The 57,671-nt window shown below is 45.2% G+C and carries 50 protein-coding genes (2 of these 50 running past the window's edge); 48 read left to right on the forward strand and 2 right to left on the reverse strand.

Going from position 1 to position 57,671, the window contains the following annotated elements; genetic code table 11:
• From ACRRU2_RS02405 to ACRRU2_RS02625, 45 genes are all read left to right on the forward strand, one after another.
• On the forward strand, positions 1-3,064 hold the 3' portion of the coding sequence (locus ACRRU2_RS02405; protein WP_432499812.1) for a PolC-type DNA polymerase III. Its footprint begins 1,253 nt before the window's first position; 3,064 of the gene's 4,317 nt are visible here — the last part of the coding sequence; its start codon lies beyond the left edge, outside the window; the stop codon is at positions 3,062-3,064.
• A gap of 321 nt (positions 3,065-3,385) precedes the next feature.
• The gene (gene rimP, locus ACRRU2_RS02410) at positions 3,386-3,847 is read left to right on the forward strand and encodes a ribosome maturation factor RimP (RefSeq protein ID WP_432499813.1); all 462 of its coding nucleotides are present in this window, start codon (positions 3,386-3,388) and stop codon (positions 3,845-3,847) included.
• A gap of 34 nt (positions 3,848-3,881) precedes the next feature.
• Positions 3,882-4,979, forward strand: coding sequence for a transcription termination factor NusA (gene nusA / locus ACRRU2_RS02415; protein ID WP_331698222.1), 1,098 nt, complete (start codon positions 3,882-3,884; stop codon positions 4,977-4,979).
• A 61-nt stretch (positions 4,980-5,040) separates the two neighbouring features.
• Positions 5,041-5,352 (forward strand): RNase P modulator RnpM, encoded by a 312-nt coding sequence (gene rnpM / locus ACRRU2_RS02420; RefSeq protein WP_331698221.1) that lies wholly within the window; start codon positions 5,041-5,043, stop codon positions 5,350-5,352.
• Entirely contained in the window at positions 5,342-5,674 is a 333-nt protein-coding gene (locus ACRRU2_RS02425; RefSeq protein WP_331698220.1) for a L7Ae/L30e/S12e/Gadd45 family ribosomal protein, read from the forward strand. The genes rnpM and ACRRU2_RS02425 overlap by 11 nt, the downstream gene beginning before the upstream one ends.
• Positions 5,675-5,690: 16 nt before the next feature.
• Positions 5,691-8,252, forward strand: coding sequence for a translation initiation factor IF-2 (gene infB / locus ACRRU2_RS02430; RefSeq protein ID WP_331698219.1), 2,562 nt, complete (start codon positions 5,691-5,693; stop codon positions 8,250-8,252).
• Between the two features lie 7 nt (positions 8,253-8,259).
• Positions 8,260-8,616, forward strand: a complete 357-nt coding sequence (gene rbfA, locus ACRRU2_RS02435; protein WP_331698218.1) for a 30S ribosome-binding factor RbfA — start codon at positions 8,260-8,262, stop codon at positions 8,614-8,616.
• Entirely contained in the window at positions 8,616-9,608 is a 993-nt protein-coding gene (locus ACRRU2_RS02440) for a DHH family phosphoesterase (protein WP_432499855.1), read from the forward strand. The genes rbfA and ACRRU2_RS02440 overlap by 1 nt, the downstream gene beginning before the upstream one ends.
• Positions 9,609-10,526, forward strand: coding sequence for a tRNA pseudouridine(55) synthase TruB (gene truB / locus ACRRU2_RS02445; RefSeq protein ID WP_331698217.1), 918 nt, complete (start codon positions 9,609-9,611; stop codon positions 10,524-10,526).
• A gap of 81 nt (positions 10,527-10,607) precedes the next feature.
• Complete coding sequence (locus tag ACRRU2_RS02450) at positions 10,608-11,555, forward strand: bifunctional riboflavin kinase/FAD synthetase (protein WP_432499815.1); 948 nt, start codon at positions 10,608-10,610, stop codon at positions 11,553-11,555.
• Positions 11,556-11,759: 204 nt separating this feature from the next.
• Positions 11,760-12,029 carry a 30S ribosomal protein S15 gene (rpsO, locus tag ACRRU2_RS02455; protein ID WP_331698215.1) on the forward strand — a complete coding sequence of 90 codons (270 nt, stop codon included), beginning with the start codon at positions 11,760-11,762 and terminating at the stop codon, positions 12,027-12,029.
• 93 nt (positions 12,030-12,122) lie between these two features.
• Complete coding sequence (pnp, locus tag ACRRU2_RS02460; protein WP_331698214.1) at positions 12,123-14,225, forward strand: polyribonucleotide nucleotidyltransferase; 2,103 nt, start codon at positions 12,123-12,125, stop codon at positions 14,223-14,225.
• Between the two features lie 281 nt (positions 14,226-14,506).
• Positions 14,507-15,505, forward strand: a complete 999-nt coding sequence (locus ACRRU2_RS02465; protein WP_432499816.1) for a polysaccharide deacetylase family protein — start codon at positions 14,507-14,509, stop codon at positions 15,503-15,505.
• Positions 15,506-15,549: 44 nt separating this feature from the next.
• Complete coding sequence (locus ACRRU2_RS02470) at positions 15,550-16,818, forward strand: M16 family metallopeptidase (protein WP_432499817.1); 1,269 nt, start codon at positions 15,550-15,552, stop codon at positions 16,816-16,818.
• The gene (gene dut / locus ACRRU2_RS02475) at positions 16,799-17,245 is read left to right on the forward strand and encodes a dUTP diphosphatase (protein ID WP_331698211.1); all 447 of its coding nucleotides are present in this window, start codon (positions 16,799-16,801) and stop codon (positions 17,243-17,245) included. Before ACRRU2_RS02470 ends, dut begins: the two co-directional genes overlap by 20 nt.
• Positions 17,246-17,750: 505 nt before the next feature.
• On the forward strand, positions 17,751-18,647 hold the full coding sequence (dpsA, locus tag ACRRU2_RS02480; protein WP_331698210.1) for a dipicolinate synthase subunit DpsA: 897 nt from the start codon (positions 17,751-17,753) through the stop codon (positions 18,645-18,647).
• The gene (locus ACRRU2_RS02485) at positions 18,647-19,225 is read left to right on the forward strand and encodes a dipicolinate synthase subunit B (protein ID WP_331698209.1); all 579 of its coding nucleotides are present in this window, start codon (positions 18,647-18,649) and stop codon (positions 19,223-19,225) included. Before dpsA ends, ACRRU2_RS02485 begins: the two co-directional genes overlap by 1 nt.
• Positions 19,226-19,262: 37 nt before the next feature.
• Complete coding sequence (locus ACRRU2_RS02490) at positions 19,263-20,297, forward strand: aspartate-semialdehyde dehydrogenase (RefSeq protein ID WP_432499819.1); 1,035 nt, start codon at positions 19,263-19,265, stop codon at positions 20,295-20,297.
• Between the two features lie 74 nt (positions 20,298-20,371).
• A complete protein-coding gene (dapG, locus tag ACRRU2_RS02495; protein ID WP_331698206.1) occupies positions 20,372-21,586 on the forward strand; it encodes an aspartate kinase in 1,215 nt (404 codons plus the stop codon).
• A gap of 134 nt (positions 21,587-21,720) precedes the next feature.
• Positions 21,721-22,608 (forward strand): 4-hydroxy-tetrahydrodipicolinate synthase, encoded by an 888-nt coding sequence (gene dapA, locus ACRRU2_RS02500; RefSeq protein ID WP_432499820.1) that lies wholly within the window; start codon positions 21,721-21,723, stop codon positions 22,606-22,608.
• Positions 22,609-23,117: 509 nt separating this feature from the next.
• Positions 23,118-24,797, forward strand: coding sequence for a ribonuclease J (locus ACRRU2_RS02505; protein WP_331698203.1), 1,680 nt, complete (start codon positions 23,118-23,120; stop codon positions 24,795-24,797).
• Between the two features lie 133 nt (positions 24,798-24,930).
• Positions 24,931-25,659, forward strand: coding sequence for a ClpP family protease (locus ACRRU2_RS02510; RefSeq protein WP_432499821.1), 729 nt, complete (start codon positions 24,931-24,933; stop codon positions 25,657-25,659).
• Position 25,660: 1 nt separating this feature from the next.
• Positions 25,661-25,879 carry a YlzJ-like family protein gene (locus ACRRU2_RS02515; RefSeq protein WP_331698201.1) on the forward strand — a complete coding sequence of 73 codons (219 nt, stop codon included), beginning with the start codon at positions 25,661-25,663 and terminating at the stop codon, positions 25,877-25,879.
• Between the two features lie 115 nt (positions 25,880-25,994).
• Positions 25,995-28,730, forward strand: a complete 2,736-nt coding sequence (locus ACRRU2_RS02520) for a DNA translocase FtsK 4TM domain-containing protein (RefSeq protein WP_432499822.1) — start codon at positions 25,995-25,997, stop codon at positions 28,728-28,730.
• 135 nt (positions 28,731-28,865) lie between these two features.
• Positions 28,866-29,627 carry a spore cortex-lytic enzyme gene (gene sleB / locus ACRRU2_RS02525; RefSeq protein ID WP_331698199.1) on the forward strand — a complete coding sequence of 254 codons (762 nt, stop codon included), beginning with the start codon at positions 28,866-28,868 and terminating at the stop codon, positions 29,625-29,627.
• A 188-nt stretch (positions 29,628-29,815) separates the two neighbouring features.
• Positions 29,816-31,093, forward strand: a complete 1,278-nt coding sequence (gene yfmF / locus ACRRU2_RS02530; RefSeq protein WP_432499823.1) for an EF-P 5-aminopentanol modification-associated protein YfmF — start codon at positions 29,816-29,818, stop codon at positions 31,091-31,093.
• A gap of 2 nt (positions 31,094-31,095) precedes the next feature.
• Positions 31,096-32,382: an EF-P 5-aminopentanol modification-associated protein YfmH gene (gene yfmH / locus ACRRU2_RS02535; RefSeq protein ID WP_432499824.1), complete on the forward strand. Its 1,287-nt coding sequence runs from the start codon at positions 31,096-31,098 to the stop codon at positions 32,380-32,382.
• 14 nt (positions 32,383-32,396) lie between these two features.
• Positions 32,397-33,125: an elongation factor P 5-aminopentanone reductase gene (ymfI, locus tag ACRRU2_RS02540; protein ID WP_432499856.1), complete on the forward strand. Its 729-nt coding sequence runs from the start codon at positions 32,397-32,399 to the stop codon at positions 33,123-33,125.
• A 232-nt stretch (positions 33,126-33,357) separates the two neighbouring features.
• On the forward strand, positions 33,358-34,125 hold the full coding sequence (locus ACRRU2_RS02545; protein WP_331698195.1) for a DUF3388 domain-containing protein: 768 nt from the start codon (positions 33,358-33,360) through the stop codon (positions 34,123-34,125).
• A gap of 18 nt (positions 34,126-34,143) precedes the next feature.
• Positions 34,144-35,061, forward strand: a complete 918-nt coding sequence (locus ACRRU2_RS02550; RefSeq protein WP_432499825.1) for a helix-turn-helix domain-containing protein — start codon at positions 34,144-34,146, stop codon at positions 35,059-35,061.
• A 38-nt stretch (positions 35,062-35,099) separates the two neighbouring features.
• Positions 35,100-35,591 carry a YajQ family cyclic di-GMP-binding protein gene (locus ACRRU2_RS02555; RefSeq protein WP_331698193.1) on the forward strand — a complete coding sequence of 164 codons (492 nt, stop codon included), beginning with the start codon at positions 35,100-35,102 and terminating at the stop codon, positions 35,589-35,591.
• Positions 35,592-35,633: 42 nt separating this feature from the next.
• A complete protein-coding gene (gene rimO / locus ACRRU2_RS02560; RefSeq protein WP_331698191.1) occupies positions 35,634-36,962 on the forward strand; it encodes a 30S ribosomal protein S12 methylthiotransferase RimO in 1,329 nt (442 codons plus the stop codon).
• Entirely contained in the window at positions 36,959-37,534 is a 576-nt protein-coding gene (gene pgsA, locus ACRRU2_RS02565; RefSeq protein ID WP_331698190.1) for a CDP-diacylglycerol--glycerol-3-phosphate 3-phosphatidyltransferase, read from the forward strand. Before rimO ends, pgsA begins: the two co-directional genes overlap by 4 nt.
• Positions 37,535-37,612: 78 nt before the next feature.
• Complete coding sequence (locus tag ACRRU2_RS02570; protein ID WP_432499826.1) at positions 37,613-38,866, forward strand: competence/damage-inducible protein A; 1,254 nt, start codon at positions 37,613-37,615, stop codon at positions 38,864-38,866.
• A 1,651-nt stretch (positions 38,867-40,517) separates the two neighbouring features.
• Positions 40,518-41,567 carry a recombinase RecA gene (gene recA / locus ACRRU2_RS02575; RefSeq protein ID WP_331698349.1) on the forward strand — a complete coding sequence of 350 codons (1,050 nt, stop codon included), beginning with the start codon at positions 40,518-40,520 and terminating at the stop codon, positions 41,565-41,567.
• Positions 41,568-41,787: 220 nt separating this feature from the next.
• Positions 41,788-42,480 (forward strand): RecX family transcriptional regulator, encoded by a 693-nt coding sequence (locus ACRRU2_RS02580; RefSeq protein ID WP_432499827.1) that lies wholly within the window; start codon positions 41,788-41,790, stop codon positions 42,478-42,480.
• Positions 42,481-42,662: 182 nt separating this feature from the next.
• Positions 42,663-44,207, forward strand: a complete 1,545-nt coding sequence (rny, locus tag ACRRU2_RS02585; protein ID WP_432499828.1) for a ribonuclease Y — start codon at positions 42,663-42,665, stop codon at positions 44,205-44,207.
• 178 nt (positions 44,208-44,385) lie between these two features.
• Positions 44,386-45,180: a TIGR00282 family metallophosphoesterase gene (locus ACRRU2_RS02590; protein ID WP_331698186.1), complete on the forward strand. Its 795-nt coding sequence runs from the start codon at positions 44,386-44,388 to the stop codon at positions 45,178-45,180.
• Between the two features lie 166 nt (positions 45,181-45,346).
• Positions 45,347-45,607, forward strand: a complete 261-nt coding sequence (locus ACRRU2_RS02595; protein WP_331698185.1) for a stage V sporulation protein S — start codon at positions 45,347-45,349, stop codon at positions 45,605-45,607.
• A gap of 169 nt (positions 45,608-45,776) precedes the next feature.
• Entirely contained in the window at positions 45,777-46,715 is a 939-nt protein-coding gene (locus ACRRU2_RS02600; RefSeq protein WP_432499829.1) for a dipeptidase, read from the forward strand.
• Between the two features lie 259 nt (positions 46,716-46,974).
• Positions 46,975-48,711, forward strand: a complete 1,737-nt coding sequence (locus tag ACRRU2_RS02605) for a 2-oxoacid:acceptor oxidoreductase subunit alpha (RefSeq protein ID WP_331698182.1) — start codon at positions 46,975-46,977, stop codon at positions 48,709-48,711.
• Positions 48,711-49,577, forward strand: a complete 867-nt coding sequence (locus tag ACRRU2_RS02610) for a 2-oxoacid:ferredoxin oxidoreductase subunit beta (protein WP_331698181.1) — start codon at positions 48,711-48,713, stop codon at positions 49,575-49,577. Before ACRRU2_RS02605 ends, ACRRU2_RS02610 begins: the two co-directional genes overlap by 1 nt.
• Before the next feature lie 108 nt (positions 49,578-49,685).
• The gene (locus ACRRU2_RS02615; RefSeq protein ID WP_331698180.1) at positions 49,686-50,261 is read left to right on the forward strand and encodes a phosphate propanoyltransferase; all 576 of its coding nucleotides are present in this window, start codon (positions 49,686-49,688) and stop codon (positions 50,259-50,261) included.
• A 126-nt stretch (positions 50,262-50,387) separates the two neighbouring features.
• Positions 50,388-51,956, forward strand: coding sequence for a tRNA (N6-isopentenyl adenosine(37)-C2)-methylthiotransferase MiaB (gene miaB, locus ACRRU2_RS02620; protein WP_432499830.1), 1,569 nt, complete (start codon positions 50,388-50,390; stop codon positions 51,954-51,956).
• 61 nt (positions 51,957-52,017) lie between these two features.
• A complete protein-coding gene (locus ACRRU2_RS02625; RefSeq protein ID WP_331698178.1) occupies positions 52,018-52,524 on the forward strand; it encodes a RicAFT regulatory complex protein RicA family protein in 507 nt (168 codons plus the stop codon).
• 249 nt (positions 52,525-52,773) lie between these two features.
• Here ACRRU2_RS02625 and ACRRU2_RS02630 read toward each other — a convergent pair whose 3' ends face one another.
• Positions 52,774-53,340, reverse strand: a complete 567-nt coding sequence (locus ACRRU2_RS02630) for a biotin transporter BioY (RefSeq protein ID WP_432499831.1) — start codon at positions 53,338-53,340, stop codon at positions 52,774-52,776.
• Positions 53,341-53,458: 118 nt separating this feature from the next.
• On the opposite strand from ACRRU2_RS02630, the gene ACRRU2_RS02635 reads away from it, so the two are divergent.
• Together ACRRU2_RS02635 and ACRRU2_RS02640 are read left to right on the forward strand one after the other, a co-directional pair.
• Positions 53,459-54,313, forward strand: coding sequence for an ATP-binding cassette domain-containing protein (locus ACRRU2_RS02635; RefSeq protein ID WP_432499832.1), 855 nt, complete (start codon positions 53,459-53,461; stop codon positions 54,311-54,313).
• The gene (locus tag ACRRU2_RS02640) at positions 54,303-55,973 is read left to right on the forward strand and encodes an ATP-binding cassette domain-containing protein (RefSeq protein ID WP_432499833.1); all 1,671 of its coding nucleotides are present in this window, start codon (positions 54,303-54,305) and stop codon (positions 55,971-55,973) included. The genes ACRRU2_RS02635 and ACRRU2_RS02640 overlap by 11 nt, the downstream gene beginning before the upstream one ends.
• Positions 55,974-56,021: 48 nt before the next feature.
• On the opposite strand, the gene ACRRU2_RS02645 is transcribed toward ACRRU2_RS02640, so the two are convergent.
• Positions 56,022-57,227 carry an MFS transporter gene (locus ACRRU2_RS02645; RefSeq protein WP_432499834.1) on the reverse strand — a complete coding sequence of 402 codons (1,206 nt, stop codon included), beginning with the start codon at positions 57,225-57,227 and terminating at the stop codon, positions 56,022-56,024.
• A 149-nt stretch (positions 57,228-57,376) separates the two neighbouring features.
• Here ACRRU2_RS02645 and lepB point away from each other — a divergent pair, with 149 nt between their 5' ends.
• Positions 57,377-57,671, forward strand: the 5' portion of a protein-coding gene (gene lepB, locus ACRRU2_RS02650; protein ID WP_331698173.1) for a signal peptidase I. The gene runs 269 nt beyond the window's last position; the window shows 295 of its 564 coding nt (coding positions 1-295); it begins with the start codon at positions 57,377-57,379; its stop codon lies beyond the right edge, outside the window.

Raw genomic sequence — 57,671 nt, forward strand, 5'->3', positions numbered from 1 at the left:
TGAAGGCACGTATATTGTATTTGATATTGAGACGACGGGGCTTTCCGTCATTAATAATAAAATTATAGAGCTTGCCGGCGTGAAAATGAAGGAAGGCAAGGAGATTGATCGCTTCTCCACCTTCATTAATCCGCATGAAAGCATTCCTTATAACATTCAGCAGCTGACTAATATTAATGATGAAATGGTAAAGGATGCGCCTGAGCTTGAGCCAAAGCTTAAGGAGTTTTTAGCATTTATCGGCGATGATATACTAGTAGCTCATAATGCCCGCTTCGATATAGGCTTTATTCAAGCAAATTGTAAGTCGTTGGGCTTGCCGGAGGTTAATAATCCGGTGCTTGATACGCTCGAATTAGCCCGGTTTTTACATCCAACGATGAAAAATCACCGTCTCAATACGCTGGCTGATAAGTATAAGGTTAGCCTTGAAAATCATCACCGCGCGATCGATGACTCCATCGCCTTGGGAGGCGTGCTGTTTGGCCTCATCCAGGATGCCGTTGAACGAAAAATCGTTGATTTGCATCAGCTGAACGATTATGTCGGCATGGACTTGTCCAACACCCGCCCCTTCCATTGTAATATTTACGCGCTTAATGCCGATGGCAAAAAGAACTTATTCAAACTTATTTCCTTATCGCATACTGAATATTTTAAAAGGGTAGCAACGATTCCAAAGAGTAAGCTTACAGAGCTAAGAGAAGGACTATTAGTAATATCAGGCTGCGAGAAGGGCGAGTTTTTTGAAACGGTACTGAATAAATCCTATGAAGAAGCGAAGGACGTAGCAGAATTTTATGATGTGCTGGAAATTCAGCCCATCGATTTCTATATGCATCTGGTTGAGAAGGGGCTTGTGCGCAGCCGTGCCGAAATTGAACAGGCAATGCGCCGAGTATGCGATATTGGCGTTGAATTGAACAAGCCGGTTATTGCAACCGGGAACGTTCATTACCTCAATCCTCGCGACAAAATTTATCGGGATATTACGATTCATGGCATTACCGGCTTTAGTCCGCTGAAGAGCATACGCAAGCCGGACGCGCATTTGCGCACAACAGAGGAAATGCTGGAGGAGTTTGCTTTCTTGGGCGATGCAAAAGCCTTTGAGGTTGTTGTTACGAATACAGCTGATTTGGCCGAACGCTTTGAGAAATATGATATGTTCCCCAAAGAGCTGTTTACTCCTAACATAGAAGGCGCGGATGAAGAAATTAGAAGCACCTGCTACAATACAGCAATCAGCATGTATGGCGAGCCGCTGCCGCAAGTAGTCGTCGACCGTTTGGAAAAAGAACTTGTTCCTATTATTAAATATCGTTTCTCAGCGAACTATCTTATTTCGGAAAAACTTGTTAAAAAGTCGAATCAGGATGGTTATCTTGTAGGCAGCCGGGGCTCGGTCGGCTCTTCAGTGGTCGCAACTTTTCTAGGCATTTCAGAAGTTAATCCATTGCCAGCGCATTACTTGTGCAAAAATCCAGACTGCCGCCACAGCGAATGGATTTTAGATGGAAGCGTGCCAAGCGGTTTCGACCTGCCGGACAAAAATTGTCCGGAATGCGGCCAGCCGATGAAAGGCGAGGGCCAGGACATTCCTTTTGAAACGTTCCTGGGCTTTAAAGGGGATAAGGTTCCGGATATAGATTTGAACTTCTCAGGAGAATATCAACCTGTTGCTCATAACTATACCAAGGTTCTGTTTGGTCCGAAAAATGTGTTCCGTGCCGGCACGATCGGCACCGTAGCAGAAAAAACGGCATATGGCTTTGCGAAAAAATATGAGGAAGAGCATCATAAAAAGTGGCGAGGCGCAGAGCTAGCCAGGCTCGCAAGCGGCTGTACAGGCGTGAAGCGCAGCACGGGGCAGCATCCGGGCGGTATCGTTGTTGTACCGGACTATATGGATGTTGAGGATGTTACGCCAGTACAATTTCCGGCTGATGATGTGACAGCGGAGTGGAAAACAACGCATTTTGACTATCACGCCTTCGATGAGAATTTGCTCAAGCTGGATATACTGGGACACGATGATCCGACGATGATGCGTATGCTTCAGGATTTGACGGGCGTCGATCCGACGACTATTCCAATGAACGATCCAAAGGTTATGAGCTTGTTCAACTCGACTGCTGCACTTGGCGTTGAGCCTGAGAAAATTCGCTCTTCGGTAGCTACATACGGCGTACCGGAGATGGGAACGAAGTTTGTGCGTCAGATGCTTCAGGAAACACAGCCGTCTTCCTTTGCCGACTTGCTGCAAATTTCAGGCTTGTCACATGGAACAGGCGTATGGCTGGGCAACGCGCAAGAGCTTATCAAAAATGGCACCTGCAACATTAAAACCGTTATAGGCTGTCGTGACGACATTATGCTTTATTTGATCTACAAAGCTAATATGGATGCTGGCTTGGCATTTACAATTACAGAGAGCGTGCGTAAAGGCCGCGGCCTTACGCAGGAATGGATAGAGGAGATGAAGCGCTGCAAGGTTCCGCAGTGGTACATCGATTCCTGCCTGCGCATCGAGTATATGTTTCCGAAGGCGCATGCTGCGGCTTACGTTATATCTGCAGTGCGCACAGCCTTTTTCAAGCTGTACTATCCGATCGAATTTTATGCGACTTATTTTACCGTTCGCGCGGATGACTTCGACATTGAACTGCTATGCCAAGGTTACGATGCTATTCTTCGCAAGCTGGTGGAGATTGAAGCAAAAGGGTTTAATGCTACGCCTAAGGAGAAGAGCATGGTATCTCAGCTGGAGATGTCGCTGGAAATGACCGCCAGAGGCTTTTCGTTCAAGCCGATTGATTTGTACCGGTCCGAGGCTACGAAATTTATCGTGGACGGAAATTCACTGATTCCTCCGTTTGCTGCGCTTGCGGGCATAGGCGACAATGCAGCGCGCAATATCGCGGCGGCGCGTGAGGATGGAGAGTTTTTGTCTGTAGAAGACTTCCAGATGAAATCGAAAGCTACAAAAACAATTATTGAGATGCTTAGCGAGATGGGCTGCTTTAGAGGGTTGCCGGAAAGCAACCAGCTTTCGCTCTTTTAGAAAGCGTATAGGAGACATTAAGGGACTGTCGATTAATTGTGCGCAACAACAGCGGTCGGAATCCCATTTTTGATCGCAGTGGTCCCCCTTTCTATTGCTTGCTGCTTTTCTCCACAATTAATCGAAAGTCTCCGTTAGCGTTTTAGAGTTGTGTTTTAGACAGCTAGAAATCATTTCTTGTCACTCTTCGTTGATTATGATATAATTTTTGTGGAAATGATGATAGTGACATTTGATGCAGAAGAGTGGGGAAACCCACTCTTTACGTTTTGTAATGGAAAAATTCTCATTAGCGCGCAACAAACAGGAGGTTATTTTAATTTGAGCACATCCCATATCAAATCCGCTGTTGAGGCTATGGTACAACCCTATCTCAATGAACATGGCTTTGAACTGGTTGACATTGAATATGTAAAAGAAGGAAGCAACTGGTTTTTACGATTATTCGTAGATAAGGACGGCGGAATCGACATTGATGAATGCGGTCGTATTAGCGAGTACGTCAGCGAGCAGTTGGACAAGGAGGATCCGATCAAGGAGGCCTATTTTCTTGAAGTTTCTTCCCCAGGCGCAGAGAAGCCGCTTAAAAAGGCTGAGGATGTACATAAAGCAATCGGCCAGCATGTATTTATTACAACCTATGAACCAATTGGCGGACTAAAAGAATTTGAAGGCTACCTAGAGGCATTCGATGGCGAGAATGTCGTTGTTCGTATAGGAAAAAAAGATCATACGATTCCATATGCAAAAGTAGCAAGCGCACGTCTTGCAGTTGTTTTCTAGTGTACAAGATTATGAAGGGAGGAACATCGTTCCAATGAGTATGGATTTTATTGAAGCATTACATGAGATAGAACGTGATAAAGGTATAGCTAAGGATGTGCTTCTTGAAGCGATTGAAGCAGCGCTAATTTCAAGCTACAAACGTAATTTCAATACTGCGCAAAATGTGCGGGTAGACATTAATAGACATAGCGGTGTTATTAAGGTATATGCTCGCAAAACAGTAGTAGATGAGGTGCTTGATCCGCGTCTTGAAATATCAATTGAAGCGGCTCGCGAAATTAATCCGCATTATCAGCTGGATGATATTGCGGAGATTGAGGTAACACCGCGTGACTTTGGCCGTATTGCAGCGCAAACGGCAAAGCAGGTCGTTACCCAGCGAATTCGTGAAGCTGAACGAGGCCTTATTTATAATGCATTTATTGATAAGGAAGAGGATATTGTCAACGGTATCGTGCAGCGTCAGGATACACGTAATTTGTTTGTTGATTTAGGCAAGGTGGAAGCGGTGCTGCCGTTGACTGAGCTGATGCCGACAGATAAATTCAAGCATGGCGATCGTGTGAAGTCCTTTATTACTAAAGTGGAAAACACGACGAAAGGCCCTCAAATTATTTTATCCCGAACACATCCGGGCCTGCTTAAGCGTTTGTTCGAGCTGGAAGTGCCGGAAATTTATGACGGCGTGGTAGAAATTCGCTCAGTAGCTCGCGAAGCGGGCTTTCGCTCGAAAATCGCTGTGCATTCGCGCAATAGCGAGGTTGATCCGGTTGGCTCCTGCGTAGGCCAGAAGGGCTTGCGTGTGCAAACGATCGTAACTGAGCTGAAAGGCGAGAAAATTGATATCGTGCGCTGGTCAGACAATGTGGAGGAATATGTGGCCAATGCGCTTAGCCCATCCAAGGTGCTTGAGGTTATCGTGTTTGAGCAGGAGAAGATGGCGCGAGTAATTGTGCCGGATTATCAATTATCGCTTGCGATCGGGATTAAAGGTCAAAATGCAAGGCTTGCCGCTAAATTGACTGGCTGGAAAATTGATATTAAAAGCGAGTCGCAAGCCGAGCAGGAATTTGGCCGTCCTAAAACATCAGCAGAAACGATGCATCAAGATTCGGTTTCCTTTGATTGATCGTTTTAAGCAAGCGGGTCCTTAGTAAAGGACGATCGATTTCGCAAAGGAGGGGTGTGCGGTGAGACCAAGAAAAGTACCGCTTCGAAAATGTGTAGCCTGTCAGGAAATGATGCCGAAGAAGGAGCTTATTCGGGTTGTACGGACACCGGCCGAAGAGATTATGATAGATCTTTCGGGTAAAAAAGCGGGGCGAGGCGCTTATTTATGCGGTAAAGTAGGTTGCTTTCAGTTGGCTCGAAAAAACAAGGCTCTCGATAGAGCTTTGAAACAATCTGTCAGTGAGGCGATTTACGAACAACTAGAGCAACAGTTTATTGCAGTAGAGGAGCGGTTTATCGCTAATAAGGAGCTGGCTGGAGATGAAGACTAATAAAAGTCTTTCGCAGCTGGGCATGGCGATGAGAGCAGGGAAGCTGATTTCTGGCGATGAAATTGTTCTCAAGGCAGTCCGGCAGCGCAAGTGCAAGCTCGTTATTATCGCCGCCGATGCTTCATCCAATACCAAAAAGAAATTTGCAGATAAATGCCGCACCTACGGAATACAACTCGCCGAAGCATTCGACCGCGAACAGCTGGGAAAAGCAATTGGTAAACCAGATCGGGTAGTACTGGCGATTACGGATACGCAATTTGCAGCTATGATTGCGAGTCATTTGAGCTATTATACGGAGGTGGATCCTATTGAGCAATAACAAAATCAGTAAGGATATGAAAGATAAACTGCGCGTCTATGAATATGCAAAGTCTTTAAATATGAGCAGTAAAGAAATTATTACAATATTGAAGCGGCTGGATCTTCCAGTCAACAACCATATGAGCGTAATGGAGCCTGAAATGGTGCAAAAGGTAGAAGGTTTCTTCCGTGACATCAAGGCCAATGCAGCTGCTAAGCGCGCTCAAGAAGCAAAACCTACAAATCAAGATAGACAGGGGCCAATGAAATCCATTAATATGACAACTCAAACATCAGAACAAAAACAAAACACTAATACTACAGTTTCTAATCAGTCGCAGCCAAAAGAAGAAAAGCAAGCAGCGACACAAAGTGTACGGACAGCTGAAAGACCGGCAGGCCGTTCCAACAATAACACAGGCGCACAGCGCAGCTCCTCCAATCAGCAGGGCGGCAATCGCGGCGGTCAGCATAGATCGAACCAAGAGGGCTCGAGTAATCAGTCGTCTCAAGCTGGACGTTCAGCTGGTCAAGGTCAAGGCGGCAACCGCAGCCATTCCAATCATGGAGGCGGACAAAAGCAGCAAAACAATACGCGCACAGATTCTGCAGCCCGTTCCAATCAGCAGCAGCCGCAGGGAAGAACGAGCACGGAAGATAAAACAAACCGTTCTGAAGACAGATATTCTTCAAACAACAATAGTTCGAATCGCGGTAAGGGCGGTCAAAGGAAATTTGATGACAATAACTCAAACCGTCAAAATAATTTTAGAGGTAACAACCGTAATAATCGTGGCCGCAATAATAGGCAGGCTCCACAGCCTCCTCGCGAAAAAATCGACAATACACCTAAGAAAATTATCGTTCGCGGCACGTTAACGGTGGGTGATCTAGCAAAGCTGCTTCATAAAGACGCTTCTGAAGTAATCAAGAAGCTTATGTTTTTAGGTGTTTTGGCTACGATTAACCAAGAAGTGGAAATGGAAGCTATTCAACTAATTGCTGATGAATACGGCGTAGAAGTTGAAGTGAAAATTCCAGTGGAAGAAGATGCGTTTGAAACGATCGAAGAAGTAGATGATGATGCAGATCTTAAGCTTCGCCCTGCTGTCGTCACAATTATGGGACACGTCGATCACGGTAAAACGACGCTTCTTGATTCCATTCGCAAAACAAATGTATCTAGCGGCGAGGCTGGCGGTATTACCCAGCATATCGGTGCTTATCAGGTAGAAATCAACGGCAAGAAAATTACGTTCCTTGATACTCCGGGTCATGAGGCGTTTACGTTGATGCGTGCACGCGGCGCTCAAGTTACTGATATTACTATTATTGTAGTAGCAGCGGATGACGGCATTATGCCGCAAACCGTTGAAGCAATCAGCCATGCCAAAGCTGCCGGCGTTCCAATTATCGTTGCAGTCAACAAAATCGATAAGCCTGAAGCTAATATAGATCGCATCAAGCAAGAAATGACGGAGTATGAGCTTGTCCCTGAAGAATGGGGCGGAGATACGATCTTCGTTGAAATTTCAGCGAAGCAGCGTATCGGAATCGAAGGCTTGCTCGAAATGATTCTTCTTGTAGCTGAAGTTAATGATTTCAAAGCAAACCCTAACAAGCGTGCTCGCGGTACAGTAATTGAAGCTGAGCTTGATAAAGGTAAAGGGCCTGTAGTCCGAATACTTGTTCAGCACGGCACACTTCGCATTGGCGATGCTTTCGTGGCGGGCAACTGCTTCGGCCGTGTCAGAGCAATGGTAAGCGACCGCGGCCGCCGCTTGAAGGAAGCGGGACCTTCAACGCCTGTTGAAATTACCGGCTTGACGGAAGTGCCTCATGCAGGCGATCCATTCCTTGTGTTTGAAGATGAGCGCAAAGCGCGCACAATTGCTGAACGCCGTGCGGTGAAGCACCGTCAAAGCGAAATCGGCGCCAATACTCGAGTTACGCTGGACGATCTTTACAACCATATTAAAGAAGGCGAAATTAAAGATCTGAATGTTATCATTAAAGCTGACGTTCAAGGCTCTTCTGAAGCACTTAAGGGCTCCCTGGCCAAAATCGAAGTAGAAGGCGTCCGTGTCAAAATTATTCATAGCGGCGTAGGAGCTATTACGGAATCTGATGTTATTTTGGCATCCGCATCGAATGCGATCGTAATTGGCTTTAACGTTCGTCCGGATCCGCAAGCAGAAGCTACAATCGCTTCTGAGAAGGTTGATGTTCGGATGCACCGTGTTATTTACAGCGCAATTGAAGAAATTGAACAAGCTATGAAGGGCTTGCTTGATCCGATTTATAAAGAGGTCGTTATCGGCCATGCTGAGGTGCGCAACGTATTTAAGGTTACTCGTGTAGGTGCAATCGCCGGTTGTATGGTAACCGATGGAAAAGTAGCGCGAAATGCTGAGGCTAGAGTGGTTAGAAGCGGCATAGTTGTATATACTGGTAAAGTGGATTCGTTGAAACGATTCAAGGATGATGCCAAGGAAGTTAGCCAAGGCTTCGAATGCGGTATAACGTTAGAGCGTTTCAGCGACTTCAAAGAAGGCGATATTATCGAAGCATTTGTCATGGAGACAGTAGAGAGGTGATTTAAGCATGGCAAAAATTCGAGTAGGCAGAGTCAGCGAGCAAATTAAAAAAGAGCTGAGTCAAATTATTCAAATGGAGCTTAAAGATCCGCGCATCGGCTTTATTACGGTAACAGGTGTAGAGACGACAAGCGATTTGTCTCAAGCGCGCGTCTATTTGAGCGTACTTGGCAATGATGAGCAAAAAGAAGCTACGTTAAAAGCGCTGGCAAGAGGGACTGGTTTCCTTCGTTCAGAGCTTGGCAAACGTATGAAGCTTCGCCATACCCCAGAGCTTCTGTTCAAATTCGATAACAGTATCGAGTACGGAAGCCGTATCGAGTCGTTGCTTGACGAAATTAATAATGGAAATGATAAGCAATGATGACGGCCCACAAGGAATATATGGAACAGCTGGAGCAGGCGCTGGCCTTTATTCTTGAAGGTGACTCTTTTCTTGTAGTTTCTCATGTCCAGCCGGACGGCGACGCTATCAGCTCAACCGTCGCCGTCAGCTGGCTTCTCAAACAGCTTGGCAAAGCCTCTGTGCTAGTTAACGAAAGCGAACTGCCAAGCCGCTTGAATTATTTATACGATTTTGATCGTATCGAACGCTACAGTGAAGATAAATTTCAAGAATCGTTCGACCGTATAATCGCTGTTGATTGTGCCGACTTTCGCAGAATAGGCGAAGTCAGCCGATCATTCGGGGTTAACTCGCAATTACTTAATATAGATCATCACCCTACGAATAACGGCTTCGGCGCTGTCAATGTCATACGGCCTGATGCCGCTGCAACAGTAGAAATTTTGTTTGATTTGATTGAGCTTGCCAAGCAACCGCTTGATCTGGATTGCGCTACCGCAATTTATACAGGCTTAATTACTGATACAGGTGGATTTAGGTATTCGAATACTAGCCCACGGGTAATGGAAATTGCTTCAAAGCTGCTGGCGGTTGGAGTATCTGGCTATTGGCTGGCAGACTGGCTGCTGGAAAAAATGACGATCGGCAAGCTTAAATTGCTGCAGCTCGCGCTTAATCGTCTTACTTTCAGTGACAACCTTGAAATAGGCTGGCTTTATATCGATCAACAGGATATGAAGAATACAGGGGCTGTCTCGGAAGATATTGAGGGCATCGTCAATTATGCGCTTAATGTGGACGGAGTAGAGGTTGGCATTTTGATTAAAGAGAGTAAAGACGGATCGCTGAAGGCAAGTCTGCGTTCTGCGGGAAAAGCGAATGTGGCGCAGGTTGCGCAGCAGTTTGGCGGTGGGGGTCATACAAGAGCGGCAGGCTGCAAGCTTGATGGCACGATTGAAGAGGCTACTGCACAATTGGTGGAAGCTGTCAGAAAGGCGTTGGTAATGTAGATGGACGGCATTTTGGCAGTATGGAAACCGGAAGGTTGGACTTCTCATGATGTAGTAGCAAAAGTACGCCGACTATTGAAGATGAAGCGGATTGGTCATGCCGGTACGCTTGATCCGATGGTTACGGGCGTACTTCCTTTATGTCTAGGCCGTTCTACGCGCGTAGTAGAATATGTGCAGGACAGGCCCAAGGCCTATACGGCTACTTTAAGGCTGGGCATTGCAACAGATACAGAGGATATAACGGGAGATGTTATAGAGCGCTCTGATCATGTTTCAGTCTCGCTTGAGCAGGTACAAGCAGCGCTGACCAGGTTTGAAGGGACAATTGATCAGGTGCCGCCCATGTTCTCAGCCGTTAAAGTCGACGGAAAGCGGCTTTATGAGTTGGCTAGAGAAGGAAAGACGGTTGAGCGGAAATCTCGTAAAGTGCATATATATCAAATCGAATTGCTCAGCACGAATCTGCAGGCGGAGGAACCGGAAATAACGTTTTCTGTGGAATGCTCCAAGGGCACTTATATTCGTACTTTATGTGTGGATATAGGCAAAGCTTTAGGAGTACCCGCAACGATGGCAAAGCTCATTCGTACTATGTCGGGCGGCATAACAGAAGAGAGCTGCTTGACAATCGAGCAAATCGAGCAATTGGCGCAAGCCGATAAGCTAACCGATCATTTGCTGGCTGCTGATGAAGCGATCTCTCATATCCCAGAGTCAGTTGTTGATGATGCTATAGGGGAGCGCGCGCTGCAGGGCCAGAAGATTCGGCTGCAAGCGGCAAATATTCAACAAGCTGAATGGGAGAACGGGCAAATTGTCCGGCTGTACAATCGTTCGAGAATATTTTTGGGCATTTTTCAAATAGATACGGCAGCTAGTCTTTTGAAGCCGATTAAAGTGTTTTCTGCTATTTAAGTTTATCGCAGATGCAGATCTATTCAAGGCTTTAAATAAGGCAATGCCGAATAGTTCATCAGGAATGCAGGTGTTTCAGCATTGGACATTATACCAATAAGCTATCCATTACAAAACTTGCCTCTTACACTTAATACACAGCTTTCGCTTGCTATCGGCCATTTTGACGGGGTACATAAAGGCCATCAAAATGTGATCGGACAGGCTGTTAAAGTTGCGCAGCAAAATAATATGCGGGCAGCCGTTATGACATTCACTCCTCATCCTAAAGCAGTGCTCGGCAGAGGCGCTCATTATGACGAATGCTTAACCCCGCTTCATGATAAAACAGCGATATTTGCCAAGCTCGGCGTTGAAGTTGTTTTTGTTATGAAATTTGATTTGCAATTTGCGTCTGTATCGCCTGAGCAATTTATTGATGAAGTAATAAAAAAGCTCAATGTAAAGCATATCACTGTCGGTTTTGACTTTAGATTTGGCAGTCGCGGAGCTGGTGATCCTGCCATGCTCAAGGAGCTCTGCTTGCCGCAGATCGGCGTATCTGTCGTAGAGCCTTTATTTGATAATGGCCAAAAGGTGAGCAGCACATTTACCCGGCAGCTGCTTAAGGAAGGCGATTTGAAGCATGCAGAAAGGCTGCTTGGCAGACCATATACCATTACAGGCACAGTCGAGCGTGGCGACGGCAGGGGAAGCACAATTGGTTTTCCAACTGCTAATTTACGCTTTAATGATCCTTATGCCGGCTTAAAGCTGGGCGTTTACGCTATTAAGGCAGAAGTGAATGGGAAAATGTACGGCGGTGTATTAAATTACGGAATTAAGCCAACATTTAATAAAGAAGACATTAAGCCTGTCATGGAAGCTCATTTGTTTGATTTCAATCAAGATATTTATGGGGAAGCTGTAACCGTACATTTTATTGATTTCATCAGATCAGAGCAGCGCTTCGGATCCGTTGCGGAGTTAATTGCTCAAATTAATAAGGATGCCGAAACAGCAAAAAGCATCGTTAGCGTAGGGCGGTAAAAAGCATCTTTCGAAGGTGCGTCAAAGCTGTTTATGTTTGAGTAAAGGAAATCGCTCGACAAACGAAGAGACAATATGGTATACTTTACATCGTTATTGCTTGTTATACAATTGTATAATATAGCAGTTGAACCATAGCTTGGGTGCATGATCTCACCGACGGCAACGAGGCTATTGGCGATTATGAAAAGGAGGTGAATGAGGATGGCAATTACACAAGAGCGTAAGCAAGAATTGATCGAAGAGCACAAAACACACGCGAGTGACACTGGTTCTGCAGAGGTACAAATCGCTATCCTGACGGAGAATATTTCTAACTTGACGCAGCATTTGCGCGAGCACAAGAAAGATCATCATTCCCGTCGCGGTTTGCTTAAGATGGTAGGTCAACGTCGTAAAATGTTGGCATACTTGAAGAACAAAGATATCAGACGCTACAGCGCACTGATTGAAAAACTCGGCCTTCGCCGTTAAAACAAGCGACATGAAAAGCAACCTGATTGTCCCGGTTATCGACATGATAATAGGAATCGGGTTGCTTTTTGTAATAGGAAAAGGAGGAATTAAATGATACACCGTGTAGAGATGACGCTTGGCGGAAGACCGCTGTCCCTGGAAACGGGCCGGTTGGCTAAGCAAGCAAATGCTGCAGTTACTGTGCGATATGGCGATACTGTTGTGCTTTGTACTGTTACAGCATCAACAGAGCCGAAGGATCTAGATTTTTTTCCGCTGACTGTAAACTATGAAGAGCGTTTGTATGCAGTAGGTAAAATCCCGGGCGGATTTATTAAGCGGGAAGGCAGACCTAGCGAAAAGGCGATTCTATCCAGCCGTTTGACAGACCGGCCTATACGTCCGCTATTTCCGGAAGGATTCCGCAACGATGTGCAAATTGCTAATATCGTGATGAGCGTGGATCAGGACTGCTCGCCAGAAATTGCGGCCATGATTGGAACTTCTGCGGCGCTGGCTATTTCTGATGTTCCTTTTAATGGGCCAATAGGCGGTGTTACCGTCGGCCGTATTAACGGGGAGTATATGATTAACCCTACGGTTGAGCAGGAGCAGGAAACGGATATTTTCGTAGTCGTAGCTGGAACGAACGACGCAATCATGATGGTGGAAGCAGAGGCTAATGAAGTGTCTGAAACCGTTATGCTGGAAGCGATAATGTTCGGCCATGAAGAAATTAAAAAGATTGTAGCAACAATTAATGAGCTTCAAGCTATTGCAGGAAAAGACAAGATGGCAGTTCAGCTGCATGCAGTAGATGAAGCTGTTAATGAGGCTGTACGAGCATATGCTTCTGCAGATCTTGTCGCTGCTATTAAAATTGCAGAAAAGCATGCCCGTCAAGATGCTATTGACGAAGTAAACAACAGAACAGTTGTGCATTTTGAAGAAATTTACGCTGACAGTCCAGAACTGATGGCTGACGTAAAAGAAGTGCTGTACGATATTGTAAAAGAAGAAGTTCGCCGCTTGATTACTCATGATAAAGTAAGACCAGACGGCAGAGCGCTTGAGGAAATTCGTCCGATTGAGTGCGATGTAGCATTGCTGCCGCGTACGCATGGTTCGGGCTTGTTTACTCGTGGACAAACGCAAGCGCTAAGCATTTGTACGCTAGGTGCAATGGGAGACGTTCAAATTTTGGATGGCATATCGCCGGAAGAAACAAAACGCTTCATGCATCATTATAACTTCCCGCCATTCAGCGTTGGCGAGGCTAGACCGCTTCGTCCTCCAGGCCGTCGCGAAATTGGACATGGTGCTCTTGGTGAACGCGCTCTATCCAAAGTTATTCCGTCTGAGTCAGAATTCCCGTACACAATTCGTTTAGTGTCCGAGGTGCTAGAATCCAACGGTTCTACCTCACAAGCAAGCATTTGTGCGAGCACGCTGGCGATGATGGATGCAGGTGTTCCAATTAAAGCGCCAGTAGCAGGCATTGCAATGGGACTGATTAAAGATGGCGAGCAATTCTCGATCCTGTCCGATATTCAAGGCATGGAAGACCATCTTGGCGATATGGACTTTAAAGTTGCCGGCACGCCAGCGGGTGTTACTGCCATCCAAATGGATATTAAAATTGCGGGCATCGATCGCAGCATTCTTGAGCAAGCGCTTGAGCAGGCACGCCAAGGCCGTATGCACATTTTGGGCAAAATGCTTGAAGTTATGTCCGAATCAAGAACAAGCCTATCTCAATATGCTCCGAAAATTTTGACGCTGCAAATCAATCCGGATAAAATTCGTGATGTTATCGGTGCAGGCGGTAAAATCATTAACAAAATCATAGAAGAAACCGGCGTTAAAATTGATATCGAGCAAGATGGTATGGTGTTTATCGCTTCTTCTAATGAAGAAATGAACAAAAAAGCAAGGGCGATCATTGAAGGTATCGTCAAAGAGGTTGTCGTCGGCGAAGTTTATTTGGGCACAGTAAAGCGCATTGAGAAGTTCGGCGCATTTGTTGAAATATTGCCAAATAAAGACGGTCTTGTTCATATTTCGCAGCTGTCCACTGAGCGTGTTGCCAAAACAGAGGACGTAGTGAAAATTGGGGATCAAATTACTGTGAAAGTAACGGAAATCGACCAGCAAGGCAGAATTAATTTGTCGCGCAAAGCGGTATTAACGCCGGAAGTTCCAGCTCAATCCTAGGATTGGATGGAATTTCCCTTCCATACAAAACGTTCGAAGAGCCAGATGAAATCTGTCTCTTTTTTATTTTAAAGTATAAGAAAGTAAAGTTCTTGTAATCTTATATCAGTTTTTATATTTCATCGGTAAACGCGCCTGTCCAAAGGACGGCGGAGCCTTTTATCCTTGATAAAAAAATGTTTACATAACAGCGTCCAAGCTGTCATACATTGGTGATAAGCATGATGCTGCTTGTACGAGTATTTTTGTCTCGCCAGGCGGCATGAAATGGAGTGATGCCAATGTTATGGATGCGTAAAGGTGCGGCTATTGCCTGCACTATTTTAGCATTGCTTATTTTTGTTCGGTTAAATTCAGATGTGGCCTTTTTTATAAAAAGCCTAAAGAGCAGCAAGGAAAGCCAGTTGGTTTGGAGCAGCAAGCGCACTGAGGCAGAGGAGCAGCTGTATGAGCGCATTGTTGCAGAAGCAAAAAACCAGTATATCGCTCCTATTAATGCAAGAATCGATCGTGTATGGCATGCTATACCTGGCTATAACGGCTTGGAAGTGGATGTAGAGAAAACGTTCCAGGCAGCCCGATTAAACCCAAACTCAGACATTATTCCATTTCATTATGCAGAGGTTGAGCCGGACATAAAGCTTGAACAGCTGGGGGCTCATCCTGTTTATCGCGGCAATCCGAATAAAAAAATGATTTCCTTTATGATTAACGTAGCTTGGGGCAATGAGTACATAGAAGCTATTTTAAAAACTTTACGGGATGAGAATGTGAAGGCTACTTTTTTTCTCGATGGAAGCTGGTTGAAAAAAAATCCGGATATAGCAAAGCAGATTCAAGCCGAAGGACATGAAATGTCTAATCACGCTTATTCGCATCCGGATATGAAGCTGCTTGGCCGAGCGGAGCAGCAGTCGCAAATACAGCGGACAGAACAGCTGCTGGAGTCGGTGCTGCAGGTCAAAAATCGACTGTTTGCCCCGCCGTCAGGCTCTTATAATAAGGCTACCGTACAAATCGCAAGAGAGCAGGGGCTGCAAACGGTTTTATGGACGATCGATACGGTTGATTGGCGCAAGCCTCCTGCAAGCTCTATAGTAACAAAAATTACGAATCACTTGGAGCCTGGCGCACTGATTTTGATGCATCCTACTGCCAGCTCGCGCGATGCTTTGCCCGGGATGATAAAAGCAGCTAAAAAAAGAGGATATGCAATCGGTACTGTCAGTCAGACCTTGTCGTCCAAGCGTATTGATGCCGGAGCAGTTGAGGGGAAGTAGCGATTCTGATATAGTGGACTTATTCATAGTTTAGGAGGACGCTTGTGAAGAAATATATGCTTAGCAACGGTTTGCGAGTAGTGGTTGAATATATGCCTACTGTCCGTTCGGTATCATTTGGAATATGGGTGAAAACTGGCTCTCGCAATGAATCGACTAACAATAACGGAATTTCACATTTTATAGAGCATATGCTATTCAAAGGTACAGCAACTCGAACAGCAAAAGATATTGCAGATGTATTCGACGGCATAGGTGGCAATGTAAATGCATTTACCTCCAAAGAATATACATGCTATTTCGCAAAAGTGCTGGATGAGCATTTGCCTATCGCTGTTGATGCATTGTCTGATATGTTTTTTAATTCCGAGCTGAATGAAGAAGAGCTGGCGAAAGAAAAAAACGTGATTTTGGAAGAAATCGCAATGTATGAGGATACGCCTGACGATAAAGTGCATGATGAAGCGGCGCGCGCTTCTTACGGAGATCATCCGCTAGCTTATTCCATTTTGGGAATCAAAGATCGTTTGATCGATATGAAGCCTGGGGATTTACGACAGTATATGAACGAAATGTACACGATTGAGAATACGGTCATTAGTGTTGCCGGCAACGTTGAAGAGCAGAAATTGCTGACGCTGCTAGAGCAATATTTTGGCGGCTTTAACCTGCACTCCAGCAAAGAAGTGAGCAATGAGGCTCCGTTATTTGTAGGCGACTACATATTTTATAAGAAAAAGACAGAACAGCAGCATATTTGTCTTACTTTTCCGGGATGCTCCTTTAAAGATCAGCAGCTGTACGCGATGATACTGTTAAGCAACGCCCTTGGCGGAGGAATGAGCTCCCGCTTGTTCCAAGAAATAAGAGAGAAGCGCGGACTGGCCTATTCCGTTTATTCTTATCATATGTCATTTGCGGATACAGGGCTTTTTACGGTATATGCTGGAACCGCTCCAAAACAGACGAAGGAAGTCATTGATCTGACGATGGAGCAATTGGATCTGCTGCAGAAGAACGGCCTGTCCAAGGACGAGCTGACACGCGGGAAAGAGCAGCTGAAGGGCAGCTTGATATTGAGTCTCGAAAGTACAAGCAGCAGGATGAACAGACTAGGTAAAAACGAGCTTATGCTGGGACGGCATTTCACGCTTGATGAAATGCTTGCACGCATTGATAAGGTTACGATGGAAGACGTTGCATTCGTTACACAGCGGATGCTGTCGGTTCCATTTGCAGTAGCTGCTGTCGGTACAAATGATAAAGATGCAGCTAATATAAGGAGGAATAGTTTTGCAACAGGTTCTATTTAAGCGATTGGCTGGCAATGAGGATATAGCATTGCCTCAAAAAATGTCAGAATGGGCGGCAGGCTTTGATTTGCACGCTGCTGTGGCTGAAGATGTAGTGCTAAATCCAGGACAGCGCCAGCTTATTCCGACAGGCTTTTCAATGGCGATGCCTGCCAATATGGAAGCGCAAATTCGTCCGCGCAGCGGACTTGCATACAAGCATGGCATTACCAGCTTGAATTCGCCGGGCACCATCGATGCCGACTATCGCGGTGAGGTTAAGGTGCTGCTCATCAATTTAGGTCAGGAGCCATTTGTCATCAAACGCGGCGAGCGTATTGCGCAGATGGTATTTCAGACTTTGCCAAGCGTGCAAATCGTAGAGACTGACGAGCTTCCTGATACCGTAAGAGGCAGCGGCGGGTTTGGACATACAGGTGTTAATTAATAATTTCATATACATTTATTTGTACCTTTCAACCGTCTGAGTTACTCGGTTTAAGCTGTGTTTAAGGAGAATTGATGCTCCTTAAGCGCAGCTTTTTTAATTTAAAACGCACGGGTCAAAAAAAAGGGGGACCGAAGCCTTTTTCTCTAATTATTAAACTTCCAGTTTCGTACAAAAAGCGTCGAAGCCCCAATCAAAGCGTTTTAGTTGGGGGATTATGTAAGAAAAATTGTACAATTATTCGCTCATGCTCCGCAAATGACTTGATCAACGATAATTCAAAAGTTAACGCAAAAGTAAAAGGACTGCATCGTTATTTCTTGAAGCGCATCATTTCTTCTTATCACCATGCACTGGGCAAAGGCATAGTATATTTTAAAATATAAGAAAGTATAAGTGTTTGTACCTTATATCTGTTCTTATATTTCATGGGTAAACGCGCCAGTCCAAAGGACGGCGGAGCCGTTTATCCATGTAGCTTAGTGATAGAAGGGAGTGATGCTCGATGTTTACAGGCATACAGGTGCTTTTGCTTGGAGGCGATGCCAGACAAGTCGAAGTCATTAGAAAGCTTAACGAGCTGGAAGCTTCAGTCTTCGTATGCGGCTTTGAACAATACGAGGCAGATTATGGCCCTGTTACATTTTGTTCTTGTGACAAAGAGGTCTTTGCCACGACAGATGTATTGATATTGCCTGCAGCTGGAACTGACGAGCAAGGTGAAGTCGCTGCGCCATTTGGCAACAGCCCTTTAAAGCTGACGAATGAGCTTGCCGAGCAGCTGCCGAAGCACGCTGTAATTTATACAGGCATGGCCAGACCTTATTTGCAGCAGCTGTGCGCGATGCACCGATTAAAGCTGGTCGAATTGTTTGAACGTGATGATGTTGCTATTTATAATTCGATACCGACTGCCGAAGGCGCCCTGAAAATGGCGATAGAAAATACAGAGTTTACAATTCATAGTTCCTCATCCATCGTGTTAGGGTTAGGCCGTACAGGATTTACAATGGCTAGGGCTCTGCAAGCGCTAGGGTCTAAAGTCAAGGTAGGCGTCAGGCGCTCAGAGCATTACGCCAGAGCGTTTGAAATGGGGCTCGACCCTTTCTATATCAGTGATTTGCAACATCATGTAAGCAAGATTGACTTGATTTTTAATACAATTCCGACTATGATAGTCACAGCGCAAATTATCGCAAAAATGCCGAAGCATGCGGTCATTATAGACCTCGCATCAAAGCCAGGAGGCACAGATTTTCCCTTTGCGGAAAAATACGGCGTAAAAGCGTTGTTAGCCCCCGGATTGCCAGGTATCGTTGCACCTCAAACTGCTGGACGAATCATAGCGGATTGTTTAGTACAGTTGATGATGGACGATATTAGCAATCGGAGGAATGAATAATGGATTGGAATGGTTTAACAGTAGGTTATGCATTGTCTGGCTCCCATTGTACATTTGCAGAGGTAATGCCGCAAATTCAGCGGTTCGTCGATGCTGGCGCGAAAGTCATACCGATTGTATCGCAAACGCTAGTGACAACGGATACTAGATTCGGTACAGCCAAGGAATGGCAGGAGCAGCTGACCTCGATTACAGGCAATGAAATTATATCAACAATCGTGCAAGCCGAGCCGCTTGGGCCTTCTAAGCTGCTTGATGTGCTGGTTATCGCGCCTTGTACGGGCAATACAACGAGCAGATTGGCAAATGCGCAAACAGATAGCGCAGTGCTGATGGCCGCCAAAGCTCAAATGAGAAATCGCAGACCTGTTGTCCTAGCGATTTCTACTAATGACGGCCTTGGATTAAACGCAGCGAATATAGCTCGTTTGCTTGTCGCCAAAAATATTTATTTTGTACCTTTCGGACAAGATAATCCGGTGCAAAAGCCTAATTCACTCGTGGCAAAAATGGATTTAATTATGGAAGCGTGCGAGGCAGCGCTTCAAGGGGAGCAGCTGCAGCCTATATTAATCTAGTAAACAGATTTATTATTGTGAGGGGAGAAGAAAGCATATGTCTAGTCAAACATTGTTTAATGTTGCGGTAGTTGGAGCAACAGGCGCAGTAGGGGAACAAATTATTAAATTACTTGAAGAGAGAAACTTCCCGATCAAGGAACTTAAGCTATTGTCTTCAGCACGTTCTGCGGGCAAAAAAGTCCAGTTCAAGGGTCAAGAGGTTACTATAGAAGAAGCAAAGCCTGAAAGCTTTGATGGAATAAATATTGCTTTATTCAGCGCAGGCGGAGATGTTACGAAGGCGCTGGCCAGCCATGCTATAGAGCGTGGAGTAGTATGTATCGACAATACTAGCGCTTATCGCATGGATGTAAATACGCCACTTGTCGTTCCAGAGGTTAATGCTGACAAAATCCGTGAGCATAACGGCCTGATTGCCAATCCGAATTGCTCTACGACTCAAATGGTTGTTGCCTTGAAGCCGCTTTTGGACCGTTATGGAATTGAGCGTGTTATCGTATCTACTTACCAAGCTGTTTCAGGAGCAGGCGCAAGCGCTATAACTGAAATGCTTCGCCAAACGAAGGCAGCACTTGCTGAAGAAGAAGTCAATCCGGCTATTTTGCCTGTAGGAGCACTTCCTGTGAAGCACCAAATTGCGTTTAACGCCATTCCGCAAATTGATAAGTTTACAGATAACGGTTATACATTCGAAGAAATGAAAATGGTCAATGAAACTAAAAAAATTCTTGGCGACGAGTCCATCGAAGTAACCGCAACTTGCGTGCGTATTCCGGTTGTCTATGGCCATTCTGAGTCGGTATATGTTGAGCTTAAGAATGACTATGATCTTGAGGAAGTAAAGCAGCTGCTGGCGAATGCGCCAGGCGTTACGCTTGTTGACGATCCTGCAAGCCAGCAGTATCCGCTTGCTACGGAGTCAGCTGGCAAGCCGGATGTTTTCGTTGGCCGTCTAAGACGTGATCTTGGGCATAATCGCGGCCTGAATATGTGGATTGTTTCTGACAACCTGTTAAAAGGCGCGGCTTGGAATGCAGTTCAAATTGCAGAAGAAATCGTAAAAGGTTAATCTAAACAGTCTCATTGAGGCGCGTATATCGCCCGCCAGCTATAAGAGCCTGCAGGCTCTGGGAGGTATACAGTATGCGCATCCTCGTTCAAAAATTCGGCGGCTCCTCGCTTACAACCAAGCAAAGCAGGGAACAAGTAATCAGCCACATTATACGTGAACGCAATAATGGCTACGCAGTTGTCGTTGTTGTATCAGCAATGGGCAGATTAGGAGAACCCTATGCAACCGATACGTTGCTGGAGCTTGTGTATAGCGAGAAAGAGCCGCTATCTTCTCGTGAGCGCGATTTGCTGCTTTGCTGCGGCGAAACTATATCCGCAGTGACGCTCTGCGCTATGCTGCAAGAACGCGGACTGCCGGCTCATGTTTATACGGGAGCCGGTGCTGGCATTATAACGGATGAACAGTTTGGCAATGCCAAAATTTTGGAAATCCGCCCCAAAGCTTTAATAGCTTCGTTGGAGGCGGGAACGATCGTGATCGTAACTGGTTTTCAAGGAGTTTCTGAAGCGGGAGAATTAACGACATTAGGCAGAGGCGGCAGCGATACCTCCGCAACGGCGCTAGGTGCTGCACTGACTGCCGAAATCGTAGATATATATACAGATGTAGTCGGTGTTTTAACAGCTGATCCGCGTATTGTGACAGGAGCAAAGCCGTTGTCGGCCGTTTCTTACGCAGAAATATGCAATTTGGCAAGAGAGGGAGCTAAGGTTATTCATCCAAGAGCTGTCGAAATTGCCCAGCAAGCAAGGCTGCCGATTCGTATTCGATCGACATTTTCTGAGGATACGGGCACATGGATAGGCGATCAGGTGTATACAGGCAGCGAGCAAATGCTGTATGATCGACATGTAACTGGAATTGCTCATTATTCCGGGTTAACCCAGCTTACTGTCAAATCTCCGGACCAATGTACCGATATGCCTTTATCCGTATTCAAAACAATGGCCGATCATCAAATTAGTGTTGATTTCATTCATGTTACGCCTAACAAGGTGACCTATACTGTATTTGATAAAGATGCTGCCAAAGCCATCAAGCTGCTCCGGACTATTGGCTATGAGCCTGAGGAAAGAAAGGGCTGTGCGAAAGTATCGATTATCGGAGGCGGAATGAACGGTCAGCCAGGGGTTATGGCCAAAATTGTCGAGGCATTAACTGAAAAGAATATTGCTATTATGCAGTCAGCCGATTCAAACACAACGATATGGGTGCTTGTGCAAGGTACTGAAATGGAAGAAGCAGTTCGTACCCTTCATAATAAATTTGAGCTTCACAAATAGATGCTGTAAGCTTTATTCATATTATACCTGTTCGCAAACCAATGATTTAAGCTTAACCTGATTAGTTTTGCTTCGCAAAACAAAGGCGCATGCTTTCTGGTCTTGCGAAGCAAAACGGCTTAGGAGGAGTCAGGATGGATTTTGGAAGATTAATTACCGCAATGGTTACTCCATTTGATGCACAAGGACAAATTGATTGGGCAACAACAGAAAAGCTGATCGATTATTTGATTGATGTACAAAAAAGCGACAGCTTGGTTGTTTCAGGCACGACTGGCGAATCGCCTACGCTTACTGAAGATGAGAAGCAGGAATTGTTTCGATTTGCAGTCAAGCATGCTGCCGGACGCTGCAAAATAATTGCAGGTACGGGCAGCAATAATACAGCCGGCTCTATTCAATTGACAAAGGCTGCAGAAGCCTGCGGCGTAGATGGCGTGCTTCTTGTAGCGCCTTACTACAACAAGCCTTCGCAAGAAGGGCTGTACCAGCACTTCAAAGCGATTGCAGAGGCTACAAGCCTGCCGGTCATTCTTTACAATGTTGAAGGCAGAACGGCAGTTAATATTTCTGTAGATACTACGCTTAGACTTGCACAAATCCCTAACGTTGTTGCAACGAAGGATTGTGCTTCGCTCGATCAGCTTACTCAAATTATTAGTGCTGCACCTGAAGGATTTTTGGTTTATAGCGGCGACGACAGCGCGACTCTGCCGGCACTTGCAGTTGGAGCACATGGCATTATTAGTGTTTCCAGCCATATTGCGGGTGCTAAGATGAAGCAGATGATCGAAGCTTATTTGAACGGCGATGTTCAGCAGGCTGCCAAGCTTCACGGAAATCTGCACCCAATTTTTAGAGGCATGTTTGCTTGTCCGAACCCTGTGCCAAATCCCGTAGCTGTAAAATATGCGCTTGGTCTAAAAGCTTTCCCAGTCGGAGGCGTAAGACTTCCGCTTATTACGGTGAACGAAGGAGAAGCCCAATTTATTGAAGAGCTTTTGCAATCCTATTCCAAATAATTGTGGTTACAAGCTCGCTAATTATAAGCCGGTGCGCTATGCACCGGCTTTTTTGAAATGATTAGTGGCATTTTTTAGGAGGCAGCGCCTGAGTTCACCATAAAAATCAAAAAAACGGGCATACATATTAAAACAATTCATTGAATTTCAAGATATGAACTTTAAAATAAAGCAGGAAATGCACATTTTAACAATAAAAAAATAAGATGCTGCAAAAAAAGCATAACCGCATAAATACTCGGTAAAACTATAAAAAATGCTGGTAAAGAATGAGCGGTATCGCATGATATTTTGGCTAGCACTTGTAAAGTGTCTTTTTGATCATGTATAATGATGACAAGTGAATGGGTTCGGTAAAATTTTCTTGGCATTTTTAAAGTCAGAGCGGCATCTGACAATAATCAAAATAAATAAAACGAAATATGTACAACACGTAATGTTTCAACTGCGTTTTGGTCGCAATGAAGCGCTATTTTGTTACGCATAAAAACTAGGAGGTATAGATTCATTTGTCAAAAAAGAATAATCAGGACAAGCTGCTCATCTTTGCTTTGGGCGGAGTAGGCGAAATTGGTAAAAACATGTATGTCATTCAATACAACAACGATATCGTAGTTGTGGATGCTGGCCTCAAGTTCCCAGAAGAAGATATGTTGGGTATAGATATAGTTATTCCGGATATTAGCTACTTAGTCGAAAATCGCGATAAGGTTCGCGGTATTGTTATTACTCACGGCCATGAGGATCATATCGGCGGCTTGCCTTATGTCCTCAAGCATCTAAATGTTCCCGTATACGGAACGAAGCTCACACTGGGCTTGATCGAAGGTAAGCTTAAGGAAGCTGGATTGCTTGGTGAAACGAAACGAATTCTTATAAATGCGGATTCAGAAATTTTACTCGGCGCAATTCGCACAACGTTTTTCCGTACAAATCACAGTATTCCAGATTCCGTGGGCGTTTGCCTCGAGACTCCAGAAGGAAACGTAGTGCATACAGGTGACTTCAAGTTCGACCATACGCCTGTCAATGATCAATTTGCTGATCTGCAAAGAATTGCCGAAATCGGCAAGCGCGGCGTGTTGGCGCTGTTGTCGGACAGCACGAATGCCGAACGGCCAGGCTATACGCCTTCAGAAAGTAATGTCGGTCATGAGCTCGAAGACATTTTCCGCAAATCGGAGCAGCGTGTCGTCGTTGCAACATTCGCTTCCAACGTTCACCGTATTCAACAAATCATTAACGCCTCTATAGCAACTCGCCGCAAAATTGCTGTAGTAGGACGCAGTATGGTTAATGTTGTAAGCATCGCTTCAGAGCTTGGGTATTTGAACATTCCAGAAGGAATGCTGATTGAGCCTGAGGAAGTGAATAAAATGGCTGCAGACCGTGTTGTGATCCTATGTACAGGCAGCCAGGGAGAACCAATGTCTGCGCTTACGAGAATGGCTCGTTCAACCCACCGCAAGGTAGATATTTTACCTGGCGACACAGTTATCATTGCAGCAACGCCGATTCCCGGCAATGAGCGCTATGTAGGCCGCACCGTAGATGAGCTGTTCCGCTTGGGTGCCCATGTTATTTACGGACCGGGCTCCGTATCCGGCGTTCACGTATCCGGGCATGGCAGCCAGGAAGAGCTGAAGCTTATGCTCAATTTAGTTAAACCAAAATACTTTATTCCAATTCACGGTGAATATCGTATGCTACGCCAGCATGCCAAGCTTGCCGAAGACATCGGCATGGATGCTGAAAACGTGTTTATTGTCGACAACGGCGATACGGTGGAGTTCCAGGGCGGAGTCGCTCGCAAGGGCTCTAAAGTACAGGCGGGCAATGTGTTGATCGACGGACTTGGAGTTGGCGACGTAGGAAACATTGTACTGCGTGACCGCAAATTACTGTCACAAGACGGTATTCTGGTCGTTGTTGTGACACTTAGCAAGCAGGACGGAACGATTTTGTCAGGACCAGATATTATTTCACGCGGCTTTGTATATGTTCGCGAGTCGGAAGGCTTGCTGGACGAAGCGAACCGAATTGTTACATCTACGCTTAATAAGCTGATGAATGATAAGGTGAATGAATGGGCGTCCTTAAAAACGAATGTTAAAGATGCACTGGGACGATTCTTATATGAGCAAACGCGCAGACGTCCAATGATATTGCCGATCATAATGGAAGTGTAATCGCTGAAACCCATCACGCAAAAATCGCTTGTCTTAGAGACAAGCGATTTTTTATTATGCGGTTTGCATCATATTTTTTTGTTTCTCATCTCATACTATAACAGCTAGTTAAAGTGATGAGGGGGTATCCGCAATGAAAGAAGATACAACGAAAGAGCAAGGTCAAGAGCGGGAAGGAGAAGAAGAAGGCAAAAAAATATCGGCTGCAATTGAAGCTGTTACCCAGTTAGGACAGTCAACAGTTCCAACAAACAGTGAATCCAATATTTTTTGTATGACGATTATTGGACAGGTCGAAGGGCATCTTATATTGCCGCCGCAAAATAAAACGACGAAATATGAGCATATGATTCCGCAGCTTGTTGCCGCAGAGCAGAATAGCAAAATTGAAGGCGTGCTTATTATTTTGAATACGGTTGGCGGAGATGTGGAAGCTGGACTCGCTATTGCAGAAATGATTTCTTCATTATCAAAGCCTGCGGTAACGCTTGTGCTTGGCGGAGGGCATTCGATTGGCGTTCCTATAGCAGTAGCTGGACACTACTCCTTTATTGCCGAAACAGCTACTATGACGATCCATCCGATTCGCCTGACTGGTCTAATTATAGGCGTGCCTCAATCGTTTGAATATATGGAAAAAATGCAGGAGCGTGTCGTACGCTTTGTGACGGCTCATTCCGCAGTGTCTGAACAGAAATTCAAACAATTGATGTTTACGATGGGCGAGCTGACTAGAGATATTGGAACAACGGTAATAGGTGCTGATGCAGTAAAGCACGGCTTGATCGATGAAGTGGGAGGGCTAGGTGCTGCGATGAAAAAGTTAAATGCAATGATCGAACAAAGAAAGAAAGGTGAGTAGCATGACACTATACACGGCTCTGCCGCTGGAAATTATTTTGGATGGCATCGATCAATTAAAGCCAACCGTGCAAATTGAAGCCCTCGGTGTCAAAATGGAGATAATGCCGGTATCGCCTGGTGTTGGGCAAATCGTTAGATTGCTGCAATGCTCGCTTGACGATTACTTGAACCCTGCTCTGATGCCGGGTGCATTTGTTTCATATAACAGCTTGGATTAGTCTTCTTAAAGGAGCTGGATGGACGACTGCTTTTAATTATGAGAATCTTCTTCGCATTGCTTAATAGCCCTCTACTATTTTGCTATGGTATAATGTGTAATTAGAGGTGACTGTATTGGCAAAACGAAAGAGAAAGAAAAAATCGATAGGCGCTCAGCTGAAGTATGAAGTTTACGGTATATTGTTAATTACCATTTCGATTATTGCTTTATCAGGCGAGGCAGCTGTTGGACGTGCATTGTCCAAGCTGTTTGGGCTTGCTCTTGGCAAATTTTATTTTGTACTGGCCTTGGTTGGCGTCTATATAGGTTTGACAGTTATGATTAAGCGAGCATGGCCCAAAGGCTGGACAAGCCGCAAAACGGGCCTGCTTGTTTTGGTGCTTGCATTTACGCTTAGCAGCGCTATTTCAGAAATTAACGAACGTTTTGAAGTGCTCCCTAAGGAGCAATGGTCAGGCGGTTTGATTTTTAGCGAGCTGGACAAAGGTCTCAAACAAGAATTAATTTCTTTAGATGCTCCTAAAACTTCAATTCGCGATAAACAAATAAGCGGCGGATACATCGGTGCTGTGCAATATTCAGCCTTGTTCTCATTGTTTGGCTATTATGGCGCATTGCTGATTATGCTTGTCATGTTCGCTATTTCATTAATGCTGCTCACCGGCCGCTCTTATGTCGATATGCTTCGCATCGTTGTCAAGAAAGCGATGCGGATATATAAGCTGTTCAAGGCCAAACAAATGCAGTGGGCAAAGAAAAGAGCAGCTGTTAAAAAAGCAAATGCTTACCAGTTGGCAGCGAGCGAGCAAGAGGAAGAAAAAATGGAGGACGACGATTATTATAATGATGCTGCTGATGAAAGCGCGCCGCGTGTGGAAAAAAGAAAGAAATCGTTGTTCTTCTCCTGGAAGTCTGTTACGGGCAGAATGGAAGCGAAAAATATTGGCATGCAAGAGTCAGATCAAGAGGAGGAATGGGAGCTTCAGCACGCTGCCCGCAATTCCTACTCGCAGCAAGACAGTGCAAATGACCGCATTGATGGAACGGACAGCAGCCCGCCATGGGATGCGGATAATCGTTCACAAGAGAACGCTGCTGCGATAATAGAACATAATCAGCTTGACCATGATCCTGAAGAAATGCGAGCTTCCTATAGCGAGGCTGGCCAAATGCATTCTAGTACGGATAATCTGCCTGTTTACGAGGAGCAGGATGGATATGATTCTCAAGATGTTCATGCTTATAACAACGACAATAGTGCTGTCGAGCAGACAGAAGCTGATGCAGAGGCAGGGGACATTCCTGCAGCTGATAGCTCAGATGAAAATTCCAATCTACATAATTTGCACGACTCAGAAGCTATCGTAACAGCCGCACAAATGATGGAAGGCTTGCCACGCAGGCCAATTGCTGCTGACGAACAGCACGCTCAACAGGCTGTACCCTACATGCTCCCGCCATTCAGCTTGTTAAACAAGCCGAGCGGAGGCGGCGCAGGCTCTGAAGCAAGCGACTTGTTTGATTCCAGGCGCAAGCTGGAGGCTACACTCGAGAGCTTCGGCGTGCGAGCTAAAGTGCTCGATGTCGTTCGCGGTCCGGCGGTGACCAGATATGAGGTGCAGCCGGCAACTGGCGTAAAGGTAAGCCGGATTGTCGGATTAACTGATGATATTGCGCTTGCGCTTGCTGCCAAAGATGTGCGTATGGAAGCGCCTATACCTGGTAAATCCGCAATAGGTATTGAAGTGCCAAATATGGAAGTGTCTATTGTAACGATGCGCGAGGTTATGGAAACAGCTGCTTTTCAAAATGCCCCTTCCAAGCTGTCCATAGCTTTTGGACGGGATATTTCTGGTCAAACGATTGTCGGCAATCTAGCAAAAATGCCCCATTTGCTGGTAGCGGGTGCTACTGGCTCAGGTAAATCCGTTTGTATTAACGGTATTATTACAAGTATTTTATATAAAGCAGCACCGGATGAAGTCAAATTTCTTATGATTGATCCCAAAATGGTAGAGCTAAATGTATACAATGGCATTCCCCATTTGTTAGCTCCTGTCGTTACGGATCCAAGGCGGGCATCGCTGGCGCTCAAAAAAATAGTAGTTGAGATGGAGAAGCGCTATGAGCTGTTCTCCAAATCAGGAACGCGCAATATTGAAGGTTATAATGCGCTTATGGCTGATAATCCTGCTGCAATATTGCCATATATTGTTGTTATTGTCGACGAGCTTGCTGATTTAATGATGGTAGCCGCTAACGATGTAGAGGATTCAATAGCAAGACTGGCGCAAATGGCCAGAGCTGCAGGTATTCACCTTATTATCGCAACGCAAAGGCCGTCCGTTGATGTTATTACTGGGGTAATTAAAGCAAATATTCCGTCCAGAATTGCATTTGGCGTGTCCTCGCAGGTCGATTCCAGAACGATACTTGATATGGCTGGAGCTGAGAAGCTGCTGGGCAGGGGGGATATGCTGTTTTTGCCAGTAGGCATGTCCAAGCCGATTCGTGTGCAAGGCGCCTTCTTGTCTGATCAGGAGGTGGAGGCGCTTGTCTCGTTTACCCGTGATCAAGCAGAGGCGGAGTATAAGGAAGATCTCGTTCCAGAAATTGAGGAAGAGACAGAAGACGAAGTTGAGCTTGACGAGCTGTATGGCCAGGCTGTTCAAATCGTCGTTGAAGCGAAGCAGGCATCTGTTTCCTTGCTGCAAAGACGAATGAGAATCGGCTATACGAGGGCAGCGAGACTGATTGACCAGATGGAAGCCAAAGGGATTGTCGGTCCTTATGAGGGAAGCAAGCCAAGAGAAGTGCTTATGACGCAGGAGCAATTTCAAGCAAACTAGCAATAAGCCTTGTCTCAACAATAATTCATGATCAAAATTAGTCTTTCTGCATAGAAAAGGGAGAACTTTCTCATACTTAAGTTAGGCAACGCTACCTATAGCGAACAAACTTGGATGAGAAAGGCAGATTCCTACATGAGAATAAGAGTAATCTTGATGACTGTTGTTGTTGTCTTGTTTCTTTCCACGATGTATGTCATGCAGCCGCGAGATGCGGAACAAACGTTTAGCAGTGCTACGCTTCGAATGGGGTCGACAGGCCAGGATGTTACAGAACTGCAAGGCCGATTGAATTTCCTTGGTTATTATGATGGCAAAATAGATGGTATCTTCGGTTCGAAAACGAAAAATGCAGTGACCTGGTTTCAATGGAAATTCGGCTTGAAATCCGATGGCGTTGTAGGTTCGCTGACGAAGCAAAAACTTGTAGACGCTACTAAAGCCTGGAAACCCGGACAGAACACTGGCAACAATCAAGGAACTACTGGCGGAGGAGGCTCGGCTGGGGGATCTTCGTTGCCACAATCCAACCGACTTGGGTTAACTGAAAATGATCTCAAAATAATGGCGAACGCCGTATATGGAGAAGCGCGGGGCGAGCCTTATCAAGGGCAAGTGGCTGTCGCGGCAGTTATTCTTAACCGCGTCAAATCACAAAGCTTCCCAAACTCTGTGTATGGTGTTATTTTCCAGCCCGGAGCTTTTACCGCAGTTGCCGACGGTCAAATTTACTTGACACCCAATGATACCGCTAGAAAAGCTGTAGAAGATGCGATTAATGGCATTGATCCAACAAACGGCTGTCTGTATTACTTCAATCCGGTAACAGCTACATCGAAGTGGATTTGGACAAGGCAGCAAATTATGACGATTGGCAAGCATATTTTCTGTATTTGATTAATACAAATGTTACGAATTCAATGTTGCAGTTATGAAGCTTCAACTGCAAGCATACCTTTATGAAGGTAGGAGCAACCCGATTCTGCAAGGCAGGAGGTGGTTGCTTCTTCCATTTCATTTCGGTTAGAATCAAGAAGATAACGTAAAGCACGAACTGAGCGTGCACGGAAGGGAGAAGTCCAATCGTGAGTTTATTCCAAACGGGTCAGGTACAGCGTTTGAGACTGCATGTTTTACCTACCAAACGATTCAAAACCTTCGCAATATCATTATTTGCCGGAGTGCCCTTAAGGGAAGATACAGTAACGGAAACAGCGCTTCTGCCATTTGTTTTACGCCGAGGAAATGCCAAGCTGCCTGAGACTACCGCATTTCGAGGCAAGCTTGACGAAATGTATGGCGCTGGATTTGGTTTTGATGTATATAAGCGCGGCGACGCGCAAATTGTGCAATTTAGAATGGACGTTATTAATGATCAATTTGTATCGTCGGAGCAATCGCTGCTGGCAGAGGCGCTGCAATTTCTCGGCGAAACCGTTTCCGATCCTTTATTGGAGGGCGACGGCTTCCAAGCTGCCTATGTAAAGGCTGAGAAAGAAACGCTGCACAAGAGGCTTGACGCGATCGTTAATGACAAAATCCGCTATGCAGCTGAGCGCTGTCTTGAGGAGATGTGTGAGGGTGAAGCTTATCGTCTGCATCCGCTTGGGCAAAGAAGCGATTTGCCGCATATCTCGCCTGAATCGTTATATAAACGCTACTTGCATTGGCAGCGGGAAGCAGCTTTTGATCTGTACGTCGTAGGCGATACAACGCTTGACGAGGTTGCTGCGCTCATCGAGCAGCACTTCCACATTCACGACGGCGCACCTTCTTTATACAGCACGACTATATTGAAGTCAGGCCATGGTGAAATTAAACGTGTGGTTGAAGAATTGGATGTGGGTCAAGGCAAGCTTAATCTGGGGCTTCGAACGCATACGGGCTATAATGACCCGAACTATGCAGCCTTGCTTATGTATAACGGCATTCTTGGGGGCTATCCTCATTCCAAGCTGTTTTTGAATGTGCGTGAGAGAGAAAGCCTTGCTTACTATGCTTCTTCACGATTAGACGGACATAAAGGCATATGCACGATTCAATCAGGTATTGAAATGCAAAATTATGACCGCGCTGTTGCCATTATTGAAGAGCAGCTGGAAGCGATGAAACGCGGCGAGCTTACGGAGCTCGAACTGAGCCAAACGAAAGCGATGCTTACAAATCAATTGCGGGAGATGCAGGATTCTGCTTTTGAAATGACAGCTTATCATTTTAATAGCGTATTCTCTGGAATTGAACGTCCTGTGGAGCAGCTGCTGGCTGAAGTGAATGCTGTAACTTCCGAGCAGATTGTTTCTGTTGCACAGCATGTCGAGCTGGATACGATTTACTTTCTTCGCAACCGGAAGGAGGCGCGCTAATAATGGAAGTATTACAATACAAAAGATTTCAAGAAACGCTATACCGGGAAGTGCTCGATAACGGCTTGGAAATAATTGTCCTGCCAAAGAGCGGTTTTCAGAAGACTTATGCAACATTTGCGACAAAGTTTGGCTCGATTGATAATCACTTTGCCGTTGCCGGCAAAGAGGCTGTTCAGGTGCCGGACGGTATTGCCCATTTTTTGGAGCACAAAATGTTCGAAGAGCCGACTGGCGATATTTTTGCTACCTTTGCGTCTCAGGGAGCGTCGGCTAATGCTTTTACTACCTTTGACCGCACTGTCTACTTATTTTCTGCCACAGAGCAGATTGAAGCAAACCTGGAAACCTTAATCGATTTTGTTCAAAATCCTTATTTTACTGATGAAAATGTAGAGAAGGAAAAAGGGATTATTGAACAGGAAATTAATATGTACGCTGACAATCCGGATTGGCGGGTTTACTTTGGCTTGATTGAAGCGCTGTATCAAAAGCATCCCGTTCATATTGATATAGCCGGTACGGCTGAATCGATCGGTAAAATTGACAAGGAAACATTATACGCATGCTATGAAACCTTTTATCACCCTTCCAATATGCTGCTGTTCGTTGTCGGCGGTGTGGATGCGCCAAGCATTATTGATTTGGTTAAACGCAATCAGGCCAAAAAATCTTTTGCCCCACAAGGTGAAATCACAAGATTTTTTGAAGAAGAGCCTGCTGCCGTTCGTGACAAAAAGGTTGTAAGAAAATTGGCTGTTTCTCTGCCTAAATGTATGATAGGCTTTAAGGAAAAACAAGTGACGGCAGCCGGAATTGAGCTGTTAGAGCAGGAAGTAGTCACTAAGCTGATGCTCGATGTATTGCTCGGATCAAGCACACCTTTGTATCAATCCTTGTATGAGCAGCAGCTTATTACGGATTCGTTCGGCCATGAGTACAATATTATGACAGGCTACGGCTTCTCTGTTATTGGCGGAGACACGCCAGAGCCTGAACGATTATTGGAACAATTGAGGACAGCGATTCAAAAGGCCGCACAGGATGGTCTGGATCCACAATTGTTTGAGCGAGTAAAAAGAAAAAAAATCGGCGGATTTTTAAGAATGCTTAACTCTCCCGAAGCGATTGCCGGCGAATTTACACGCTATTCCTTCCGAGACAGCGATATGTTCGACATTTTGGCATTGTATGAAAACAGCACGCTTGAACAGGTTAATGCCAGATTGCGCGACCATTTTGATTTTGAGCATATGGCTGTATCGATCGTTACAAGCGACAAGCATTGAACAGTTTTAAGCAAATGACGGTATTAATTACTGGGGGAAGCCGCGGCATTGGCGCTGCTATTGCGAAGCGCTTTGCTGTGGAAGGCTTTAATATCGTAATTCACTATTTGAATTCTCATGAAAGCGCCAATGAAACGGCAAGAATATGTATGACGTACGGCGTTCAAGTGCTGACGATATCGGCGGATTTAAGAAGTAAAGAGCAGCTTGAACGAATGAAGGAGAAGCTGGAGGCTCATGGCATGATGCCCGACATCATCGTGAATAACGGCGGTATTGCGCATTATGGCCTGCTTGCAGATGTGAGTGAAGAAGTATGGGACGATGTAATGGCTGTTAATCTGAAAGGGATGTTTCTTATTACACAGCTTTTTATGCCGAACATGGTTGCCCAGCGCTTTGGACGTATTATTAACGTTTCCTCCATCTGGGGTATCTCCGGCGCTTCCTGCGAGGTGCTGTATTCTACAACGAAAGGCGGCATGAATGCTTTTACAAAAGCATTGGCAAAGGAATTGGCGCCATCAGGCATTACAGTAAACGCAGTGGCGCCCGGCGCTGTTGATACCGAGATGATGGATAGCTTTGACGAAGATGAAAAAGCTGCGATTAAACAAGATATTCCGATAGGCAGGCTGGGCACAGCTGATGAAATCGCTTCGCTCGTTTATTTCTTGTCATTGCCGGAATCGTCATATATTACCGGTCAAATCATTAGCCCTAACGGCGGTTGGCTGACATAGTTTCAGACAAGTGAAAATAGAGGTTTTGCTTATGCGGGAAGCCTCCAGGTTGGAGGCTTTTCTGCAAATATAAAACTTATAATATTTCACTGTAAAACGTACTTGTCCAAAGGAACGCGAAGCTGTGAATCCTAGAAAGGAAATTGTATGATTTGCAGGATACTGCCGAAATTTGTAGAATAAGCAGTAGAGATATTTTTAATTGGTCATTTTAGAAGAGGTGGCAGCCTTCATGGAATTAAAGCAATGGTATTTGGAATACAGAATTCATAAAAATCGTCCTGGACTGCTTGGAGATATTGCCTCCTTACTTGGTATGCTTGAGGTGAACATTATTTCAATCAACGGTGTGCAGGATCGAACAAGAGGCATGCTGCTGCAAACGAATGATGATGTTAAAATTGAATTGCTTGGACAATTGCTTAGAAAAGTGGATAATATAACTGTCAATAAATTGCGTACGCCGACCATTGTAGATATTTTGGCTGTTCGTCATGGCCGTTACATAGAACGTGATTCCGATGATCACAAAACTTTTCGATTCACAAGAGACGAGCTTGGCTTGCTCGTTGATTTTTTGGGCGAGGTATTTAAACAGGAGGGCAACCATGTAGTCGGTCTTAGAGGAATGCCGCGCGTAGGGAAGACAGAATCGATTATTGCAGGCAGCGTATGCGCTAATAAGCGCTGGACCTTTGTATCCTCCACCTTGCTGCGCCAAACGGTAAGAAGTCAATTGACGGAAGAAGAAATGAACCTTAATAATGTGTTTATCATTGACGGGATAGTAAGCACGGTGCGCTCTAATGAAAAGCATGAGATACTGTTAAAGGAAGTTATGGAGATGCCTGCGACTAAAGTTATTGAGCATCCCGATATATTTGTGAATGAGAGCAGGTATGATTATCAAATATTTGATCTTATTATTGAATTAAGAAGCAGCCCTGATGAAGAAATTGCGATCGGTGATATTTCATTGGATGATGTTGATGGTATCTAAAAGAAGGGAGGCCTTTTCATGTCTGATTTGGGCGCATTGCTGCGCAAAGCTAGAGAGGAAAGGAAACTGTCACTGGATGACATTCAAGAATTGACTAAGATTAGGAAGCGATATTTGGAGGCAATTGAATCCGGGGACCATAGTGTGCTGCCAGGCACATTTTATGTTCGCGCCTTTATTAAAAATTATTCAGAAGCTGTTGGGCTGAATCCAGAAGAAGTGCTGCGCTTATATCAGCATGAGGTGCCGCCTTCTCCGAGCCAGCAGGAGCATCCCGAGCCAATAGCAGCAAGGCCGCCTAGACGTGTGAAATCAATCAAGTCCGAAAGATTCGGAAAGATTGGCTTCAATATCGTCATGTGGTGCTTTTTCATTTTAATCATAGTGGTTGTATGGTATTATGCCATTAGTAGACAAGCAGATGATCCGGACAAGCTCGATCCGTCGAAGGTTACTACGCAAGTATCGCAAAGACCGTCGCCTACTGGTGCTGCTGGCGGGGAAGTAACACCAACGCCGAGTCCTACTCCAACACCAACACCAACACCTACGCCAACGACAACTATTGTCAATAATGGCTACTCCTCATCGGTTAAGGGAGAAAAGTATTTGATTGGGCCGGCTAACACGACTCATACGCTGGAAGTTAAAATTACTGGCGGAAAAGCATGGATTGAGATTTCGGAATATGGCAAAAATGGTAATAGGCTGTATTATGATAATGCGCAGGATGGAGCAGTTCTTACATTTGAATTGCCGATGCGCACTTATGTGAATGTTGGACGTGCGGACTACGCTGAAATTAAAATTGACGGCGTTCTTGTACCGGATGGCGACAAATCAAGCTCTAAAAAGTTTTTATTCGAAATTGAAGCGGGAGAAGCCGAAACGGGCGGTTCAGTTCAATCGGCGCCGCCTAGCGGAACGACCAATTAATTTTGTTATTAATGGAATGGGGATAGGGGGAGCGGCCAATGAGTTCAGAAAGCTCGTTTGACGTTGTGTCTAAAGTTGATTTTCAAGAGGTAGGCAATGCGATTACGCAGGCTGAGAGAGAGATTTCGACCCGATTTGATTTCAAGGGGAGCAAAAGCTCTATTGAGCTTGAAAAAGAGGAGCTTGTCATCGGTTCCGATGATGAGTTTAAGCTGAAAAGCGTGGTTGATATTTTGCAATCCAAGCTTATAAAGCGCGGTGTTCCTATTAAAAATATGGATTTTGGCAAAATTGAAGGTGCTTCAGGCGGCGCCGTTCGCCAGCGTATTAAGCTTAGACAAGGAATTGAGCAGGATGTTGCAAAAAAAATCAACATATTGATTCGCGACTCCAAGCTTAAGGTGAAAAGCCAAATACAAGGCGATCAAATAAGAGTGACTGGCAAAAGCCGCGATGATCTGCAAGCGGTAATCGCATTATTGAGAGGCGCAGATTTGCCGGTAGAGCTGCAATTTATGAATTACAGGTAACAGGAATGGGTAACAAGATAGAAGGGATCTGGGGATAAACAAATGAGTGAACGAGTAAAGGTAGTTACGTTGGGCTGCGAGAAAAACTTGGTTGATTCCGAAATTATGTCGGGTTTAATTGATGAAAGAGGCTATTTGTTGGTAGATGAGCCAGAGGAAGCTACAGTCATTATCGTAAACACTTGCGGCTTTATTGATGCTGCCAAGGAAGAATCAGTCAATACCATTTTGGATATGGCTGATCTTAAAGAATCAGGTCGTTTGAAGGCGCTTATAGTATCAGGCTGTCTTACACAGCGCTACAAAGAGCAGCTGATGCAGGAAATGCCTGAAATCGATGGCATTGTCGGCACAGGAGATTTTCATAACATTACGGATATTGTGGATGAAGCGCTGCGCGGCAAAAAGCCGATTAAAGTCGGCAATCCTGTGTTTGACTACAATATTCAATTGCCTCGCAAGGTGACGACTCCACGCTATACAGCATTCGTCAAAATTGCAGAGGGATGCGATAACGCATGCACATTCTGCAGTATACCGATGATGCGCGGCAAGTTCCGCAGCCGAACTATGGAATCTATTATTGCGGAAGTAGAGCAGCTTGCTGCACAGGGCGTAAAGGAAGTCAGCCTCATTGCACAGGATTCGACCAATTATGGCACCGATCTGTACGATCGCTTCATGCTGCCTGAGCTGCTCCATAGAGTAAGCGAGGTTGAGGGAATTGCTTGGGTGAGATTGCACTATGCGTATCCGGGCTTCTTTACTGATGAGCTGATTGAAGCGATCGCTAGCAATCCGAAAATTTGTAGATATATCGATATGCCGCTTCAGCACAGCGAGGATATTATTTTGAAAAGAATGCGCAGACCTGGCCGTCAGCGCGACACACGCGAGCTCGTTGCCAAAATCCGCCAAGCCATTCCGGATGTGGCGCTTCGCACAAGCTTAATTGTAGGCTTCCCGGGCGAGACCGAGGAGGATTTTGAGCGCCTTTGCGATTTCGTCAGAGAGGTCAAATTCGACCGTTTGGGCGTATTTGCTTATTCCAGCGAGGAAGGAACGCCTGCAGTAAGGCTTCCGAATCATGTGCCGGATGATGTTAAAGAGTGGCGCGTTAACACGCTTATGGAAATTCAAAGGGTTGTGTCCCGCGATAACAGCAGCAAATATATCGGCAAGGAAATTGACGTTCTTGTTGAGCGCTATGATGGCAGGAGCGATGTATATATAGGGCGTTCTATGTACGATGCGCCTGAAATTGACGGCGAAGTGTTTATTTCCAACTGCCGCACAGAAATTGGCTCTATTCAAAAGGTTCGTGTCACGCATGCGTATGAGTTCGACTTATCCGGGGAGGGAATTGCGTGAATCTAGCGAATAAAATTACGCTTGCAAGAATTTTTCTTGTTCCTGTTATTTTGTTTTTTCTGCTCATGGAGTTTAATTTCGGATCATTGAAATTTTCTGATTTTGAAATCACCTACAATCAAATTGTCGCGGCTTTAATTTTTATTATTGCTGCCAGCACAGATGGGCTTGACGGCTATATTGCCCGCAAAAACAAAATCGTTACAAACTTGGGCAAACTGCTTGACCCGTTAGCCGATAAGCTGCTTGTAGCTGCGGTGCTTATTTCATTGGTGCAAATGGACAAGCTGAACGCTTTAATAGCCATCGTAATAATAAGCCGTGAGTTTGCAGTAACCGGGCTGCGTCAAATTGCACTGCTTGAAGGCTCTGTTATGGCGGCTAGCAAATGGGGCAAATGGAAAACAGCGATTCAAATCACGATGATTATTTCATTGCTGCTCAATAACTTTCCGTTTGCGTTTATCGATTTCCCGTTTGACGTCATTGTAAGCTGGATAGCCGCATTGATTACGGTGTATTCAGGCGTAGATTATTTCGTTAAGAATAAGCATTTGATACCAGTTGAATAAAGGAACAGGCACTTTTCCACAGCATGGAGAAGTGCCTTTCCCCGTCTTGGACAACTTTAGTATGAAGGGATAAATGAGATGAAAGCAGAAATAATCGCTGTCGGCACAGAGCTGCTGCTCGGCCAGATCGTAAATACGAATGCACAGGCATTATCCATTAAATTAGCCGAGCTAGGCATTGATGTATACTTCCAATCAGTTGTCGGCGACAATGCCGGCAGATTGCGCCAGGCGATTGAAGTCGGCCGCTGCAGAGCAGATTTGCTTGTTTTTACCGGCGGGCTCGGCCCTACCCAGGATGATTTGACAAAGGATGTTCTTGCGGAATATTTGAAGCGCGATCTGATTATTCATGAGCCATCCATGAAAAAAATTGAAGATATGTTCGCAGAACGCGGCGTACATATGGTGGAAAGCAACCGCAGGCAGGCTATTATGCTTGAAGGAAGCGTTCCGCTTGAAAATACGACCGGGCTTGCGGTTGGCAATGCTTTGGAGCAGGACGGTACTTACTATATGCTTCTGCCAGGCCCTCCGCGCGAGATGAAGGCGATGATAGCAGGAGCGGGTGATGAGTGGCTAAGAGCTATTCTAGGCAATGTAAAGCCGCTGTTTTCACGCATTTTGAAATTTGCCGGAATCGGCGAGTCCAATTTGGAGCATCGGCTTATCGACTTGATCGAAGCGCAAAAGGAAACGACGATTGCCCCGTATGCCAAAGAAGGCGAGGTTACAATACGCGTATCCGTCAAAGCGGATGACGAGGTTGAGGCTAATATAAAAATTAATGAAGCTGTAGAGCAAATTAAAGCACGTGTCGGAGAGCATTTATATGCTCAGCGAGACATTCCGATCGAGGTTACTGTTTTGGAGCTCCTTAGAGGCTCAGGAAGAACGCTGGCGAGCGCCGAGAGCTGCACTGGCGGTTTATTCTCAGAAATGATTACAAGCGTTCCTGGGAGCAGTGGAGAGTACGCAGGAGCAGCGGTTACCTACACGAATGCAATGAAGCATAAACTGCTCGGCATTCCGATGGAGGATTTGGAAGGGGAGCAGGCTGCAGGTGCTGTAAGCAAGAATACAGCACGAATGATGGCGGAGCGTATTCGCGAGCTGGCGGATGCCGACTTCGGCGTTTCATTTACCGGTGTTGCAGGCCCGTCTCAATCTGAAGGGAAAGAAGTTGGACTCGTTTATTATGCGATTGCAGAACGGGGAAAGGAAACAGTTGTCTACGAAGGCAAATTCAACGGCAATCGATCCATGGTAAGATTGCGTGCAGTCAATGCGGCGCTGTTCCGTTTGTGGCAAGCGCTCAGCGCTGCAAACTAGCTGCTGCGTCTAGTTTAGCTGATCATTGTTATTTTATTGGGGATCAGGTATACTTGAAATCAACTAGCGGAAGAACCGCAGCGACTCAGTCGCTGCGGTTTTTTTATGTTCAAATATAGGAAAGTATAGCTTGTCACCTTGCTTCTGTTCCTATTTTTTATCGGTAAACCGTCTTAGAAAGTTAAAAGGTTAGGAAGGAGGGGATTCAGCGCATGTTACACCTGTTAAGCACAAATCGGCATATGACACATTCGTAAAGCATAAGAGACTGGTGCTAACGACGATATTGTTAATCGGCTCGCTTCACAGTTTCTAGGAGGCAATTTGGGTTAACTTTAACGAATCACAGTTAATTAGGCCCAATGTCCAAATTTGACTTAACTCGCTCCCCAATCTAAAGTGTTGCAGTGTTGCAGAATTGTGCGAACATGTGCCGTAGTTCAACTAAGTGGATTTTGCGTATCTGGTTTGGTGTTTTTAGGTGAATATGCTGATCTAAAGAGAAGATATCAAGCTGTTGAAAAATAATTCTAACGAAGCTGACAAGCGCTAATTCAACGAAAACAGCTCATTTTAAATTGTAACGAAGATTAGCAGCTCTATGTGTGAATAATCCACGTTTTTAGCACCTTTTGACCTGAATAAGGCCGCATATGAGACTGTCGATTAATTGTGGATAAGGCAACAGGCAATAAGAAGGGGTGCCACTGCGATCAAGATTGGGATTCCGACCGCTGTTGTAGTCCAATTTTTCTTAATAAATAAACCCTGTTAAGGATAAAATTGGCCTACAAAGGCGGACGCTGCCGCTTCTCCATTCCCATTCTTGCTCTCCGTTTCCCCTTACTTATTGCTTTTTAATAGTTGCCCACAATTAATCGACAGTCTCCATATCTCCGTTAGATTTTTTAAAAGGGCTTTTTCCACGCAATAACGCTGCGGGGATTCGTTACATTTCCGAACTGTTTTTCAACAGCCTGAAAATATGTACTTAGTTTGAGGGGGGCTGAATTTGGGCTATATTTGCTTAATCTAACTGCATAAATCAGGCCGTTGAAAAACGCTAACGGAACTTAGGCACGCTATTGTATGGGAATCAGCTTATTCTAAAATCTAAAGGAACTGAGAAACCTTATTTACTCAAATCGCTACCTAAACGGGGAAAAGATCACCTATAGCGCTCCACAGTTCCGTTACAGTTTTAAAATACCTTTTTATTGCCAAATAGAGCCTCTCAGCTCCGTTACAACTCTAAACATATGGCATTACGACTTTTGCTCGGTTATTTAACTACTACAACGAATCGACGGCTTCCCGCTTGAATGAGAGAGGAGATGTCAGAACGCAATTTTCGAAGGGGGAGTTGCTTTTAACATTTACGAGGCACGACTGGCCTCAAGAAATAGTTACTTTACAGCAATTGATTGTTGAAGTTACATGTACGCAATAATCATTTGATGCTATTAACATTGGGGCGGGCTGTAAGATGAGCTGTGTTTATAAAGTTGGCTGTAGCGTTTGTTATAAGGGCTTGATTGCGCTCAAAATCAGCAGTTGAAAAAATATGCGAATGTGTGTTCGAAAAAAAGTGTTGGCAAGCAGCTGTAAAAGAGGTATTATACTAATATAATCGTTGAAGGATGTGAGTGTGTTGACGGATCGTCGCGCAGCGTTGGAGAATGCTCTTAAGCAAATTGAAAAGCAGTTTGGCAAAGGCTCTATTATGAAATTGGGTGAATCGACTCATATGCAGGTTGAAACCGTGCCTAGCGGTTCAATCGCTCTTGATATTGCACTTGGAATCGGCGGATTTCCCCGCGGTCGCATAATTGAAGTATACGGACCTGAATCTTCAGGTAAAACAACAGTTGCTCTTCACGCCATTGCAGAAGCGCAGCGCCTTGGCGGACAAGCAGCCTTTATCGATGCGGAACATGCGCTTGATCCTTCATATGCGAGCAAGCTTGGCGTGAACATTGATGAATTATTGCTTTCTCAGCCAGATACAGGCGAGCAGGCGCTCGAAATTGCTGAAGCGCTCGTTCGAAGCGGCGCTGTTGATGTTATCGTTATTGACTCGGTAGCTGCACTTGTGCCAAAGGCAGAGATTGAAGGCGATATGGGTGATTCCCATGTCGGATTGCAGGCGAGACTAATGTCTCAAGCTTTGCGTAAGCTTTCGGGAGCTATTTCTAAGTCCAAAACAATTGCAATTTTTATCAACCAGCTTCGCGAGAAGGTTGGCGTTATGTTCGGTAACCCGGAGACAACGCCTGGCGGAAGAGCGTTGAAATTTTACTCCAGTGTTCGCCTTGATGTAAGGCGCGTGGAAACATTGAAGCAAGGCAATGATATGGTAGGTAATCGTACTCGTATTAAAGTCGTTAAAAATAAAGTAGCTCCGCCATTCAAGCAGGCCGAAATCGACATTATGTACGGTGAAGGCATCTCGAAGGAAGGAAGCTTGATCGACATTGGCGTTGAGCTCGAAATTGTACAGAAGAGCGGAGCGTGGTTCTCCTATAGCGGTGAGCGCCTTGGCCAAGGCCGCGAAAATGCGAAGCAATTTTTGAAGGATAACAAAGCGCTAGCCGAGGAAATCGAAAAACAAATTCGCGAGGCAAGCAATTTGTCGGCTGCAGCTGCCAAAGCAACCGTTTCTGAAGAGGAAGAAGAAGATTTCGATGAGTTTGAACTATAAGGAAATAATCAATTTTATTTAACTGCTATCAGCAGTATGAGATTGATTCAAGGTTTGATACATATTCATTCCTGCGCTTCGCCGGTCCTTGTGGACCGGCGAAGTTGTTTTATGCTATAAAAGTTTAAAGCATACGCTTATTTCAAAGAAGAAACTATGTGTCCGATGTCGGCAATAGGGACCGAAAACGTTATTCTTTAGAACAGGGGGAAGTATTGCGATGAGCACGATGGAGCATAGCTATATGATTACATCTGTCAAGCTTGAAAAGCAGGGGAAGAAAAGATATTTATTGTACGCTGGCGGCGAAGAACCTATTTTGTCTGTGCATGAAGATATATGGATTAAATATCGCTTGATGAAAGGGCTGGAGCTGACGAAGGAGCAAGTGGAAGAAATCCAGGAGGCAGATCATAAGTATGCAGCCTATTCGCTTGCTATAGCTTATTTGGGAGCGAAGCCGAGAACGAAAAAGCAAATGTACAGCTACTTGCTGCGCAAGGAATTTGAAGAGCATCATATACAATATGCTATCGATCGTTTAGAAGAGGAGCGAATTGTAGATGATGAGTTATATGCGAAGCAATTTGTACAGAGCAGGGTGAATTCTGCTTTGAAAGGCAGACACTTCATTATGAATGAGCTGCGGCAACGGGGCGTTTCCAAGGAAGCAAGCATGGAGGCGATTGCTGAGCTTGATTATGAAAGTGAATTGCAAGCTGCCAGTACGTTGGCAGATAAGAAATGGAGATCGATAAAAGGCGAGTATGCTGATAGACGACGCAAGCTCCAATTGTTTATAATGCGCAGAGGCTTTCCTTCCGATATCGTTCGCGAAGTAATGAAAATGGAGCAATTTCAGCGAGCGGTGGAGGAAAAAGGAGAAGATGATGGGCTTTTGCTTGACAATTGAATTTGTGAAAAGATAAAATGAGGTTGTATTCCTTCAATCTTTGAATCAATTTTCCTTCCAAAAGTTGATTCAACATGATTATTTTCGTCAAATTGTATTATGATGAAACAATATGGAACTGGTTAAAAGCCTATTATCATGCCGGGTGTATGCTTGGCGTATGCAGCAAGGAGGTGAACAAGATGGAAGATCGTTGGATCTGGATCTTGGGTTATATCCTTGTTGGCGCAATTTTCTTGTGGATTGGATACGTCATTAGAAAGTCTATAGCTGAAGCCAAAATTTCTAGCGCTGAGCAAGCTGCTATTCAAATTGTAGAAAATGCAAAAAAGGATGCGGAAGCTCAGAAGAAAGAAACAGTGCTTGAAGCGAAAGACGAGGTCCACAGGCTCCGTTCCGAAGCTGATAAAGACATTCGTGAGCGACGTAACGAAGTACAGCGTCAGGAAAGACGCATCATGCAGAAAGAAGAGTCGTTGGATAAAAAGCTAGAGATGCTTGAACGCAAAGAAGAAACTGTGGCCAACAAGGAAAAACGCATCGAGGAAACGCAAGAACAGATTGATTCCATCTATAAGCAACAGCTAAGCGAGCTGGAAAGAATTTCAAGTTTGACGATGGAAGATGCTAAATCGATCATTTTGTCCAATGTAGAACAGGAAGTTCGCCACGAAACAGCACAAATGATTAAAGATATTGAGCAACAAGCTAAGGAAGAGGCGGATAAAAAAGCGCGAGATATTATATCGCTTGCTATTCAGCGCTGCGCGGCAGATCATGTGGCTGAAACGACGGTATCCGTTGTCACGCTGCCAAATGAGGAAATGAAAGGCCGTATCATTGGGCGCGAAGGCCGCAATATTCGAGCACTAGAAACATTGACCGGTATCGATCTAATTATTGATGATACACCGGAAGCGGTCATTTTATCCGGTTTTGACCCGATTAGACGCGAAATTGCTCGCACATCACTTGAAAAGCTAGTTGCAGATGGACGAATTCATCCTGCACGTATTGAAGAAATGGTTGAAAAGTCACGCAAGGAAATCGATGAGCGCGTTCGCGAATATGGTGAGCAAGCAACTTTCGAGGTTGGCGTTCACGGTTTGCACCCTGATCTGATCAAAATATTAGGTCGTTTGAAGTATCGTACAAGCTATGGCCAAAATGTACTGAAGCATTCCATGGAGGTTGCTTATTTAGCTGGTTTAATGGCAGCAGAGCTGGGCGAGGATGTAACATTAGCCAAGCGTTCAGGCTTGCTGCATGATATCGGCAAAGCGCTTGACCATGAAGTGGAAGGCTCTCACGTTGAAATCGGAGCAGAGCTGGCGAAGAAGTACAAGGAGCATCCTGTCGTTATTAATAGTATCGCGTCTCACCATGGAGATACAGAAGCGACTTCGGTTATTGCAATGCTTGTAGGCGCTGCAGACGCATTGTCTGCCGCTCGACCAGGCGCACGCAGAGAAACGCTCGAAACGTATATTAAGAGACTGGAGAAGCTGGAAGAGATTACAGAATCTTTTGAAGGTGTTGAGAAGTCCTATGCGATTCAAGCTGGCCGTGAAGTACGCGTTATGGTGCAGCCTGACAAGATTGATGATACAGAGGCGTTCCGCCTAGCAAGAGATATTACGAAAAAAATCGAAGGCGAGCTTGATTATCCGGGACATATTAAGGTAACGGTAATAAGAGAGACGCGCGCGGTTGAATATGCGAAGTAATAATCAAATTCATAACGAATAGAATTTGATTCCATTACAATCGAACAGACGATTGAAGAAAGTGGCTGCTGCGCAGCCACTTTCTTTCAAATTATAAGCAACAAACAGCAGTTTGCAAAAAGCGGGCTTTGTCAGTGCAGCTTGTTTTTGTGCATATGAAGGAAGAGTGGTAGGAACGATGAATTTATTGTTTATTGGCGATATCGTTGGCAATGTCGGCAGAAGCGCGTTGAAGCAGGTATTGCCTTCGCTTGTCAGCAAATATAATCCGCATATCATTATTGCAAATGGTGAAAACGCCGCTGCAGGTCGCGGAATTACAAAAACGATTGCTACTGAGTTTTTCGAATGGGGCATCCATGGCATTACGATGGGCAACCATACCTGGGACAATAAAAATATTTTTGAATGGATCGATGAGGAGCCAAGAATTGTGCGCCCGGCTAATTTCAGCCCAGAAGCGCCCGGCAAAGGGATGGCATTTATTAAGGCAAATGGAAAAGAGCTTGCTATTATCAATTTGCAGGGAAGAACCTTTTTGCCGCCAATAGATTGTCCTTTTCAAATGGCTGATCAATTGGTTGAACAGGCAAGGAAGCGTACGTCTGCAGTATTTGTTGATTTCCATGCCGAAGCTACTTCAGAAAAAATTGCAATGGGCTGGCATCTGGATGGGAAAGCTTCACTTGTAGTCGGCACGCATACTCACGTCCAGACAAATGATGATACAATACTGCCGCAAGGCACAGCCTATATTACAGATGTAGGCATGGTAGGCTCCAAGGAGGGTGTTCTCGGAATGGAGCGGGAAGCTGTGCTGTATCGCTTCAAGACACAAATGCCAGTGCGCTTTGTTGTGGATGAAGGAAAATGGCATTTGCACGCAGTGTCCGTAAAAATTGACGATGTGACCGGCAAAGCACAAAAAATTGATAAAATCCGTTTAACGGAAGAAGATTGGCTGCTCTTGTAAAAAGGGCAGCTTTTTTTAAAAAGCGCGTGCAGCCTCAATTCATAAAATAAATTCTGATAATTCTGAACTTACAGTCAATTGAAGTTGAAAATGAAGGAATTTTTTAAAAAATAACGAATAGAATTTATAAGTGAATCCAACCAACATTCTAGGGGAGGTACTTTTCATGGATGTATTAAAGGTATCAGCAAAGTCCAATCCAAATTCTGTAGCGGGAGCGCTGGCGGGCGTTTTGCGCGAGCGTGGCGGAGCGGAGCTGCAGGCCATTGGTGCTGGCGCATTGAATCAAGCGATTAAGGCGGTTGCTATTGCGCGTGGATTTGTCGCTCCTAGCGGTGTGGATCTCATTTGTGTTCCGGCATTTACCGATATCGTAATTGATGGCGAAGATCGCACAGCTATCAAGTTAATAGTTGAACCGCGATAATCGGCAACGGCCGTATCTGTCAACATGAGAATACACTGCTGGCAAGCTGTAACGACGCGGCCTGTTTACGTAGGATGTAAACAGGCTTTTTGCAATGACCTGTAGGCTAATGGACAAGTGAGTCATATAACTGTCTGAAATGACGTACAACAGGCAAGGGAGTGAAGGCATGAAGTCAGTTGATTTTCACTGCGATGTACTATACAAGCTGTTGCTGAATAATGAGCTTGACTTTGCTCGTGACGAAGCGGATCAATTAGATGTCACCCTTGAACGTTTAAAGGAAGCAGAGGCGGCTATTCAAACCTTTGCTATTTATATTCCGTCTGTACGGAAGGATTGGCTAGTAGCCGTAATGGAAAGCGTGGATTTGTTTTACAATCAAATATTAAGCCAGCCAAGCATAAGCTTCATTCGCAATAAACAGGATTTAAGACAGTGTATAAAAGAAGGCCGGATTGGCGCATTGTTGTCGATGGAGGGAGTAGACGGCTTGTACAACAACAAGGCGCTGCTGCATATGTTGTATCGGCTCGGCGTAAGATTTGCAGGATTGACCTGGAATTATGCGAATTGGGCGGCAGACGGCGTGCTGGAGCCGCGCAATGGCGGTTTGACTGCAGCAGGCAAGGAGTTTGTGCAATATTGCGAACAGATCGGCATGCTGCTCGATATTTCACATTTGTCTGACCGAGGTTTTTGGGAACTGGCGGAGCTGACCTCCAAACCTTTTATTGCATCGCATTCCAATGCGCGTGAAGTGTGCTCTCACCCAAGAAATCTGACCGATGCTCAAATACAATGTATTATAGCGCGAGAAGGAAGAGTCGGCGTTACCTATGTGCCTCAGTTTCTCGTGCACAATCGCAGCAGTACCATATACGATATTGTTTGCCACATCGAGCATATTTGTGAGCTTGGGGGTGAGAAGGCAGTTATGCTTGGCTCTGATTTTGACGGGATTGATACACATGTGCAGGAGCTGAAACATCCGGGTCATTTGTATCGACTGAAGAATGAGCTGCTGAAGTTTTATTCTGAACACCAAACGAATCATTTTTTAGCTGGCAACGCTATTTTATTTTTGGAGACGAATTTGCCAAATTAATTTTGGTAAATTGTGAACGTTAATTGAAAGTGTATTGCTTTTTTAGTTGCACAATCTTAAAATTGTTATGACTATGAGAAAAACTTCTAATTTAGCAGTTCTAGAGAAGCTGCTGAGGTAAACGGAGGTTTTTATCCCGATAAGAATTGTTTTTACGAAAAGACTGTCATATTTATACATTCTTATGAGGCGAAAATAGTTTAATAGCTGATATTGTCTATCGAATAGACATGTTCATAATAAAGAGGAGATGGACACTTTGATTAGTCAATTGTCTTGGAAAATCGGTGGCCAGCAAGGGGAAGGCGTTGAGAGCACCGATCGTATTTTTTCCACGGCTCTTAATCGGTTAGGTTATTATTTGTACGGTTATCGTCATTTCTCTTCACGCATAAAGGGCGGCCATACGAATAATAAAATACGGATCAGCACGAAGCCGATTCGTGCGATATCTGATGATCTCGATATTCTAGTAGCCTTTGATCAGGAAAGCATCGACCTTAATGCAGGCGAGCTTCGGCCTGGCGGCGTTATTGTGGCAGATGCAAAATTCAGCCCTACAGTGCCGGACGGATTGGATGCTAGATTATTTGCTGTTCCTATTACTAAGATTGCTGAAGATCTGGGCACTTCGCTTATGAAAAACATGGTAGCTTCAGGTGCTTCTTGGGCGCTGCTCGGCTTGCCGCTTGATGTATTTAATAAGGCAGTTGAAGAGGAATTTGGCCGCAAGGGAGCTGCTGTTGTAGAAAAAAATATAGAAGCTGTCAAGCATGGCGCGGACTACGTGCTGCAGCTTGCAGGCGGACCGCTTGATGAATTCAAGCTGGCAGACGCTGATGGCGAGCAGAAGCTGTTTATGATCGGCAATGAAGCCATCGGCCTTGGCGCCATTGCCGGAGGCTGCCGCTTGATGTCTGCTTATCCGATTACACCTGCTTCCGAGATTATGGAATACTTGATTCAAAAACTGCCGAAGTTTGGCGGTACAGTCGTTCAGACTGAAGATGAAATTGCAGCTGTAACGATGGCTATCGGAGCAAATTATGCAGGAGTAAGAACGATGACAGCTTCGGCAGGTCCCGGGCTTTCGCTTATGATGGAAGCCATCGGCTTGTCGGGCATGACAGAAACTCCGCTCGTAATCGTCAATACACAGCGAGGCGGTCCTTCAACCGGCTTGCCGACGAAGCAGGAACAGTCAGATTTAAATGCGATGATTTACGGTACTCATGGCGAAATACCGAAGGTTGTTATTGCGCCAGCTTCTATCGAAGATTGCTTCTTCGATATGGTGGAAGCCTTTAATATATCCGAGCAGTATCAGGTTCCAGTCATCGTCATGACGGATTTGCAGCTCTCCCTGGGCAAGCAGTCCTGCGAGGTGTTTGATTTCAGCAAGGTAGAGATCAAGCGCGGGAAGCTGCAGGAAGACGCAGGGGAGAAAGAGCCTGGAGAAATGTTCAAGCGCTACGAACTTACAGAGGATGGCGTTTCGCCGCGCGTGCTGCCGGGCCAGAAGGGCGGCATTCACCACGTTACAGGCGTTGAGCATGACGAAGTTGGCCGTCCGTCTGAAAACGCGCTTAATCGCCGTTTAATGATGGAGAAAAGACTTAAAAAAATTGCCGGTCTGCAAATTAGAGATGCAGTAAGAGCAGATGCGCCTCATGAAAAGCCAAATCTGCTTATTATCGGCATGGGTTCAACCGGCGGAACGATCGATTCAGCAAGACAAAAGCTGGAAGCGGAAGGCATCACAACAAATCATGTCACGATTCGTCAAATGTATCCATTTCCGTCTGATCTGCTTCGCCCGTATTTGGAAAGCGCGGATAAGGTTGTCGTAATTGAAAACAATGCAACAGCACAGCTGGCATCTCAAATTAAAATGAATACAGGCTTCGCCGACAAAATCACTAATCTTTTAAAATACGATGGCAACCCGTTCTTGCCGCTCGAAGTCTATCATGCGTGTAAGGGGTTGAATGAATAATGGCAACATTTAAAGATTTTCGCAATAACTTAAAGCCCAACTGGTGCCCTGGCTGCGGTGATTTCTCTATTCAAGCAGCTATCCAGCGCGCAGCGGCAAATGTCGGCCTTGAACCGGAGGAGGTCGCTGTCATTTCGGGAATTGGCTGCTCGGGGCGCATATCCGGTTATATTAACGCTTACGGGCTGCATGGCATACATGGACGCGCATTGCCTATTGCGCAAGGCGTTAAGCTTGCCAATCGAGAGCTTACGGTTATCGCATCAGGCGGCGATGGGGATGGCTTTGCAATTGGCATGGGTCATACCATACATGCGATACGCCGAAATATGAACATTACGTACATTGTAATGGACAATCAAATATACGGTCTTACAAAAGGACAAACCTCGCCACGCAGCGCGGAAGGCTTCAAAACGAAGTCAACGCCAGAGGGCGCAATCGAATCAACCTTGTCTCCTCTGGAGCTGGCGATGTCGGCAGGCGCTACCTTTGTCGCCCAATCATTCTCAAGCGATATTAAACAGTTAACAAGCATTATCGAGCAGGGCATAAAACATGATGGCTTCTCATTCATTAATGTGTTCAGCCCTTGTGTTACCTTTAATAAAATTAATACGTACGATTGGTTCAAGGAGCGGGTTGTTAATTTGGATCAATTCCCGGAGTATGATCCAGCGAACCGCATTTCAGCCATTACCAAAATTATGGAAACTGAAAGCATGCTTACCGGACTTATTTATCAAGATACAACACGCCCATCTTATGAAAAGCAAATAAAAGGCTTCGATGAGGGCGGTTTAGCCCATCAGTCGTTACAGATTAGTGAAGAACAGTTCACAAAGCTTGTAGCTGAATTTAAATAAATGCTATGATATAAGCATACAGACATAAGTCTGTATGCTTATATTTTTAATATATAGAAATGCAATAATAAAATGCAGAAATAGAGAACGGACAGGAGAGTGGCTTACATGTTACATAATCAAATTCCAATCGGTGTTTCCGCCAGACATATTCATTTATCAAAAGAGCATTTGCAAATTCTGTTCGGCAATGACTACTCGTTGACGGAGATGAAGCCACTTACACAGCCAGGCCAATTTGCCGCTAACGAAACAGTAGCTGTTATTGGACCTAAGGGAACTTTTCCAAAAGTACGCATTTTAGGACCTACAAGAGGAAAAACTCAGCTTGAGGTGTCAAAAACAGACGCTTTTGCGCTAGGCATTAATCCGCCCGTGCGTGAATCAGGTGATATTGCGGGCTCTGCAGGCATTAAGCTGCAAGGTCCAGCTGGTGAGGTGGAGTTGGAGGAAGGGGTAATTATTGCCGCCAGACATATTCATTTTCATACCACTGATGCTGAACGGTTCGGCGTGAAGGACAAGCAGCGCGTTGCTGTAAGAACAAGCGGTGAGCGCGGCGTCGTATTTGAAAATGTAGTCGTTCGCGTATCGGACAGCTATGCGCTGGATATGCACATTGACACGGATGAAGCGAATGCGGCAGGGATTGCCAATGGAGATACAGCAGAGCTGATCGTTTAGCGGCTGATCGCTTCATTCATTGACCCCATAAATCCTTAACTGGTATAATAGGACATTGGACTATATGAATGATGATAGACGCCGATAAGGAAGTGATTGGTTTTGACGAAAGGAAGCAATCAAAGCATGACGGAACAAAAATCCGCAGAACAAAAAGATTACTCCAAATATTTCGATTTTAGCGATGCCAAGCTGCTTGAGCAGAATGAGCATACTTCGACATACCGTATTAAAGGAAGAATCGTTCAAATAAACTCTACTCCGAATTATAAGCAAGAAAAACGCAGAGGCAAGGAAGAAATTGAAGTGCATTACGATTTCTCTATTCCTGCTGAGCTTCGTTCAATGGGAGTAGGCAAATACTATTTAATACAAACGTACGGTTGCCAAATGAATGAACATGACACTGAGGTTATGCGCGGCATGTTTGAAGAGATGGGCTATATCGCTACCGAGGATCGTGAGATTGCCGATGTGATATTGCTGAATACTTGCGCCATTCGCGAGAATGCGGAGGATAAAGTATTCGGTGAATTAGGCCATCTCAAAAACTTGAAGCTGGAGAAGCCTGATCTTATACTTGGCGTTTGCGGCTGCATGTCGCAAGAGGAATCAGTAGTTGGCCGTATTTTGCAGAAGCACTCCTTTGTCGATATGATATTCGGAACGCACAATATTCATCGTCTTCCGATGCTGCTGCAGGAAGCTTATTTCAGCAAGGAGCTAGTCGTAGAGGTATGGTCCAAGGAAGGCGATATTATTGAAAATATGCCTAAGAAGCGCGAAGGCATGCGCGGTTGGGTCAACATTATGTACGGCTGCGACAAGTTCTGCACCTATTGCATCGTCCCTTACACGAGAGGCAAGGAACGCAGCCGCAGACCTCAGGATGTTATTGATGAGGTGCGCGAGCTTGCACGGCAAGGTTTTAAAGAAATTACGCTGCTTGGGCAAAATGTTAATGCCTATGGCAAAGATTTTGAGGATATTGAGTATCGCTTTGGCGACTTGATGGATGATATATCCAAAATTGACATTCCGCGTATCCGTTTTATGACTAGTCATCCGCGCGATTTCGATGATCATTTAATTTCTGTGCTTGCCGGCCGCGGCAATCTGGTAGAGCATATCCATCTGCCTGTCCAATCTGGCAGTACAGAAGTGCTGAAGAAAATGAGCCGCAAATATTCCCGTGAAAAGTTTCTCAAATTAGCCGGGAAGATCAAGCATGCTATTCCAGACGTATCCTTTACAACCGATATAATCGTCGGCTTTCCAGGCGAGACAGAGGAGCAGTTCGAAGATACGCTTACGCTAGTCGAGGAAGTAGGCTTCGATATGGCTTATACGTATTTATATTCACCGCGTGAAGGCACACCGGCTGCTGTAATGGAGGATAATGTGCCCTTGGATGTAAAGAAAGAAAGGCTGCAGCGTCTAAACGCTCTGGTAGCCTCTATAGCGCGCGAGAAGCATGAACAGCTGGTAGGAACCGTTATGGAAGTGCTGGTTGAAGGCGAGAGCAAAAACAACGCTAATGTGCTTTCTGGACGTACGCGCACGAATAAGCTTGTGCATTTGGAAGGACCTAAGGAATGGATAGGCCGTTTTGTGCAGGTCAAAATAGTCGATGCGCAAACCTGGTATATTAAAGGCGAAGTTGTACAGTCTGACGCACAAAGCGATGTTAGTTAATAGATTTTGAAGTGCTGGTACAGTCAGCAATATAGCGATATAATTAGGAGCGATGTCAACCATGTCAAATATACAAGGAAATGCCGGCGCCGTGCATAATGAATATGCAACTGGAGAAGTATGCAGCCATCAGCATGACAATACTAATGTTCCGTCATTCCATACTCGTGAGATTATAGTGCGTGATAATATTATGCAAAAGGCAAAGGAGCTGTCTGATGCGATATTTGCATCAGAGGAGGTTCAGGATTATCGCCGTGCAGAAATGCAAATCAACAACAATGAGCGGATCCAGAAGCTGATCAGCCTTATTAAAAAGAAGCAAAAGGAAGTCGTCGCTTTCGAAACGACGTTCAAAAATGCAGAAATGGTAAAAAAAATAGAAGCTGAGATGGAGGAGCTCCAAGATGAGCTTGATGGCATTCCAATTGTAGCTCAATTTCAGCAAAGCCAAGCAGATATTAATTATTTGCTCCAGCTTGTCGTTTCAGTTATTCGGGATACGGTTTCTGAGAAAATTAGTGTAGAAGATGCAGAAGGCGGCAATCCAGAGGATTGCAGCGATTAAAACGTAAAACCGCAGCGGACCGACTTCTTGGAAGTCAAGACCGCTGCGGTTTTTTTAAAATATAGGAAAGTTTAAGTTTTCACCTTATACTTGTTCCTATATTTCACCGAGAAACGGCACCTCCTTAGCCAAGGACGCGCAGCGTTTCTTCTTGAATAATAGAAAGTATAAGTTTTCTTCTTATACCTGTTCCTATATTTCATCGGTAAACGCGCCTGTCCAAAGAACGGCGGAGCCGTTTATCCTTGACTAAATGCGAGTTCTTACGATCGTTGTTTTTAACGTAAACAAAACAATTATTCCAACAGCAGATTTAATTAAATCGCCGGGAATGAACGGGTAGCAGCCGGCAGCGAGTGCTTTGCTTAAAGAAAAATCCAGTGCAACCATCATCCATGGCACTCCGATTGCATAGACGAAGACGATGCTTGCCAGAATGAACATTATGTAAAGAACGATCGTATTCATGACAGATTTATGATTAGCTTTGTTCATCCATTTGTTTACGATTAAACTAATAAACAATGCGCAGAAAGGGAAAGCGACAATATATCCGCCTGATCCTCCCAAAATATGCGAAAGCCCCCCTTTGCCGCCGAAAACCGGCAACCCGATTGCACCAAGTACAACGACTGCAAATATGCTTAGAAAAGCCTGCTTGGGCTTGAGAAAAATACCGGCAATAATAACTCCAAGCGTTTGAAAGGTGAGGGGGATCGGTGAAGCAGTAAGCTTCATTTGCTGCAAGCTCATTACAATAAATAGTGCTGCAAATAGTGCGGTAAAAACAAGTGAACGAATCGATAGTGCTTTCATACATAATCTCCTTTTTCGTTATTGCATTTTTATTGTTAACCAATTAAAATGATTTATAGTTAACAATGAGCATTGTATCACAGCTTTTTGCGATCGTGAAGAGGGCAGGTAAAAAATAATGGACTCTTTTTCAAAAATTATATGGTCAAACTTATCTGTATTTACTAAAGCAGTTGATAAGGAAGAAGAAAAGAAATTGCTGGATAATATATCTTTCTGCATTCAGAGCGGGGAGTGGGTTCAGCTTTATGGACGCAACGGCAGCGGCAAGAGCACGCTGCTAAAGCTGCTGGCGGGATTTGAACGCTACAGGGTAGAGGGAACTCAAAGAGTCAACAGGCCCGAGCAGCTGACGCAAACCCATTTAATACCGATCGTGCTGCAGCAGCCTAGCTCAGGGCTAATAGGCTCTACTTGCTGGGAGGATGTTGTACTTATGATGGAGCAGCATCAGGTGGGACAGCCGCATATGCTTGACAGGGCTGAGCAGGTGTTCAAGCAATTGGGGCTTGAGCCTATTCTGCATCAGCCGCTGGAAGCCTTGTCCGGCGGACAGCAGCAGCTTGCTGCAATTGCAGGAGCGGCAGCTGTCAGCTCAGATTTGCTGCTGATGGATGAAGTAACGTCGATGCTGGATAAGCAGGCGGCACAGCTGGTGCTTACTCGCATGCGCGAGCTTAATAAGCAGGGGGTAACCGTTATATGGGCGACTCAGCAGATGGAGGAAGCCGTAAGAGGGGATCATGTAATTGCTCTTGATCAGGGCCGCATTGTGTTTAATGGGCCAGCATCGCAATGGTTTGCCCGGGATGCTCATAACCGTCAAGGCAGCAGCCCTTGCGAGGAATATGGCTTTGAAGCGCCTTATGCGGTCCAAATTGCATGGCAATTGGCTGATAAAGGAATAGAACTGCATCAGCTTCCGTTAAATATGGATGAACTGAAGGCTGAGGTATATAGCTATGAGTATTAAATGCGATAGGCAATTGGCACTTCATAACGTAACTATTATGAAAACTAACGACGTCAGCGATGGCAGTTTAATTGAACAAATCAATATGCAGTTTAAAGCGGATGAAATTATAATCATTACAGGTCCAAATGGAACGGGGAAAACGTCATTGCTCGAGTCTATCGCTGGATTACGAAAGCTTGCAGAGGGTACGATTGAGCTGTCAGGGCAACAGCTTTGGCGTAAGAAGGGCCGCAGGCCCAAATTGAATCATGCGGCACTGCTTAAGCTTGGCATCGCTATGCAGCAGGCAGAGAGCCAGTGGTTTGCAGCAAATGTGCAGCAAGAGCTCGAATATTCTATGAAGCCGTATAAGCTCACCAAAGAATGTATGCAGGAAAGAACTACAAAAGCTATACGACTAGTAGGGCTGGAGCCTGACATTTTGCCGCGTGAACCCTGGACATTAAGCGGCGGCCAGCAGCGAAGATTGGCGCTTGCATGTTTAATATGCTGCAAGCCGGATTGGCTGCTGCTGGATGAGCCGCTGGCCGGGTTAGACAGCGAAGGGATTGCCTTATTGCAATCTGTCCTGAGGCAGCAAAAGGAAGGCGGAGGAGGCGCGATTATTGTTACGCATGATATTCAGCCTTTTCTTTCTATAGCGGATCAAGTGTTGACGATTCGGCATAAAAAGCTTATTCCGTTACAGCAAAAGCCCTCGGAAGGTCATAATCACAACAGCGGCTCTCATGAGCAGGTGCCTGCAAGGCTGAGTCCTGGGCTTGCCGCTGAATTAATAGCCGATTGGATAAAGGAAGCGGCAGCAAGCGCTGAACGTCCTGTAGATGAGTCGTTTTCCCAGCTGTTTGCAGGGGATGAGAAAGCGAAAGTTGTGGAACCATTTGAAGAGCAAATATATGTAAGTAGCCATAATCCTTCAAAAATTAATAACTTAAGCAACCAATATTTTGACCCGCGAGCTATAGTGTTAAGTTATTTCATGTGGTCTGCAGGCATATTGGCTCAGACAGAGTGGCCTGTGATAGGCTTGGCAGGCTTGCTGGTCATCATTGCGATTGGAATCGTGCGCAAAGCAGCGGAGCCGATGTTTCCTGTAGTAAGAGGATTTATTGTATTGGCCATTGTGCTGACGGCAATTGGCGGCATTTCACTGGCCCCGCTTGATTTTAACTGGCTCGAAGCAGCTTCCACAGGGCAACGTTTAGTTAAGCTGCTGCTAGTGATGATAATAGGCATGCCGATTCTGGCGCTGGTTACGCCATTTCGTCTGAAGCGAGCGTTTGAGCAAACCTTCGGCTGGCTTAATCGTTATGGGTTGCCGATTGCGGCTTTCGGATTGTTAATGACATTAATCTTTAGGTTTATTCCGCTGCTGATGCAGGAATGGGAGCGATATAGCAAGCTGGCTAGAGCAAGAGGGAAGCTCGCCTCTTCCAGCGGAATGATGTCAGTTCGTATTGCGCTTACGATGCTTATTCCTTATCTTCGTTCGATTGTAGGGAAGGCGGAGGAAATGGCTGAAGCGCTGGAGCTGCGGGGTTATAGCCAGGTAAAAGAAATGCCTGTATTTGGCTTCCGGCTGCAGCTGAAAAAACAAGATGCAGCGATGATGGGTATTGCAGCAGCGGTATGCCTGGTATTATTGGCTGCCTCGTAAAATTTATGTGCAGCTTCAATTGCAGCTGTTCAGCGGATGACTGAGCATTCAACCTTGCAGGGAGGATGGCATCTCAGCTGGCAGCTTTTTCTTCCGTTTGCGTTCTTGGCCGGCCCATATGGCTGTAAAAATGGCTGCCGCAAGCGCCAGAACAGAGCCAAGGGCGAAGCCGCTGCCAAGTCCCCACTGCTGATTTAGAAAGCCTGCAAGAAAAGGTCCAGAAAACATTCCGGCGGCATAAACGGCTTGATAAAGGCCCATGGCGGTCGCTCTTCCCCAGCTTGCTACTTCTTTAATTGCCAGGCCGAGAAAAAGCGGCAAATGAAGCCCTTGCGCGAAGCCATTGACTGCTTGGGTAACATAAAGAAGCTCAAGCGACGGCACAATAGCTATAGCAGCTGTACATATGCCGCTTAATACAAAGCCGATCATTATTGTCCCGTATTGACCAAATCGCGGCACAAATATCGTTGCTGTAATAAAAGAGGCAACAGCATGTGGCAGCATAAAGGCAAATACAACGATCGTCAGCTCGAGCCCGCCTGCTCCAAGCGCTTCTGCTTTGAGCGGCGTAAAGCCGAACATCGTAATAAATAATACACAATGAGCAAGGATGGATAAATAGGAGACCCGCCAAAGCAGCTTGGTTTTAACAACTTCTTTAACATTGGCAAGGGACATGCCCTGCCGATCATTTACTGCATGCTCTTGCAAAAATAAAGCGAGCAATAATCCGAGGACAGCAGCTGCCGCGCCAATAATAAAAGGCATATTCGCATGAAAGCCGTCAGCCAGCCAGCCGCTAAGCAGCATACCAATCATTTGACCGCTAACCGTTACAAAGCTGATATTGCCCATAGCGCGGCCTGTTTGCTCTGTTTTAAAAAAACCGGCATACATCACGGTAAATGCGACCCAGGTAGAAGCGCATACGCCAGCAACGATCCTGCCAGCCAGCGGCCAAATCCAGGAGCCTGATAGGAGAAATAACAGACAGCTAATCAGGGCGCAAAGCATACCAAGCACAATAAATGGCTTTCGCTTGCCAAACCGGTCTGACCATATGCCGAGCGGGAAACGCACAAGCAGCTGGACCAGACCATAGCTGGAAATGACGATCCCAATAAATTGCAAGGAAAAGCCTTTACTATTCAAATATGGAGATAATGTGGGAACGTAGATATACATCGAAATCCAGTAGATAAGCGTAACAAGCGTAAAGATGTATTTTTGACTTTTAGTTGTGCGAAACAAGGATATCTCTCCCTTCGTTTATCCTGTACCTGATTTTACTGTATATTGTAATCTGTGAAAATACGAAACAAATATGAATTTCAAGCGTAGTACAACATATGTGCAGATGGTGGTATAATGGTACGTACGAAAAGGAGAGGCGATAGCAAATGACAAATATAGATGAAACAGCGAATATGAACGAAAATACGGAAAAACCCAAGCGCTGGAAGCCTGTGCTGGAGTGGATCATTACGATAGTTGTCTCCTTTACGGTAGCTATGCTGTTTCACAATTATGTGTATGCTCAGACAAAAGTACATAATATTTCAATGCAAAATACACTTGTGGAAAATGAAAGACTCGTTATTGACAAATGGAATTATTATTTTAAAGCGCCCAAGAGGGGGAATATCGTAATCATCAACGGTCCAGAATACGATCAGCGTATTGTGAAGCGGGTAA

Origin of the sequence: Paenibacillus sp. GXUN7292, from assembly GCF_050864975.1 — a bacterium.
In the GTDB taxonomy this organism is placed as follows: Bacteria; Bacillota; Bacilli; order Paenibacillales; family Paenibacillaceae; genus Pristimantibacillus.

Bases quoted from the DNA above. Each gene is read 5' to 3' on its own strand.
- ACRRU2_RS02465 (WP_432499816.1), top strand. From the start codon at position 14,507: ATGTTATGGATGCGTAAAGGTGCGGCTATTGCCTGCACTATTTTAGCA.
- ACRRU2_RS02630 (WP_432499831.1), bottom strand. From the start codon at position 53,340: ATGAAAGCACTATCGATTCGTTCACTTGTTTTTACCGCACTATTTGCA.
- truB (WP_331698217.1), top strand. From the start codon at position 9,609: ATGGACGGCATTTTGGCAGTATGGAAACCGGAAGGTTGGACTTCTCAT.
- dapA (WP_432499820.1), top strand. From the start codon at position 21,721: ATGGATTTTGGAAGATTAATTACCGCAATGGTTACTCCATTTGATGCA.
- yfmH (WP_432499824.1), top strand. From the start codon at position 31,096: ATGGAAGTATTACAATACAAAAGATTTCAAGAAACGCTATACCGGGAA.
- ACRRU2_RS02545 (WP_331698195.1), top strand. From the start codon at position 33,358: ATGGAATTAAAGCAATGGTATTTGGAATACAGAATTCATAAAAATCGT.
- ACRRU2_RS02440 (WP_432499855.1), top strand. From the start codon at position 8,616: ATGACGGCCCACAAGGAATATATGGAACAGCTGGAGCAGGCGCTGGCC.
- ACRRU2_RS02595 (WP_331698185.1), top strand. From the start codon at position 45,347: ATGGATGTATTAAAGGTATCAGCAAAGTCCAATCCAAATTCTGTAGCG.
- ACRRU2_RS02490 (WP_432499819.1), top strand. From the start codon at position 19,263: ATGTCTAGTCAAACATTGTTTAATGTTGCGGTAGTTGGAGCAACAGGC.
- dapG (WP_331698206.1), top strand. From the start codon at position 20,372: ATGCGCATCCTCGTTCAAAAATTCGGCGGCTCCTCGCTTACAACCAAG.
- dpsA (WP_331698210.1), top strand. From the start codon at position 17,751: ATGTTTACAGGCATACAGGTGCTTTTGCTTGGAGGCGATGCCAGACAA.
- ACRRU2_RS02515 (WP_331698201.1), top strand. From the start codon at position 25,661: ATGACACTATACACGGCTCTGCCGCTGGAAATTATTTTGGATGGCATC.
- ACRRU2_RS02485 (WP_331698209.1), top strand. From the start codon at position 18,647: ATGGATTGGAATGGTTTAACAGTAGGTTATGCATTGTCTGGCTCCCAT.
- ACRRU2_RS02615 (WP_331698180.1), top strand. From the start codon at position 49,686: ATGTTACATAATCAAATTCCAATCGGTGTTTCCGCCAGACATATTCAT.
- ACRRU2_RS02550 (WP_432499825.1), top strand. From the start codon at position 34,144: ATGTCTGATTTGGGCGCATTGCTGCGCAAAGCTAGAGAGGAAAGGAAA.
- ACRRU2_RS02610 (WP_331698181.1), top strand. From the start codon at position 48,711: ATGGCAACATTTAAAGATTTTCGCAATAACTTAAAGCCCAACTGGTGC.
- ACRRU2_RS02425 (WP_331698220.1), top strand. From the start codon at position 5,342: ATGAAGACTAATAAAAGTCTTTCGCAGCTGGGCATGGCGATGAGAGCA.
- ACRRU2_RS02510 (WP_432499821.1), top strand. From the start codon at position 24,931: ATGAAAGAAGATACAACGAAAGAGCAAGGTCAAGAGCGGGAAGGAGAA.
- ACRRU2_RS02580 (WP_432499827.1), top strand. From the start codon at position 41,788: ATGAGCACGATGGAGCATAGCTATATGATTACATCTGTCAAGCTTGAA.
- pnp (WP_331698214.1), top strand. From the start codon at position 12,123: ATGATACACCGTGTAGAGATGACGCTTGGCGGAAGACCGCTGTCCCTG.
- ACRRU2_RS02640 (WP_432499833.1), top strand. From the start codon at position 54,303: ATGAGTATTAAATGCGATAGGCAATTGGCACTTCATAACGTAACTATT.
- rimO (WP_331698191.1), top strand. From the start codon at position 35,634: ATGAGTGAACGAGTAAAGGTAGTTACGTTGGGCTGCGAGAAAAACTTG.
- rpsO (WP_331698215.1), top strand. From the start codon at position 11,760: ATGGCAATTACACAAGAGCGTAAGCAAGAATTGATCGAAGAGCACAAA.
- ACRRU2_RS02635 (WP_432499832.1), top strand. From the start codon at position 53,459: ATGGACTCTTTTTCAAAAATTATATGGTCAAACTTATCTGTATTTACT.
- ACRRU2_RS02555 (WP_331698193.1), top strand. From the start codon at position 35,100: ATGAGTTCAGAAAGCTCGTTTGACGTTGTGTCTAAAGTTGATTTTCAA.
- ACRRU2_RS02570 (WP_432499826.1), top strand. From the start codon at position 37,613: ATGAAAGCAGAAATAATCGCTGTCGGCACAGAGCTGCTGCTCGGCCAG.
- ACRRU2_RS02590 (WP_331698186.1), top strand. From the start codon at position 44,386: ATGAATTTATTGTTTATTGGCGATATCGTTGGCAATGTCGGCAGAAGC.
- sleB (WP_331698199.1), top strand. From the start codon at position 28,866: ATGAGAATAAGAGTAATCTTGATGACTGTTGTTGTTGTCTTGTTTCTT.
- nusA (WP_331698222.1), top strand. From the start codon at position 3,882: ATGAGTATGGATTTTATTGAAGCATTACATGAGATAGAACGTGATAAA.
- miaB (WP_432499830.1), top strand. From the start codon at position 50,388: ATGACGGAACAAAAATCCGCAGAACAAAAAGATTACTCCAAATATTTC.
- ymfI (WP_432499856.1), top strand. From the start codon at position 32,397: ATGACGGTATTAATTACTGGGGGAAGCCGCGGCATTGGCGCTGCTATT.
- ACRRU2_RS02600 (WP_432499829.1), top strand. From the start codon at position 45,777: ATGAAGTCAGTTGATTTTCACTGCGATGTACTATACAAGCTGTTGCTG.
- ACRRU2_RS02625 (WP_331698178.1), top strand. From the start codon at position 52,018: ATGTCAAATATACAAGGAAATGCCGGCGCCGTGCATAATGAATATGCA.
- infB (WP_331698219.1), top strand. From the start codon at position 5,691: ATGAAAGATAAACTGCGCGTCTATGAATATGCAAAGTCTTTAAATATG.
- rbfA (WP_331698218.1), top strand. From the start codon at position 8,260: ATGGCAAAAATTCGAGTAGGCAGAGTCAGCGAGCAAATTAAAAAAGAG.
- rny (WP_432499828.1), top strand. From the start codon at position 42,663: ATGGAAGATCGTTGGATCTGGATCTTGGGTTATATCCTTGTTGGCGCA.